The 54,732-nt window shown below is 66.9% G+C and carries 59 protein-coding genes, 1 tRNA gene and 1 pseudogene (1 of these 61 only partly in view); 30 read left to right on the top strand and 31 right to left on the bottom strand.

Features of this window, described 5'->3' with window-relative positions:
- From fdhD to C0R46_RS11820, 6 genes are all read left to right on the top strand, one after another.
- On the top strand, positions 1-552 hold the 3' portion of the coding sequence (fdhD, locus tag C0R46_RS11845) for a formate dehydrogenase accessory sulfurtransferase FdhD (protein WP_102959851.1). Its footprint begins 330 nt before the window's first position; 552 of the gene's 882 nt are visible here — the last part of the coding sequence; its start codon lies beyond the left edge, outside the window; it ends in the stop codon at positions 550-552.
- Positions 542-760, top strand: coding sequence for a formate dehydrogenase subunit delta (locus C0R46_RS11840; protein WP_102959850.1), 219 nt, complete (start codon positions 542-544; stop codon positions 758-760). The genes fdhD and C0R46_RS11840 overlap by 11 nt, the downstream gene beginning before the upstream one ends.
- A 120-nt stretch (positions 761-880) precedes the next feature.
- Positions 881-1,825, top strand: coding sequence for a glycoside hydrolase family 75 protein (locus tag C0R46_RS11835; RefSeq protein WP_102959849.1), 945 nt, complete (start codon positions 881-883; stop codon positions 1,823-1,825).
- A 99-nt stretch (positions 1,826-1,924) separates the two neighbouring features.
- A complete protein-coding gene (locus C0R46_RS11830) occupies positions 1,925-2,419 on the top strand; it encodes a MaoC family dehydratase (RefSeq protein WP_102959848.1) in 495 nt (164 codons plus the stop codon).
- 133 nt (positions 2,420-2,552) lie between these two features.
- Positions 2,553-3,248 carry a phosphoglycolate phosphatase gene (gene gph, locus C0R46_RS11825; protein WP_102959847.1) on the top strand — a complete coding sequence of 232 codons (696 nt, stop codon included), beginning with the start codon at positions 2,553-2,555 and terminating at the stop codon, positions 3,246-3,248.
- An 8-nt stretch (positions 3,249-3,256) separates the two neighbouring features.
- Positions 3,257-3,958, top strand: coding sequence for an HAD-IA family hydrolase (locus tag C0R46_RS11820; RefSeq protein WP_198598312.1), 702 nt, complete (start codon positions 3,257-3,259; stop codon positions 3,956-3,958).
- Positions 3,959-3,982: 24 nt separating this feature from the next.
- Here C0R46_RS11820 and C0R46_RS11815 read toward each other — a convergent pair whose 3' ends face one another.
- A complete protein-coding gene (locus C0R46_RS11815; protein WP_102959845.1) occupies positions 3,983-5,836 on the bottom strand; it encodes an adenylate/guanylate cyclase domain-containing protein in 1,854 nt (617 codons plus the stop codon).
- A 63-nt stretch (positions 5,837-5,899) separates the two neighbouring features.
- A complete protein-coding gene (locus C0R46_RS11810; protein ID WP_102959844.1) occupies positions 5,900-9,526 on the bottom strand; it encodes a FecR domain-containing protein in 3,627 nt (1,208 codons plus the stop codon).
- A 193-nt stretch (positions 9,527-9,719) separates the two neighbouring features.
- Here C0R46_RS11810 and C0R46_RS11805 point away from each other — a divergent pair, with 193 nt between their 5' ends.
- Both C0R46_RS11805 and C0R46_RS11800 read left to right on the top strand, forming a co-directional pair.
- A complete protein-coding gene (locus C0R46_RS11805) occupies positions 9,720-10,202 on the top strand; it encodes a Pycsar system effector family protein (protein WP_102959843.1) in 483 nt (160 codons plus the stop codon).
- Between the two features lie 96 nt (positions 10,203-10,298).
- Entirely contained in the window at positions 10,299-10,568 is a 270-nt protein-coding gene (locus C0R46_RS11800; RefSeq protein WP_425349883.1) for a DUF2188 domain-containing protein, read from the top strand.
- Positions 10,569-10,643: 75 nt separating this feature from the next.
- Here C0R46_RS11800 and C0R46_RS11795 read toward each other — a convergent pair whose 3' ends face one another.
- On the bottom strand, positions 10,644-11,417 hold the full coding sequence (locus tag C0R46_RS11795) for an exodeoxyribonuclease III (protein WP_102959841.1): 774 nt from the start codon (positions 11,415-11,417) through the stop codon (positions 10,644-10,646).
- 211 nt (positions 11,418-11,628) lie between these two features.
- Between C0R46_RS11795 and C0R46_RS11790 the strand changes: the two genes are divergently transcribed.
- The 4 genes from C0R46_RS11790 (at position 11,629) to C0R46_RS11775 (ending at position 15,102) form a co-directional block, all read left to right on the top strand.
- Positions 11,629-12,537, top strand: coding sequence for a DMT family transporter (locus C0R46_RS11790; protein ID WP_102959840.1), 909 nt, complete (start codon positions 11,629-11,631; stop codon positions 12,535-12,537).
- Between the two features lie 89 nt (positions 12,538-12,626).
- Positions 12,627-13,634, top strand: a complete 1,008-nt coding sequence (locus C0R46_RS11785; protein ID WP_102959839.1) for a glycosyltransferase family 2 protein — start codon at positions 12,627-12,629, stop codon at positions 13,632-13,634.
- Positions 13,631-14,443, top strand: a complete 813-nt coding sequence (locus C0R46_RS11780) for a glycosyltransferase family A protein (RefSeq protein WP_102959838.1) — start codon at positions 13,631-13,633, stop codon at positions 14,441-14,443. The genes C0R46_RS11785 and C0R46_RS11780 overlap by 4 nt, the downstream gene beginning before the upstream one ends.
- A 128-nt stretch (positions 14,444-14,571) precedes the next feature.
- Complete coding sequence (locus C0R46_RS11775) at positions 14,572-15,102, top strand: gamma carbonic anhydrase family protein (RefSeq protein WP_102959837.1); 531 nt, start codon at positions 14,572-14,574, stop codon at positions 15,100-15,102.
- Between the two features lie 134 nt (positions 15,103-15,236).
- Here the strand turns inward: C0R46_RS11775 and C0R46_RS11770 are convergent, their stop codons facing one another.
- From C0R46_RS11770 to C0R46_RS11735, 9 genes are all read right to left on the bottom strand, one after another.
- Positions 15,237-15,641: a gamma-glutamylcyclotransferase family protein gene (locus tag C0R46_RS11770; RefSeq protein WP_102959836.1), complete on the bottom strand. Its 405-nt coding sequence runs from the start codon at positions 15,639-15,641 to the stop codon at positions 15,237-15,239.
- Positions 15,642-15,901: 260 nt separating this feature from the next.
- Entirely contained in the window at positions 15,902-16,363 is a 462-nt protein-coding gene (locus C0R46_RS11765) for a hypothetical protein (protein ID WP_102959835.1), read from the bottom strand.
- Between the two features lie 47 nt (positions 16,364-16,410).
- Positions 16,411-16,701, bottom strand: coding sequence for a hypothetical protein (locus C0R46_RS11760; RefSeq protein WP_102959834.1), 291 nt, complete (start codon positions 16,699-16,701; stop codon positions 16,411-16,413).
- A 14-nt stretch (positions 16,702-16,715) separates the two neighbouring features.
- Positions 16,716-16,916, bottom strand: coding sequence for a hypothetical protein (locus C0R46_RS11755; RefSeq protein WP_102959833.1), 201 nt, complete (start codon positions 16,914-16,916; stop codon positions 16,716-16,718).
- Positions 16,913-17,434 carry a hypothetical protein gene (locus C0R46_RS11750; protein WP_245413550.1) on the bottom strand — a complete coding sequence of 174 codons (522 nt, stop codon included), beginning with the start codon at positions 17,432-17,434 and terminating at the stop codon, positions 16,913-16,915. Before C0R46_RS11750 ends, C0R46_RS11755 begins: the two co-directional genes overlap by 4 nt.
- Complete coding sequence (locus C0R46_RS21120) at positions 17,431-17,616, bottom strand: glycosyl hydrolase 108 family protein (RefSeq protein ID WP_245413549.1); 186 nt, start codon at positions 17,614-17,616, stop codon at positions 17,431-17,433. Before C0R46_RS21120 ends, C0R46_RS11750 begins: the two co-directional genes overlap by 4 nt.
- Positions 17,617-17,764: 148 nt before the next feature.
- Complete coding sequence (locus C0R46_RS11745) at positions 17,765-18,604, bottom strand: hypothetical protein (protein WP_157944632.1); 840 nt, start codon at positions 18,602-18,604, stop codon at positions 17,765-17,767.
- 126 nt (positions 18,605-18,730) lie between these two features.
- Entirely contained in the window at positions 18,731-19,852 is a 1,122-nt protein-coding gene (locus tag C0R46_RS11740) for an acyltransferase family protein (protein WP_102959831.1), read from the bottom strand.
- A 73-nt stretch (positions 19,853-19,925) separates the two neighbouring features.
- Entirely contained in the window at positions 19,926-21,170 is a 1,245-nt protein-coding gene (locus C0R46_RS11735) for a hypothetical protein (protein WP_157944631.1), read from the bottom strand.
- A 714-nt stretch (positions 21,171-21,884) separates the two neighbouring features.
- Here C0R46_RS11735 and C0R46_RS11730 point away from each other — a divergent pair.
- From C0R46_RS11730 to C0R46_RS21275, 3 genes are all read left to right on the top strand, one after another.
- A complete protein-coding gene (locus C0R46_RS11730) occupies positions 21,885-22,142 on the top strand; it encodes a hypothetical protein (protein ID WP_102959829.1) in 258 nt (85 codons plus the stop codon).
- Positions 22,143-22,258: 116 nt separating this feature from the next.
- On the top strand, positions 22,259-22,522 hold the full coding sequence (locus tag C0R46_RS11725; protein WP_198598311.1) for a hypothetical protein: 264 nt from the start codon (positions 22,259-22,261) through the stop codon (positions 22,520-22,522).
- 23 nt (positions 22,523-22,545) lie between these two features.
- The gene (locus tag C0R46_RS21275) at positions 22,546-22,677 is read left to right on the top strand and encodes a hypothetical protein (RefSeq protein ID WP_280953021.1); all 132 of its coding nucleotides are present in this window, start codon (positions 22,546-22,548) and stop codon (positions 22,675-22,677) included.
- A 201-nt stretch (positions 22,678-22,878) separates the two neighbouring features.
- Here C0R46_RS21275 and C0R46_RS11720 read toward each other — a convergent pair.
- Positions 22,879-22,954 (bottom strand) — tRNA-Thr (locus C0R46_RS11720).
- 198 nt (positions 22,955-23,152) lie between these two features.
- The gene (locus tag C0R46_RS11715; protein WP_102959828.1) at positions 23,153-24,115 is read right to left on the bottom strand and encodes an NAD(P)H-dependent flavin oxidoreductase; all 963 of its coding nucleotides are present in this window, start codon (positions 24,113-24,115) and stop codon (positions 23,153-23,155) included.
- Between the two features lie 207 nt (positions 24,116-24,322).
- Between C0R46_RS11715 and C0R46_RS21115 the strand changes: the two genes are divergently transcribed.
- The 4 genes from C0R46_RS21115 to C0R46_RS11695 all read left to right on the top strand — a co-directional run bounded on the left by C0R46_RS21115 (position 24,323) and on the right by C0R46_RS11695 (position 28,376).
- Positions 24,323-25,273: a hypothetical protein gene (locus tag C0R46_RS21115; RefSeq protein ID WP_245413548.1), complete on the top strand. Its 951-nt coding sequence runs from the start codon at positions 24,323-24,325 to the stop codon at positions 25,271-25,273.
- 44 nt (positions 25,274-25,317) lie between these two features.
- A complete protein-coding gene (locus C0R46_RS11705) occupies positions 25,318-26,118 on the top strand; it encodes an exonuclease domain-containing protein (protein ID WP_102959827.1) in 801 nt (266 codons plus the stop codon).
- Positions 26,119-26,170: 52 nt separating this feature from the next.
- Entirely contained in the window at positions 26,171-26,554 is a 384-nt protein-coding gene (locus tag C0R46_RS11700) for a DUF2147 domain-containing protein (RefSeq protein WP_102959826.1), read from the top strand.
- A gap of 124 nt (positions 26,555-26,678) precedes the next feature.
- Complete coding sequence (locus C0R46_RS11695; protein ID WP_102959825.1) at positions 26,679-28,376, top strand: cisplatin damage response ATP-dependent DNA ligase; 1,698 nt, start codon at positions 26,679-26,681, stop codon at positions 28,374-28,376.
- Positions 28,377-28,498: 122 nt separating this feature from the next.
- Here C0R46_RS11695 and C0R46_RS11690 read toward each other — a convergent pair whose 3' ends face one another.
- Positions 28,499-29,236, bottom strand: a complete 738-nt coding sequence (locus C0R46_RS11690; protein ID WP_102959824.1) for a hypothetical protein — start codon at positions 29,234-29,236, stop codon at positions 28,499-28,501.
- Between the two features lie 252 nt (positions 29,237-29,488).
- Between C0R46_RS11690 and C0R46_RS11685 the strand changes: the two genes are divergently transcribed.
- Positions 29,489-29,758: a DUF6460 domain-containing protein gene (locus C0R46_RS11685; RefSeq protein ID WP_102959823.1), complete on the top strand. Its 270-nt coding sequence runs from the start codon at positions 29,489-29,491 to the stop codon at positions 29,756-29,758.
- Positions 29,759-29,770: 12 nt separating this feature from the next.
- Here the strand turns inward: C0R46_RS11685 and C0R46_RS11680 are convergent, their stop codons facing one another.
- A complete protein-coding gene (locus tag C0R46_RS11680; RefSeq protein ID WP_102959822.1) occupies positions 29,771-30,448 on the bottom strand; it encodes a hypothetical protein in 678 nt (225 codons plus the stop codon).
- 225 nt (positions 30,449-30,673) lie between these two features.
- Here C0R46_RS11680 and C0R46_RS11675 point away from each other — a divergent pair, with 225 nt between their 5' ends.
- A complete protein-coding gene (locus tag C0R46_RS11675) occupies positions 30,674-31,519 on the top strand; it encodes a DMT family transporter (protein ID WP_102959821.1) in 846 nt (281 codons plus the stop codon).
- Between the two features lie 13 nt (positions 31,520-31,532).
- On the opposite strand, the gene C0R46_RS11670 is transcribed toward C0R46_RS11675, so the two are convergent.
- Positions 31,533-32,435 carry a histone deacetylase family protein gene (locus tag C0R46_RS11670; protein WP_102959820.1) on the bottom strand — a complete coding sequence of 301 codons (903 nt, stop codon included), beginning with the start codon at positions 32,433-32,435 and terminating at the stop codon, positions 31,533-31,535.
- 119 nt (positions 32,436-32,554) lie between these two features.
- On the opposite strand from C0R46_RS11670, the gene C0R46_RS11665 reads away from it, so the two are divergent.
- On the top strand, positions 32,555-33,907 hold the full coding sequence (locus tag C0R46_RS11665) for an MATE family efflux transporter (protein WP_102960022.1): 1,353 nt from the start codon (positions 32,555-32,557) through the stop codon (positions 33,905-33,907).
- Between the two features lie 27 nt (positions 33,908-33,934).
- On the opposite strand, the gene C0R46_RS11660 is transcribed toward C0R46_RS11665, so the two are convergent.
- Positions 33,935-35,035: a quinone-dependent dihydroorotate dehydrogenase gene (locus tag C0R46_RS11660; protein ID WP_102959819.1), complete on the bottom strand. Its 1,101-nt coding sequence runs from the start codon at positions 35,033-35,035 to the stop codon at positions 33,935-33,937.
- Positions 35,032-35,379, bottom strand: coding sequence for a DUF952 domain-containing protein (locus C0R46_RS11655; protein WP_102959818.1), 348 nt, complete (start codon positions 35,377-35,379; stop codon positions 35,032-35,034). Before C0R46_RS11655 ends, C0R46_RS11660 begins: the two co-directional genes overlap by 4 nt.
- 116 nt (positions 35,380-35,495) lie before the next feature.
- Between C0R46_RS11655 and C0R46_RS11650 the strand changes: the two genes are divergently transcribed.
- From C0R46_RS11650 to C0R46_RS11640, 3 genes are all read left to right on the top strand, one after another.
- Positions 35,496-35,957, top strand: coding sequence for a hypothetical protein (locus C0R46_RS11650; protein WP_102959817.1), 462 nt, complete (start codon positions 35,496-35,498; stop codon positions 35,955-35,957).
- Between the two features lie 57 nt (positions 35,958-36,014).
- Positions 36,015-36,383 (top strand): secondary thiamine-phosphate synthase enzyme YjbQ, encoded by a 369-nt coding sequence (locus C0R46_RS11645; RefSeq protein WP_102960021.1) that lies wholly within the window; start codon positions 36,015-36,017, stop codon positions 36,381-36,383.
- A gap of 193 nt (positions 36,384-36,576) precedes the next feature.
- Positions 36,577-37,212: a response regulator gene (locus tag C0R46_RS11640; RefSeq protein ID WP_102959816.1), complete on the top strand. Its 636-nt coding sequence runs from the start codon at positions 36,577-36,579 to the stop codon at positions 37,210-37,212.
- Positions 37,213-37,233: 21 nt separating this feature from the next.
- Here C0R46_RS11640 and C0R46_RS11635 read toward each other — a convergent pair whose 3' ends face one another.
- A complete protein-coding gene (locus C0R46_RS11635; RefSeq protein ID WP_102959815.1) occupies positions 37,234-40,728 on the bottom strand; it encodes a hybrid sensor histidine kinase/response regulator in 3,495 nt (1,164 codons plus the stop codon).
- Positions 40,729-40,910: 182 nt separating this feature from the next.
- Here C0R46_RS11635 and mscL point away from each other — a divergent pair, with 182 nt between their 5' ends.
- The 3 genes from mscL to C0R46_RS11620 all read left to right on the top strand — a co-directional run bounded on the left by mscL (position 40,911) and on the right by C0R46_RS11620 (position 43,772).
- Positions 40,911-41,390, top strand: a complete 480-nt coding sequence (gene mscL / locus C0R46_RS11630; protein WP_102959814.1) for a large conductance mechanosensitive channel protein MscL — start codon at positions 40,911-40,913, stop codon at positions 41,388-41,390.
- Positions 41,391-41,499: 109 nt separating this feature from the next.
- The gene (locus C0R46_RS11625; protein ID WP_102959813.1) at positions 41,500-42,669 is read left to right on the top strand and encodes a pyridoxal phosphate-dependent aminotransferase; all 1,170 of its coding nucleotides are present in this window, start codon (positions 41,500-41,502) and stop codon (positions 42,667-42,669) included.
- Positions 42,666-43,772: an AbrB family transcriptional regulator gene (locus C0R46_RS11620; protein ID WP_102959812.1), complete on the top strand. Its 1,107-nt coding sequence runs from the start codon at positions 42,666-42,668 to the stop codon at positions 43,770-43,772. Before C0R46_RS11625 ends, C0R46_RS11620 begins: the two co-directional genes overlap by 4 nt.
- Here C0R46_RS11620 and C0R46_RS11615 read toward each other — a convergent pair.
- From C0R46_RS11615 to C0R46_RS11600, 4 genes are all read right to left on the bottom strand, one after another.
- Positions 43,746-44,021 carry a hypothetical protein gene (locus tag C0R46_RS11615; RefSeq protein ID WP_157944629.1) on the bottom strand — a complete coding sequence of 92 codons (276 nt, stop codon included), beginning with the start codon at positions 44,019-44,021 and terminating at the stop codon, positions 43,746-43,748. The genes C0R46_RS11620 and C0R46_RS11615 overlap by 27 nt on opposite strands.
- A 131-nt stretch (positions 44,022-44,152) precedes the next feature.
- On the bottom strand, positions 44,153-45,430 hold the full coding sequence (gene hemA, locus C0R46_RS11610) for a 5-aminolevulinate synthase (protein WP_102960020.1): 1,278 nt from the start codon (positions 45,428-45,430) through the stop codon (positions 44,153-44,155).
- Between the two features lie 116 nt (positions 45,431-45,546).
- Positions 45,547-45,789: a hypothetical protein gene (locus C0R46_RS11605; RefSeq protein WP_157944628.1), complete on the bottom strand. Its 243-nt coding sequence runs from the start codon at positions 45,787-45,789 to the stop codon at positions 45,547-45,549.
- 80 nt (positions 45,790-45,869) lie between these two features.
- Positions 45,870-46,820, bottom strand: coding sequence for an NAD-dependent epimerase/dehydratase family protein (locus C0R46_RS11600; RefSeq protein ID WP_245413561.1), 951 nt, complete (start codon positions 46,818-46,820; stop codon positions 45,870-45,872).
- 122 nt (positions 46,821-46,942) lie between these two features.
- Here C0R46_RS11600 and C0R46_RS11595 point away from each other — a divergent pair, with 122 nt between their 5' ends.
- Positions 46,943-47,497 carry a sugar transferase gene (locus tag C0R46_RS11595; RefSeq protein ID WP_102959808.1) on the top strand — a complete coding sequence of 185 codons (555 nt, stop codon included), beginning with the start codon at positions 46,943-46,945 and terminating at the stop codon, positions 47,495-47,497.
- Positions 47,498-47,543: 46 nt separating this feature from the next.
- Complete coding sequence (locus C0R46_RS11590; protein WP_102959807.1) at positions 47,544-48,242, top strand: endonuclease/exonuclease/phosphatase family protein; 699 nt, start codon at positions 47,544-47,546, stop codon at positions 48,240-48,242.
- Between the two features lie 94 nt (positions 48,243-48,336).
- Here C0R46_RS11590 and C0R46_RS11585 read toward each other — a convergent pair whose 3' ends face one another.
- From C0R46_RS11585 to C0R46_RS11555, 7 genes and pseudogenes are all read right to left on the bottom strand, one after another.
- On the bottom strand, positions 48,337-48,780 hold the full coding sequence (locus C0R46_RS11585; RefSeq protein ID WP_157944627.1) for a MarR family winged helix-turn-helix transcriptional regulator: 444 nt from the start codon (positions 48,778-48,780) through the stop codon (positions 48,337-48,339).
- Positions 48,781-49,004: 224 nt separating this feature from the next.
- Positions 49,005-49,757 carry an ABC transporter ATP-binding protein gene (locus tag C0R46_RS11580; RefSeq protein ID WP_198598310.1) on the bottom strand — a complete coding sequence of 251 codons (753 nt, stop codon included), beginning with the start codon at positions 49,755-49,757 and terminating at the stop codon, positions 49,005-49,007.
- A 68-nt stretch (positions 49,758-49,825) separates the two neighbouring features.
- The gene (locus C0R46_RS11575) at positions 49,826-50,827 is read right to left on the bottom strand and encodes an ABC transporter ATP-binding protein (protein WP_198598309.1); all 1,002 of its coding nucleotides are present in this window, start codon (positions 50,825-50,827) and stop codon (positions 49,826-49,828) included.
- Complete coding sequence (locus C0R46_RS11570) at positions 50,824-51,684, bottom strand: ABC transporter permease (protein ID WP_102959804.1); 861 nt, start codon at positions 51,682-51,684, stop codon at positions 50,824-50,826. The genes C0R46_RS11575 and C0R46_RS11570 overlap by 4 nt, the downstream gene beginning before the upstream one ends.
- Positions 51,681-52,628 carry an ABC transporter permease gene (locus tag C0R46_RS11565; protein WP_198598308.1) on the bottom strand — a complete coding sequence of 316 codons (948 nt, stop codon included), beginning with the start codon at positions 52,626-52,628 and terminating at the stop codon, positions 51,681-51,683. Before C0R46_RS11565 ends, C0R46_RS11570 begins: the two co-directional genes overlap by 4 nt.
- 24 nt (positions 52,629-52,652) lie before the next feature.
- Positions 52,653-54,173 (bottom strand): ABC transporter substrate-binding protein, encoded by a 1,521-nt coding sequence (locus C0R46_RS11560; protein WP_425349885.1) that lies wholly within the window; start codon positions 54,171-54,173, stop codon positions 52,653-52,655.
- Between the two features lie 323 nt (positions 54,174-54,496).
- Positions 54,497-54,732: pseudogene (locus C0R46_RS11555) on the bottom strand (methyl-accepting chemotaxis protein); the annotation flags it as partial.

Genomic DNA, 54,732 nt, shown 5'->3' with positions numbered 1-54,732 from the left:
GTCGGTTGCGGTCTGTGCGGTGTCGAATCGCTGGAGCTCGCCAAGCGCGCGCTGCCACGCGTCGGGGCCCCGCTGCGAATCGCACCGCAGGACATCGTCGAGGCCATGGAGGCGATGGGCCGCGAGCAGGCGCTCAGCCATCTGACGCGCGCGGTTCATGCCGCCGCCTTTCACGCGCCGGGGCAGGGGCTCGCCGTAGCGCGCGAGGATGTCGGCCGTCACAATGCGCTGGACAAGGTCACGGGCTTCCTCGCGAGCAACGCGATCGATCCGGCGGGCGGCTTCCTCACGATCACGAGCCGCGTTTCGGTGGAGCTGATCCAGAAGGCCGCAATGATGGGCTGCAGCCTGATCGCCGCGGTCTCGGTGCCGACGGCACTGGCGATCCGCGAAGCGGACACGGCCGGCATCACCCTCGTCGCCGTGGTGCGCGGCGCCGAATTCGAGATCTTCACCCATCCCCAGCGGATCGAAGGCGCAGCGGACGCTGCCGCCGCTATCGATGCCGCCGCCGAACCGAGCGCCGTGGAGGGCGCATCGCATGCAGCGTGACAAGCTGATCTACATGGCGAACCAGATCGCCACCTTCTTCCAGTCCGCGCCCCAGGCCGGCCGCGCCGCCGGTGTCGCCGACCACATCAACAGCTTCTGGGAGCCGCGCATGCGCTCGCAGCTCTTCGAGCGCATCGACTCAGGCAACACGGACGGCATCCACAAGCTCGTCCTCGAAGCCGCGCCGAGCATTCGCCGCCCGGCCTGAGCGCTTCTTGCAGCCATCGGCAAAGACGGCGGTCTCTGGTCAAGGTTGTAGAAGGCTGACATAGTTCGTGCGGATGCGGCCCCGGACGGCCCGCGGAGCTGCCGCGGGTGGAGCTTCGTCATGCGCGCTGCCGCCGCCTTTCGTCTTCGCACCCTTCTTGCCGCCGCCGCGATCTTCGCCAGCCTGAGCGGATGCAACACGGCCGGGCACTCGTCTGCCGACATGGCGGGAATGGAGAGGAGCGGAGAAGGAGGTGTGCCGCCGGAACGAGGCGCGCCGGCATCGACCGCTGCCCCCGCCTACCAGCCGCCGGCTGCCTCGCGAACCGCGCTGGCCGGCATACGTTTCGAGGCGGCCACGCCCGTCGACCCGGACTATGAGCGGCAGTTCACGCTCTACGATACGCAGGACATATTCCGTGGCGAGACGATGACCGGCTATCGGCGCTGCAGCAACGATCCCAACCGGCTGGAGTCGCTGCTGCGCCTGCCCTCCGGCGCCATCCTGTTCGAGAGCAAGATGGCACTCGACGTCGACGGGGGGTACCGCCCCTGCGCCGGGAGCGGCGGCGCGACCAATCTCTGTCCCACGACCTTCGTCTACCCCGCAGCGAAAGCGTGGAGCGAAGCAAAGCGGAAAAGCCGCTGGCCGGAGGCCTATGTGACCTCCGACCTGGTGCCCTATGTCGTCCTTCCCATTGCCGCGGGGAGCTATGCCGCCGAGGGGCGCGAGTTCACCCGTCGCACCGGCGTCAGGATCGGTGACGTTGGCGTCATCGTCTACAAGGACAAGGTGGTGCCCGTGCTCGTCGCCGATGGCGGCCCGCACAACAAAATCGGCGAAGGCTCCCTCGCCGCCTTCGATGGCATCGGCGTCAGCCGCTGCGCCAGGCGTCTCGCCTCCGACCCCCGCTTCTGCGAGCGCGAGAAGAACTACAGCCTCGAAGGCGCCGTCGTGACGGTGCTGTTCCCGGGCTCTGCCATCGACGGATTGACGCCGGACACGGTGAATGCCGCCGTCCGGGCAAAGGCACTGGCGCTGTTCGCAGCCGCCAAGCGCAGCTGAGCATTACCCTGACATCGTTTTGCTTCCGCGACCCCGCGGCCTATAGAGCAGCTCCAGCCGGCCGCTGCGCCGGCCCGCCTGAGCTGCCGGAGCCATTTCATGACGACCGAGGAAGATGCGATCCGCCAGAAGCTGATCCCGATCGAGGATTACCGCGCGCATCTGAACGCCGACGAGCTCGTCTCCGGCTGGCTCCTCGTCGATCAGCGGATGATCGACACCTTTGCCGATGCCACGCACGACCACCAGTTCATCCATGTCGATCCCGAGCGCGCGAAAGCCGAGACGCCCTTCGGCGGCACCATCGCGCACGGCTTCCTGACGCTGTCGCTTCTCTCCGCGCTGGCCTTCGATGCGCTGCCGGGCGTTGCGGGAACGCGGATGGGCATCAACTACGGCTTCGACAAGGTTCGCTTCCTCGCGCCGGTGAAGTCCGGCGCCCGCGTGCGCGGCCGCTTCAAGCTGGTCGGGCTGACCGAGCGCGCCGTGTCGGTTCAGTCGGCCTGGGAAGCCACGATCGAGATCGAGAACGCCGCCAAGCCGGCGCTGGTCGCCGAGTGGACGACGCTCGCCGTCATCGACCCGCCGGAGTGATGTCGCGCCTTTTCCCAAGAGGGCGGCAGCCGAGACGACGCGTGCCCTGTCGACGGCGCGCCGCCTGCCCTGTAGTCTCCACCCGTCGGCGAGGGCACCGCCGGCTAAAGCTTTGGCGGAGCCGCCCGACCCCATGTCCTCTGCACTTCGGCCTCAGGCCGTTCTCTTCGACCTCGACGGCACGCTGATCGATTCCGCGCCCGACATCCACGAATCGCTCAACGAGACCTTGGCGAGCTACGGCGAGCCACCCTTCTCGCTGGATGAGGTGATCGGGATGATCGGCCGTGGCGTGCCGGTGCTCATCGAGCGAGCCTATGCAGCCCTCGACAAGCCGCTAGATCCCGCGACACGCGACAAGATCGTCGAGCGCTTCCTCAAGATCTACAATCCGCGCGCGGCGAAGCTCACGACGCTGAACGCCGGCGTCAGCGATGCGACGCGCCTGCTCTGCGAGGCCGGCATCCGGATCGGCGTCGTCACCAACAAGCCGGGCGCTGAGACAGCGGAGATCCTCACCCACTTTGGCCTGGCCGATCTGATGGCCATCGTGGTCGGCGGCGATGCCGGACCGCCGAAGAAGCCGGAGCCGGGGCTGCTGCTGCTCGCCTGCGAGAGGCTTGGCCTGTCGCCGGCGGATGTGCTCTTCGTCGGTGACAGCGAGAACGACGTGCTGGCGGCCCGTGCGGCTGGCATCACCAGCGTCGTCGTGCGCGGCGGGTATACATCGATCGCCGCCGAGGACCTCGGCGCGACCCATGTCATCGACCGGCTCGACCACCTTCTGACGCTGATCGGCGCTGCGGACGACGAGCGAGCGGCCGAGTAGTGCCAGGGATGAACGCCTTCATCTTCGACGTCGACGGGACGCTGGCGGAGACGGAGGAGCTGCACCGCACCGCCTTCAACCAGGCCTTCGCCGAGGCTGGCCTCGGCTGGAACTGGGACGAGGCGCTCTATGGCGAGCTCCTGAAGGTCTCCGGCGGCAAGGAGCGTCTCCACCGCTACATCGAGACGCTCGGGCCCGACGCGCCCGAGCTGCCGCTGCCGGCCGCCGAACTGGTGCCGAAGCTGCATGCCCGCAAGACCGTGTTCTATGGCGAGGGCGTCACCGGCGGCGCCCTGAAGCTGCGGCCGGGCATCGCCAATCTCGTCGCCGAGGCGAAGCGCCGCGGTGTCCGCCTGGCCATCGCCACGACGACGACGCGCGAAAATGTCGATGCGCTGCTCACGGCGACGCTTGGCACCATCGCCGACTTCGAGGTCTTCGCCTGCGGCGACATGGCGAAGGCGAAGAAGCCCGCGCCGGACATCTACCATCTGGCGCTTCGGGAACTGGACCTGCCAGCGGCAGCGTGCCTGGCCTTCGAGGATTCCGAGAACGGCCTGCGCGCCGCAAAGGCCGCCGGGTTGCGCTGCGTCGTCACACCAGCGCTCTACACGCGGGGCGAGGATTTCTCCGCCGCAGACCTCGTGGCCGATGATTTGACCTCGTTCGAGCCGATCTTCGCACTTCTGGGCGAGCGCCGCTCGGCCTGACGCGCCAGTGGTATGCTGATTATCTCAGCCGGGCGAGCCGAGGTTCGCCGTCCTTGCGGCGGCGGCCGCCGGGCTGGACGGCGTCTGCGCAGCCAGGCGGAAGATCGGCGTCTCGCCGACGCGGCCGCGCACCGCAATGCGGTCGAGCTCGACGACGGGCACGGTGCCCGCCACCCGCCGTGCGGTCTCCTCGCCGAGTACGATCGACACGCCATAGGTCTTCGACAGGCCTTCGAGGCGTGAGGCGAGGTTCACCGCGTCGCCGATCGCCGTGTAGTCGAAGCGGAAATCGGACCCCATGTTGCCGACGGCGCATTCGCCCGTATTGATGCCGACGCCGACGGCGAGCTTCGGCATGTCCGGCCCATTCTCGGCCTGGAGCTCGGCATTCAGCGTCTCGATCGCTTTCAGCATTTCGATCCCGGCGCTCAGCGCATGCGGTGCATGGTCGGGATCATCCAGCGGCGCGTTCCAGAAGGCCATGACGCAGTCGCCCATATATTTGTCGATGGTGCCGCCATGGGCGAGGATGATCGCCGACATCGGGTTGAGAAGGCGGTTGATCAGGGCCGTCAGCTTCTGCGGATCGTCCTTCATCGTCTCGGCGATGGTGGTGAAGCCGCGCACATCCGAAAAGAGGATCGTGAGCTCGCGCCGTTCGCCGCCGAGCTTCAGCGCCCCGGCATCGGCGACCAGCCGCTCGACCATGGCGGGCGCGAGATATTGCGAGAAGGCGCGCGTGACGGTGCGCCGCATCCGCCGCTCCTGACGGAAATCGAAGGCCGCGACCGGCAGCGTGATCCCGGCGATCGCGAGTGCCGGCGCCGTCGGCGGCAGCCACAGATTGCCCTCGTAGAGGAGCAGGATGGCCGCAGCGGCGAGGAGGACGAGGAGCAGCGCCGCGCCGGCACCCGTATAGAGATCGGAGGGTCGCAGCGCGGCGAGCGCGGCGAGCAGGCCGGTGACGAACAGAATGCCGAGCGCTGGCATCTTGCCGAGTGTGCGGACGGTGAGGCCTCGCGCCAGATTGTCGGCAATGGTGGCGTGGATCTCCGCGCCCGGCAGCAGCTGCTTGCTGCGCACCGTGAAGGGCGTCGCGAAGATGTCCTGCCCGCCGGCGGATGCCATGGCCGTCTGCACGCTGAGGCCGACGATGATGATCTTGCCGCGGAAGGTCTGCGGCGGCAGGAAGCGGTCCGGTTCGAGCGCCTGATAGTAGGAGACCGTCGGAAAGCTGCGGGCGGGTCCGTAGGCGCGCAGCATCGCGCCCTCGGCAGGGGGCGAGGCCGCAATGCCGGCGACCGCCAGCGCCTGCCGCGCGAATCCGTCGGGGTAGAGCGGCAGGTGGCGCACGACGCCATCGGGATCGAGCGCCACCGAGGCGACGCCGCTCTGCCCGCCGCCGGCGAGCAGGAAGGCCGCCGGCTCAGTGCGCACCAGCTGGCGCATCTGCGGCGTTTCAATCAGGCTCTCGTCGGCCGCCAGCACGGTGTCGGGGCCGACGGCCGCGGCGAGCGCGGCGTCCGCCTTGAAGTTCGCGGACGGCTCGGCAAAGACGATGTCGAGCGCGATCGCCTTCGCTCCGGCCGCCCGCAGCGACTGGATCAGCCTGGCATGCAGGTCCCGCGGCCAAGGCCACTGCGCACCGATTTCGGAAAAGGACGGCTCGTCGATCGCCACGATGACGATGTCCGACGGCCGCTCCGGCGTGGCGACGGCCGGTGGCGCGGCCGTGGAGATGAGATCGTAGAGCCGCGCGTCCACCAGTGCAAAGGCGCCGAGCCTGCTCATCATGAGAAGGCCGGCAATGACGCAGACGGCGAGCAGCGTCACGGACGCGAGACGCTTCAGCGGCCGCGGTGAGGGCTCCTGCCTCATGCGCGCCTGACCGTCAGCCGCGCCGATGGCATGGCGCTCCTGCTGCCCGGTCTCCCGCGCCGCTCAGAACCGCACCGCCAGCCGGGCGACGGCCGTTCGCCCGTTGCCTTCATTCCCCTCCGACAGCTCCGATTCCGCGTCGAAGATGTTGTAGACGGCAAGGTCGGTCTTCAGCCGGCGGTTCATGCTCTCCCAGGACAGGGTCGCCGATGTCGTCCAGAAGTCGTCGAGCAGCGAGAAGGGCTCCGATCCCGGACGCGAGCCGACATAATCCTCAGCGACAGTCAGCTGGACGCGGGACGGGTGCGTATAGGTGAAGCCGAAGCGCCCGATCGTATCCGGCACGAATGGGAGATCGTCGCCTTCCCGGGCGCCGCTGTCGACACTGGTTTCGGTGAGGGCAAGCGTCCCGAACAGCGCAACGCCATGGCCGAGCCACGCATTTGCCGTGAGCGTCAGCCGGTCGATCGTCGCGTCCTCCGCCTCGAAGGCCTGCAGCGTCGTCGGGATGGTGACGGAGAAGTTATTGACCGCCTGATGCTGGTATTCGACCGAGGTGAAGAAGGCCCGCGACCATTCCGCATCCCAGCGGGCGATCAGCGAGTCGGTGTAGCCGTCGTCGCCCAGTGGCACGAGGTTGGAGTTCAGCCTGAGGACGCCGATCGGCGCGAGGCTCTGCTCGCCGGCGAAGCTGGACTCACGGATGAACCCGGCCCGCAGCCACTGGCCCTCCAGCGGCTGCCAGCCGATGGCGGCGCGCGGCTCCAGTCGGCTCTCCGCATCACCGGCAAGGCCAGCAGCGAAGAGGCCGACTTCCGCCTGGATGTCCGGCGTGATCTCCGCAAGCGCATCGACATAGAGGCGGCCGAAGGCGCCCTCGTCATCTGCCTCCAGAACGTCCTCGACGGGGGGCGCGCCGGGGATGGTCAGCCGGTCCGTGATCTCTGCGTCGGTGGTTGAGTAGCCGAACTCGCTGCCATAGCGCAGCACCAGCGACTCGATGCCGATCGAACCTGTATCGACGCCGAGCGTCTGCGACAGCCCGCCCGTCACTGTCTCCTGATACTGCTCGATGTCGCGTTCGAGCAGAAAGGCAGGAATGTCGAGGACATCGAATGCATCCGTCTGCTCGCGCCGCGTGGCGAAGACGGCGGCGTTGAGGACGTTCTGGTAGCCAAAGCTGTGGCTCCAGCCGAGGCCGGCGCTGTAGGCCTCGATGTCGCGCGTGTCGCCGGCGCGCTCCTCGACCTCGCGCACGCCGAGCCCGCCTGCCGAGGTGGCGAAGGCACCGAAGCCGACGATCCGGTCATAGGGCGTCGGATGGAAGCCGAGGAAGGCCGTACCGGATGTCGCCTCCCGGTCCTGGTCGGAGAAGGACGGCGAGGCGTGATCGTAGGTGATGTTGGCGTAGAGCGCCGTCGGCAGACCGTCCAGCTTGAGGAACTGGTACTCGCCGCCGCCGGAGAAACCGGTGTCGCCGTCCGCCGAGACGACGCCGCCGCTGACTTCGGCTTCGCTCAGCGGCGCACGGATCAGGTTCGGGCGCTGCTTGGAGGCGGGGATGGCGAGCGGGTCCAGCAGCAGGCCCTGGAACAGCGCCGAGAAGGACGACGGGTTCGCCACCGTGTCGATCCCTTCATTGGTGTAGTCGGTGTCGATGCTGAGGATGTTGCTGCCACCGGACAGCGACTGGTCGATGTAGCTGCCCGCCAAGAACGGGTCGTAGACGATGTCGCCATAGTAGCGCGCCCAGCTTGGCAGGCCGGCGAAGCGGAAGGCGTCGCCGACCGTCGAGCCGCTTTCACGCGTGGCATTGACCGAAGCGTAGTCGCCGCCGCGCGCTTGCGTCCGCTCGACGGAATCAAGCGCGTAGCGGATGGCGTCGTCGGCCCGATATTCGTCGATAGCGATGAGGGCGCGGTACTGCGCGACGGCGGGGTCGTTGCGGTCGAGACGGTCGGCATTGTCGATCGCCTGGGCCGAGAGCTCCCGTTCTCCCTGCGTCGCGTACACGCTGGAAAGCAGAAGCAGACCCTGCGACACGGTCGGGTCGGCTGTTGTCGCGCGCAGCAACCCGTCTGCCGCGGCGTCCAGCTCTCCGGACTGGAAGCGCAGACGCCCGATGATAAGCTGCGTCATGTAGAAGGACGGATCGAGCGCCACCGCCTTGTCGACCTGCGCCTTAGCGGCATCGACCTGATCCTGATCGAGCAGGAAGATCGCATAGTTGACGTAGCCGATCGGGTCTTTCGGCGCGAGTTCGATGGACCGCAGGAAGGCCTGCTCGGCCTCGCGGTTCGCGCCGCGTTCCGACTGCAGCAGGCCGAGATCGTTCCAGTAGGATGATGTGCCGGGCGAAGCGGCGATGGCCCGGTTGAGGTCGGCGAGCGCGCCGTCGAGATCGCTGCTCACGCGGGCGCGGTAATCGGCCCGCACCGCAAACAATGACTCCTCCTCGGGATCGAGGGCAAAGCCGCGGTCGATGGCCGCCTTGGCCTCGTCGAAGCGGCCGAGCAGCATCGCCGCCTCGGCGATCGTCGCCTGGAACTCCGGGTCGTCCTGATGCCGCGGCGCCTCGGCCTGGATAAGGGCGTAAGCCTTCTGCGGTCCTTCCAGCAGCGCGGCGACGATGACTCTGCCAATCAGGCCGGCTTCGCCGCCAACCACCGGCGGCGATTCTGAGCGCGAAGGATCGGCGAGGGCCCGGCTGAAATAGGCTTGGTAAAGCGCCAGGCCGCGGCGCTCGCCGCTGAGGTGCGGCAGCGCCCTGGCGTAGAGGCGCGAGGCCTCGTCGTAGCGCTGGTCGGCCGCTGCGATCGACGCCTCGATCGCGACGAGCCGCGCCTCCTGCGCCGCCGTCAACCGAAGCGCACGCGCCTCCGCGATGGCGGCCTCTGCGGCGGCCAAACCCTGTGTGCTGAACACGATTTCCGCCGCCGTTACCCGGTCCTCGGCAGAGCGCCGTTCCAGCGGCGTGCGGGCCAGCCGCGCCTCTTCGGCGCGCAGCTCGCGGCCGCTGAGGGGCGAGGCCGGCAGATTTCCAAAGGCGTTGCGCAGCGAGATGTTGATCAGCATCTGCTCGCGCGTGTCGCTGTTGACGACGATCACCTTGCTCGGCGCCTGGCCGAGCGTTGCCGTCGCCGCCTCGCCCTCGCGAACGGTGACGGAGCCCTGCGGATTGAAGAACTCGACCGTGCCTTCGAGCACGGACAGCGATGTCGTGTCGCCGTTGACGGTCAGCGCCCAGTCCGTGCCGCGGATCGCAGCCGTCGCCGCCGGTGTCGCCACGCTGACGCCGGTGCCGCCGCGCGCAGCTCTGGCGAACAGGCTGCCGGCCTTCAGCTCCAGCTCGGTATCGCCGCCACCGCCGGTTTTCTTCACGACCAGTGTCGAATTGCGGGCGATGCGCACCTGCGTCCGGTCGGAGAAGAGGATGGCGAGCGCACCGGTTGCATTGGTGCGCAAGACGTCCCCGGAGACGACATCCTGCAGCACCTGGACGTTCTGCCAGATCGGGTTCTCGATGAACTCGATCTCTTCCCCAAAGAGGGTCGAGACCACCGACCCCTCGGCCGGCGTCGAGCGCGAGACCGGCTGCGCCTCCGCCAATCCACAGATGAACAAGCTCGTGCAGAAGACAGCCGAGATCAGGCTGCGGCTCGGCTTGAGCGGCATGATGATGGTCGACATCGACGAAAGGTTCCCCAACCCCGTTCCTTGCGTGTCGGGTATTGATCCGTCTGTCAACAGTCTGTCATGAGGCTGCGCTGCGCATCCTGAAAGTGTTGCCTGGCCGCAATCCTTGCGCCAAAGATCGCAGCTGCAGAGCTTCCGCGTAACGGCGAGCCGATTCGAAGCTTAAGAGATTGAAAGAACAGGATCGATGGACGATCGCTACCTGCAATACCTCGAAGCGGCCAACCGCACGTTCGTCGATCAGATCAAGTCCGCCGACCAGAAGGCCGCTTACGTGCTGACGGTCGTCCTGGCACTGCTCGTCTCATCCGCCGATGCGCGCGATGCCTTCCGCTGGACGGCCTATTCCGAGCGTCCGCTGCATCTGGCGCTGATCGGAGCGGCCCTGTCGGCGTCCGTGATGGTCGCCTTCATTGCGGCCTTGTCGGTGACGTTGCCGCGTATCCGGCCGGGTCGCAGCGTCCTCTATTGGGGCGCATGGCCGGCCGCGGGCGACCGTCTTATCGAGGCAAGGGACGGCGATCGCACCGACTTCATCTTCGACGAATATTACCAGAGCACCCGCGTTCTCGCCGGCATCTGCCTGTCGAAGTTCCGGACGCTGCGGCTTGCCTTCCTCAGCCTTCTGGCAGCCGCGGCCTCCTACGGTCTGCTCCTCGTCTTCGCCTGACAATAGCCGGAAGGCCGGGATGTGAGATCGATCCGTTAGGCGGCGGAACAGCTTGCGCCGAAGGTCGTTTTCCGGTCGCAAACGGAGGTGACGACATTGAAGATTCATTACGAGGTGGTCGAGCACGACGGTGGATGGGCCTACAAGGTCGGCGACGTCTTTTCCGAGACCTTCCCGACCCATGATGCGGCGCATGCCGCGGCCAAGGACGCCTCGATGCGGCAGAACCTCGAAGGCGATACCGAGGGGATTCTCTATCAGGACGCCGACGGCAAATGGCACGGTGAAGTCGCCTCCGGGCGCGACCGGCCGGAGACCGACGTCGTCGACGAGGACGAGGGCGTCGCGGAGACGAAGCTGCCGTGAGATGAGGCGAGGGCGTTCCGCCGGGCGTCGCGACGCCGGCCGAGGTCGCAATGCCGTGCCTGCGGGTCATCGGCCCTAATCGAGGCTGATCCAGGCCGGTGCGTGGTCGCTGGCGCCTTCGCGCCCGCGCACGTCCCGGTCGACTCCGCCACCAGTCAGACGATCGGCGGTGCTGCGGCTCAGCAGCAGATGGTCGAGCCTGAGTCCGGCATTGCGGCCCCAGCGCCCGCGCTTGTAGTCCCAGAACGTATAGAGATCGTCGGTCTCCGGGTGGAGCCTGCGCAGCGCGTCCGTCCAGCCCTGGCTCAGAAGCCTTGCAAAGGCGGCGCGGCTCTCCGGCTGCAGCAGCGCATCATCGTCCCAGCTTTTCGTCGGGTAGATGTCGCGCTCCGTCGGCACGACATTGTAGTCGCCGGCGAGCACCACCGGCAGGTCGGCGGCGAAGAGCTCGCCCGCATGGGCGATCAGGCGCTCGAACCAGGCGAGCTTGTAATCGAACTTGGGTCCGGGCTGTGGATTGCCGTTCGGCAGGTAGATCGAAGCGATCAAAACGCCGTTCACCGCCGCCTCGATGTAGCGGCTTTGCCCGTCGTCGGGATCGCCTGGCAGCTCGTCGCGCGTCAGCACCGGCTCCGCGCCCCGAGCGAGGATCGCAACGCCGTTCCAGGTCTTCTGCCCGCGCCACACGGCGCCGTATCCGGCTGCCTCGATCGCCGCGCGCGGAAAGCGCGACTGTTCGGCCTTCAGCTCCTGCAGGCACACTGCATCGGGCTTGGCCTCTTCCAGCCACTCAAGGAGGTTCGGCAGCCGGCGGTTGACATTGTTGATGTTGAAGGTCGCGATCTTCATGGGCGCTCCGGATACTCAAGGAGGGCTGCGGCGTCGCGCGTGGCGGCCGTTCGAAGACGGGAGTCGATGAGGAAAGGTTCCGGCTAGGCCTGCCGAAGGTCATGCAGCTTGGATGTCAGCAGGCGGTGGCGCCGCGTTTGACAAGCCGACCCGGCGGGTGTCTTGCCGGTGCGGCTGGTCAGCGGCACAGGTGAATCGGGGCATGCGAGCAATGGCGGAGGCAGCGGCGTCCCGGTCGGACACGATGACGGGGATCGGCCTCAGCGCCGCCGGCTATGCGCTCTTCGCGCTGCAGGACGTCATCATAAAGCTGCTCGTCGTCGACTATGCCGTCGCCGAAATCCTGTTTGCCCGCAGCATCGTCGTCGTGCTCCTGGCCCTGGCCTTTGCCCGCGGCAAAGGTGCGCGACAACTCGTGGAGAGCCGCAACAAGCGGGCATTGCTGGTCCGCGCCGTGTTGATCCTGCTGGCGTGGCTCTCCTTCTACTCCGCGGCGCGCGAGATGGAGCTTGGGCAGCTGACGACGCTCTATTTCGCGGCGCCGGTGATCGTGGTCGTCATGGCCGCCATGGTGTTGAAGGAAACGGTTGGACCGCTGCGCTGGGCGGTCGTGCTCGCGGGCTTCATCGGCGTTCTCATTGCGGTCGATCCGTCTGGCGCCATGAAGCTCGTCCCGACGATCTCCGCGCTCTTCGCCGCCTGCTGCTGGGCGCTCAGCGTTATCCTGGTGCGGCTGATCAGCCGGACGGAGACGACAACCAACCAAATGATCGTCTCCAACGGCTTCTTTGCGCTCGCCTGCGGCCTGATGCTGCCCTTCCTCTGGCGGACACCGGACGGGGTTGGTTTGGCGCTGATGCTCGTCCTCGGCGTCATCGGCGGCGTCGGTCAGCTTCTCTTGTACGAAGGGTTTCGCTTCGCGCCCGCGTCCGTTGTCGCGCCTGTGGAATATACCGGCCTTGTCTGGGCCTTTTCCTACGGCTACCTCATCTGGTCGGAGGTGCCGGCGACGCATGTGGTGCTTGGTGCCGCGATCATCGTCATCAGCAGCCTCTGCCTGATCTGGCACGAGCGACGTGCGGCCCCGCCGCGGGCTGTTGAGGATGCGAGGTCGGACTGACCTCGACAGGCGTTGAGCTTCGAAGCGCGTACGGGTTGACGCGTCGGCCGCGCGCACGATGTGAGTGCGCCGGCCGCTCCGGAGACGACATGCCACTGACTTCGACAGGCACCATGCCGCCGCGCGATCCGCGGCGCATCCTTCTGGCCGCGACCATGCGCAACGAAGGACCCTTCATCCTCGAATGGGTCGCCTATCACCGCTCGATCGGCTTCACCGACATCGTCATCAGCAGCAATGACTGCATCGACGCCTCGCCGGCTCTGCTCGACAGGCTGCAGGCGCTCGGCCTCGTTACCCACCTCTCCAGCAGTTTCGCACCGGGCGAGAAGCCGCAGCTAGCGGCCTACGCACGGCTCGAGCAGCTGCCGGTCGTCGCAGCAAGCGACTGGGCGATGGTGCTCGACGCCGACGAGTTCCTGAATATCCACGTTGGCTCTGGCCGTGTCACCGACCTCATCGACGCGGTGCCGGAGGCGACGGGCATTCTCGTCAACTGGCGCATCTTCGGCGCCTCCGGTCATGAGACCTTCGAGCCGGGGCTGGTGACGGAACGCTTTACCCGTGCCGCACCGCAGGGCCATGGCGTCAACCTGTCGTTCAAGACGCTGTTCCGCAACATCGACGCTTATGCCTGCAAGCTGATGCCGCACCAGCCGCGCTATCCGGCCGCGGAGCGTCTCGGCGCCATGCACTATGTCGATGGCGCGGGCCGGACCTTGCCCGCTTACTTCTTCGACGAATCGCGCGACAGCTTCCTCCAGTCGGAGCCCGGTGCGGTGTCCTTCGCGCTGGCGCAGGTGAACCACTACAACACCCGGTCGGCAGAGGATTACCGCGTCAAGCATCATCGCGGCGGCGGCCTCAACATCGATTGGGTGCGGGAGGACAGCTGGGCGGTCTTCAACCGCAACGAGGAAGAGGATCGCAGCATCGCTGGGAAGCTTCCGGGCATGAAGGCGATCCTTGAGGAACTTTTCGCCGACGACGAACTGCGCTCGCTTCATGAGGTTTGCTGCCGCCGCTACCGCGAACATATTGCAGTGCTGGTGCAGGACGGAGCCGCGTCGGCGGCAGCCGAGCGGCAGCCGGCATGACCCAGGACCGCACGCCCTTCACCTTCGGCATCCCGCTCATCGCGCGGGAGGCGACGCGAAACTGGCCGCTGGTGGAGGCGCTGCTTGGCCTCACGCTCCGCTCCGTCGCGGCGCAGACCGACGCCGACTATCGCGTCGTCATCGCCGGGCACGATGCGCCGTCCTGTGTCGATGACGACCCGCGGATCACCTTCCTGCCCGCCGACTGGAAGGCCGAGCCGGTACGCGCCGACAATCTCGACGCCGGTCGCAAGAAGCACGCGATCAACGCGCATGTGGCCGCTGAAGGCGGCGGCTTCCTGATGTTCCTCGATGCCGACGACTGGATCGACACGCGCCTCGTTGCCACCTGCCGCGCGGGGATCACGGCAGAGCATGTCGGCGGGATCGTCACCACCGGCTTTGCGGTCGATGCGCAGGGCCTGAAGGCTGCGCCCATCCCGCACCCCGCCATCTTCGATCAGGATTTCCACCGCATCTGCGGTTCGACCACGATCGCCCGCATCGAGCCGGGATCGGACGACCCGCTGCGCCGCGATCCGCACGCCATCCTGCACGAGCACTATCGCTGGATCGAGGTCGCTGCCGAGCATGGCGGGCAGGTGGCGCGGCTGGATCTGTTGGGCGCCTATTTAGTCAACACATCGCAGAATCACTCCGAGACACATGGCCCCTTCGCCGACTGGCGCCGCAGCTTCACCGCCGCCGTCAGCCATGAGGGCGAGCCTGTCGACGATGCGTTTGCGGCTCGGTTCGGCCTGACGCGCGACGCCATCGCCGCCGTTGTGGAGACGGTCGGTCGGGGCTGAGCCATCGCGGCGGCGCCTGAACTGTCATAGCCGCGTCGCGTTGACGCCGCCGGGTGGTGACGGGAAGATGCGTGCGCCGCATCACGTGCCTGCCGGATGCCGGAGCAAAGAACGGGAGGGGAGAGGGGATGACGATCTACCAGCTGAACGGCATCGCGCCGACGCTTGCGGATGATTCGTGCTGGATCGCGCCGAGCGCCGCCGTCATCGGTCAGGTCACGCTGGGGGCGGAGGTCGGCATATGGTTCGGGGCGGTGCTGCGCGGTGACAACGAGCCGATCACCATCGGTGCGCGGACCAATGTCCAGGAGCTCGTGATGATCCACACCGATCCGGGCCTTCCGGCAACGATCGGAGAGGGCTGCACGATCGGGCACAGCGCGATCATCCACGGCTGCACGATCGGCGACAACACGCTGATCGGCATGGGCGCGACGATCCTCAACGGGGCTCGCATCGGGCGCAACTGCCTGATCGGCGCCGGTGCGCTGGTCACCGAGGGCAAGGAGATCCCGGACAACAGCCTCGTCATTGGCGCGCCGGGCAAGGTGGCGCGCGAGCTGGACGAGGCGGCGATCGAGAAGCTGCGGCAGTCGGCGGCGAACTATGTCGCCAATGCCCGCCGGTTTGCCGCGGGGTTGCAGCCGGTCGCCGGCTGAGCCTGCGGGCACATACGGCTGAACCGCCACCCGCATCATGCGCGATGGTTTGCGTCGAAAACGCCACCGACGTGCGTCTCTCGCCAGTCGGCCTCACCAGCGGATTGATGGATCGAGCTGCGTTCGGACGCGCTCTAGTCCCGCTCCCAGGGCGGGATGAAGCGGCGATCCTGGTAGTCGTCGATCGGGCCGGCGTGAATGGGATCGAGCCAGTTTTCCGCCTTCATGAACCCGACGGCTTCGACGCGCCCCAGATCGCCCTCGACGAGGAGCGTGGAGCGGAAGCTGCCCGGTGAGCCGACTCCCTCCAAGGCGTCGAGCGTCGGCATGTCGGCCTCGTCGACATCATAGAGTTCGCCGTGCACGCGCAGGCCTTCGCCCGGCCGGTCGAGCATGACCGGCCCGTAGATGTCGCCGGCGATCAGCATCGGATAGGGCTCGACGGTCTGCGCGGTTCCGAGGAACCGGGCACCGGCTAGGCCTTGTTCATAGAAGGGAAATCCACGCTTCAGCGTGCCGTAGACGAAGACGTTTAGCATGGAGCCGTAAGGCCGTTGAACGCAAGGCCGTTCCACCGCTGACGGGAAGGTGAGGGAAGCCGTCGCGGCCCGGCTGCGATCATGCGCAGTTCAACCGGTCGATGATCATCAGGCGATGGGGAAGTGGTGCCGCTTGCGTGACTCGAACACGCGACCCCATCATTACGAATTTAACGACAACCGTCATTTCACAATGACTTAGCCGCTGGTCGCGTTCGTTGTCGCACGGCTCACCGCCCTCTGCGACGGATCATGACAGGCTACCGGCTGCGGCTCAAGCGCTCGCTCATATCGGCCCGCTGATCGCGCGGCAGCATCTCTAGCCGCTGCGTTAGGACCGCGACCCGGGTGTCGAGAGCGCCGACTGATGCCGAGATCTCCGAAAGCCCCTTGGACGTGCTCTCAGCGCTCCTGTCGAGCCGTTCGCTGATGGCGCGGAAGGAGGTATCGAGACGATCGTTGATCGCCTTCAGCGCCATTTCCGCGGCCGTGACGCGATAGGACAGCTGCGGCAGCTCCGCGATCTTGTTGCCAAGATCGGTGAACTTCGCATCGGTCTGCTGCGTCCGCGTCTTGCGGAACTCCTCCATCATATTGAGCCGCCCGTTCATTGACGTCCAGGACGCGGCGAGGCCAACGATCATCGTGCCGATCGACAGGAGGTTGCCGACGCTCAACTGTGTCTGGAACCAGCTCGGCCTGTTCATCGGATCGTCCGCCATGGAGGGTGCCTACTTCAACTGTCGAGGACTCACGGCGTTCCCGCCGCTCAAGCTTTCGGACCGACCACGCCCTTGACGGTGTGGCCGCCCATGTAGAGGGCGAGGTAGAGGCCGGTGATGGTGGACAGCATGCCGAGATCCGGCATGGCGATCGCGCCGCCGGTGGCTGCGTTGACGATCGGCCCCAGCACCAGCGCCCAGGTCCACAGGAAGCCGAGGAGGTACATCCAGCCTGGCCGCCAGGCGTAACCGAACGTGGTCTCCTGCTGGTCGAGCTCTGCCATGCGCAGGCGTGCGGCCGTCTCCGTCTCTTCGAGCTTGGCGAGGGCGATCGTCACGGCCGGGTCGGCCTCTAGGCGGACGGCTTCCGTGCCACCCGCCGGGTTTCGATGACGGCACCAATCGCTTCCGGCGTCGCCGGCACGTCGAGGACGTCGGCGAGGATGCCGCCGACGGCTTCGCCGATCTTCTCGCCGGCAGGTCCGGCAACCATGCGGCCGATCGACGGGGCGCCGACGCGCGTCAGGGCGCCGGCGAGGTCTGTCCAGTTCATGGCACGGTCTCCGCCGCTATCGCTGCATAGGCCGTCGCCCGGCTGCGGTTCACGCGGGCGCGCCAGATGAGGAAGACGGCGAGCGCGATTGCTGCCAGGAGGAAGCCGCCGGCGATCCAAGCGGCGATCTGGTCGGCAGAGGCGGGGTCGAGTTGCGAGCCGCCGGCAGCCGCGCCGCCCGAACCGGTGACGGCTGCTCCGCCAGTCTGCTTCTTGGCGGTAGCGGAAGCCTTCGTCCTCTCCCCGTCGAGCTGCTGCGCCACCACAAGCCTGTCATGGGTGGCTGCCAGCGCCATGGCGACGCCGCGCGCCTCGATGTCGGCGATGTGGTTCGACCAACCCTCGCCAAAGACCTTCCACGTCGTCAGGCCTTCGACGAAGCCGGGACGCTTGGCGCAGATGTGCTTGACGGTCTCGGCCGCGGTGCCGCCGATCAAAGCCATGAGCCACTTGCGCGCGCGAAACGCCGCTGTTGCGCCGTTACGGGTCGCGAGGTCGACGCCGGCGGCTAGGGTCACGCACCGGGCTCGCACCCAGTACTCTGTGAGATAGATCGCCACGGCCTCAGCACGCGAGATCGTGCTGACTGGCGCGAGAGTGCGCCCTTCGCTGCAAGCCAGGCATCGAAGGCGGCCTCGGTGATGCCGTACGTCGTCTTGCCGCCGGGATCCGCCGGGTGGTCTGCCCAGCAGCCTCCCACTTGGCGGTGATGGCATGACAGGGGCGAAAATTGCCTGGAGCCATGTGGCAGTCCCTCGCGAGGTTTCGCGGGAGACTAAGACCGGCTTGACGGCGTCATGTTTCATGAAGTGCGGAGCTGCTTAGCGGCTTGCCAAAAACACCCGTCCTCAGGGAAGTAAGAACGCCTCGTCGAAACCATACCTGTAGAAGGGTCGATACAAGTCGGCATGTTGAGCGAAGATTCCTCGGTAGTTCCGGCGCTCATCATCCGAAGCCAGATTTCCATGCTCAAAGAGATCAGGGCGTTTTCGGCTCAAATCTAGGAAGCCTTTCATCAGCGCGTCCCGCAGCTCGCCCTTTATGCCGACCATGTTCGCGACTCTTACGGCCTCGATCAGCGGCGCTGGCAAGCTTCGGTTTGCATCCTCCTGCCTGCCTTCGGTATCCATCCCATCAGCGGAGACTCCCAACATAGACAGGAGATCGAGAAAGATATTCTGGCCTGGCCACTGCTTCGGGTCATAAGGCGCAAGGGTTAGCTTCCACTGATCGCTTATCCATTGAGTGAGGGACGCGCGATAGGTGGGATCGTAAGGGCGCTTGTCCTGCAACGGCTCAAGACGCGTACCTGCTCGGACAACCTGGTTGTAGGCAGAGACGAGAAGATCGTCCGACGCGCAGAGATAGGCGATGACTTCCGTCTTGAAGCCCCGGATGCTTCGCGCGAAAGCCTCCATGTCAAACGGGGCCTCCACGAACATCTCGGAGCTCATGAGATAGAGAGGGCATCCTTGGTCCGAGATCGCCTTAAGACGATCTCGGAATATCTCAGGAGAATAGGTTTCCCCTGGACGGAAATGGAACACGCGGGACGAGTGGTTCTTCTCGCCTTCCGGCGGATCATACCAAACGCCTTGGCTCCGAAGGCGCTCGCGGTTGGTATGAAGGAGGCCTTGAAGGGCCGAAGTGCCGGTCTTGTGGACGCCAATGTGAATGACAAGTTTCATGCCCATCTTGCTATGAGCGAGAATATATATTGAGAAGCTGCCGAAATGTCGCAGCAATCCTTACTGAGGGCCCAATTCATCGTCTTCGATGAGGCGACCCTGTTCCGAACAGATAGATAACCCTGATCAGGGAGCTCCGACCGGCACATCCATCTTTAGATCCCCGGCGAGGCTGCGCGGTCTGCTCCAAAGTCCAAGTAGCCAAAGCCGTGCAGGTTTCTCGACGCCCTTCCAGAGTGCCCAAGAGGCGGCATAAGTGATTACAAAGATGGCGATGACAGTTGGCGTGGTGCCTATTGCAGCTACCCAGCCGTGACGGGCTGCGAAGAGGATCACCACCTTGTGCAGCATATAGGTGGCGAAACTGATCTCACCGAGGATGACCAGCGGATGCCACGAGAGGAGGCGGCTGATCGCGCCCCGCTGGTGCGCGAAGATGAAGACGATGACGGCGAACAGCAGCATCTTGCTCGAATGCTCCATCCACACGCCGACGTTCTTCAAGCCGAGGTCAACGACGACATACCACTCTGGTTTGGCAGCGATATAGGCGGCGAGTGCGAGAAGCGATGCCGCTTCAAGCAAAGTTGCATGTCCTACGGTCCACGCGCGCGGGCGTTCGATGAATAAACGGCCTGCCCACGTGCCGACCCCGAACTCCAGCATATGCATCAACGGGTGGTTGAGTAGCAGCGAGATGCGGGAGAACTGCCACATCTCGCCATGCGTCATCGGTTGCCCGTCGATCTCCAGCACCAGCAGAGCCCAGGCTGTGATCACTGCCATTGCGATCAGGCAGACCCGCCAGTGCCGACTGAGCAGGATGGGAAACAGCAGGTAGAAGAACGCCTCCGCGGATATGCTCCACGACGGCGAGTTGAAGGAAGACGGGAAGCCGAGCAGCGGAAACCAGCTATGCACCATCAGGACGTTGGCGATCAGCGGTCCGATGAAGTCCAGGCGCCAACCTGCCCCGGTCGGGATCAACGCAAGCATTAAGCACAGCGTCACAATATGCACCGGCCAGAGACGAGCGAACCTCGCGAAATAGAACCGTTTCGGTTCAACGCCGTCCCGGTAGACGTGCATGAGAATGAACCCGGAGAGCACGAAGAAGAAGCTCACACCGAGGAAGAGGGGCTGCTGCATCGGTCCAGGCAAGATCGGACCATAGATGTGCAGGATGACGATTGGCAGGGCGGCGAAGAACCGAAGCGACGTCAGCGGCAGTAGGTGATCGGACTTCATTACCCTGCCCTAGCGCAAGTTGTTCGTCGTCTATCTACGTTCGGTCCTGTCCGCAACTGCTCGAACGCCTAAATCACTTTGCCCTGTAGCGGAAGCGATAGACGGAGCCGTATGTCGTCGCGCCCGCAGCGGTGAAGTTGACGAGTGCAGTATTGTTTTCGATGTCAGCCACAATCTGCGCAGACGCGCTCGCGACGTTCGCCATCGCGCTGCCGCTTAGGTCGCTCAGATCGGTGAGATCGGAGGGGACTGGCAACGAGATGCTGAATGACGATGGCCCAGCAGCGATAGTCGTGACGCTCACGCGTCCCGTGACCTCTACCTCATCGCTGTTCAGCTTGTAGGTCGCGCCAGAACCGATACCCGCAGGCGGTGCCGATATGTTGGTCCCGGCGGAGAAGGGAGGCGTGTAGAGGGCGGCGTGGCAGGGCGTATCGGCGTAGTAGTCAGAGCCTTGTTGGTTGACGATTAGGCCGCCGCTAGGGCCGATGAAGCGGGTGCCTCCCTTTACACCTGTCACTTTGACCAAATTGGCGCTCGTATTTACAACCTCGAAACGCTTGTATCGTGTTAGGCCGATGCTGAAGCTGATCGAAGTTACGGCGGCGCCAAGGCGTATCACATCAGCCGCAGGGATGACGACGCCGTTGTTGCCTACTGCCTGAAGGATTTGCTTGTAGTAGCTTTCACCATTAGCTCCTGATGTATGAATAAGCACACTAATGCTATCGCCGACAAGTACTTGATTGAACGGAGTCTGCGTATATACTTCCCCATTCATCTGCACGCGCGTCAGATCAAGGAACCCGCTGGGAACTTTCCCCGTACCGACTCGACCAGAAACGCGCGTGTTGCTGCTATTGAAGCGGCTGTCGAACAGCTTCGCGACGGTCCCCGCCGGGTATTGGCCGCGGCTTGCAGCAACGTCGACTGTCAGATTGGGCATCTCCAGTATGTTCGTGCTGTCGCCGCGCCCAAGGACGGCCACTTCGGCATCGTTGAGATGAATGTTGATGTGCCAGTCCGGCGGGATTGTGATTGGCTGATTGTCTTGAAGATTGATGAAGACTTGATGGGACAATTGGATGGTACTGTTGGTCTGCGGAAGCCCCGACTGACCGTCGAAGTGCAGGCTCTTGACGCGGCCCCGAACGTAGATGCCGGGGTGCTGCTCGACCGTATCCGTGCCAGTGTTCGTCAGGTAAGTATTGAAGAGACGAACCTTCGAAACTTCGGACCCAACATGGTTTGCATCGGACGCCCCGCGATCACTCTCGATGCGCAGCGCGCCGAAAGGACTGGTCTGGATCGACCGCATCGTGCCACCGATAAAGGTATGCTGAATGCACGAGAGCGACTGCCCAGCCGAGTACCCTTGCGCCATGTGAGTGTACTGACCGATGTCGTAGGTATCCCGGAATCGAGCGTATAGGCTGGTGCAGGGCGGTAGTTGTCGATCTTCCACGCGCCGGTCCATAGTCCAAGTTCGCTGTTACAGTTCAACACGGCAGACTTTGAGAACCATCCGTTGGCGATTACGCCATCGAAAAGCATGCTCTCCCAAGTCTCACCCACGCGACCGCGACCATACGCGATGGCGAAATTAGGTTGCTGATAAAAGTCCGACCAGACGCGGAAATCGCGGAGGCGCCAGCCAGCGCAGCCCATCAGATCGAGCACTGGCGCGCCGCCGGTGTACCGCCCGAACAGATCCGCTCCGTTCCCGTTGAACACGAGGCCGCGGGTCTGAAACCCGGTGAAGTTGATACCGCGGCTGAGAACGTAGCAAAGACCTGGCTGGAGTGCGATGCCGAAGCACTGGCGCTGGTGACCGAGCTGAGTGGTCGTGGCATCGGCCTTGCCTTCGGCACGCAGATCGCCGCCATGCTGGTCCTCGTTAGGCGCAACATCGGCCCGAGCGGCTACGCCGGTCTCTACCAAGGGATTGAGAACGCGCTCTTCGACGCCGGCGAAGCCGATCCCAACGTCTTCCAAGCGACCTCGTCGGTCCACGGCACGGTGGGAGGCTCGCATGACGCTCACCGACGCCACGGCCGAAGTCGCCGGCGCCCTCGGCCTGCAGGTGCACCAGCTCAAGCGGCGCTGGCGCAAGCTGCATCTCGACGACGGCTTGCCGCCGCCACTGCCTGGCGGTGCCTGGCTCAAGGTCTCGGGCCGCGTCGTCGACGCCGGCGCGAACGACAACCGCACCGGTCGCGTCAATCGCGCGGCCGTCCTCATCGCGGCACAGCAGGCTTCGCTGTCCGAACGCTACGGAGGCCGGGCATGACGAAGCGGCCCTTTCAGCAGAAGGTCGCTCATTAGCTGGTCGAGTGCTTCGGCATCGACATCGCCATAAACGGCACCAAGCGCAACCATCGTTTCCTGGAGGAGGCGCTAGAGCTTGTGCAGGCATGCGGCTGCACCAGGAGCGAGGCACACCAGCTCGTCGACTACGTGTTCGATCGTCCGACTGGCGAGCGCGGCCAGGAGGTCGGCGGCACCAAAGTGACGCTGGCCGCCCTTTGCCATGCCTTCCAGATCGACATGGAGAAAGAGGCGAAGAAGGAGCTGGCCCGGATCATGCAGCCGGACGTCATGCTGAGGATTTGTGCCAAGCAGGCGGGGAAGCCGAAGCATTCGCCGCTACGGCAGGAGCCGAGCTCGTAACCCCGGCCTTCGCAGCTTCCATCATGCGCGCCCATGCCGAGCGTTTCGAGGCGATGATCGCCGCGGCGCTGGCGGACCTGGCAGACGCGCGCAAAAGCGCCGCCGAGCTCGACGGGCTCGGCGGCGCCTTGCCGTCGCAATCCACGCGCGGCTAGCATTGGAGGGTGAGTGGTTCCGTCTCGGCGAGCCGCTCGTGCGGCACACATTGCCGAGATGATCGAAGCCTGCAGCGCTCGCCTGAAACAGACAGCGAACTCGGTCGCGTGAGACTTGGATGGTCCGCCGCAAATTTGCGACGGCGTTCCGCGAATGTTCCAGGCCCGATTTCGCGAATGCTTATTTACAGGGCTGGGAAGTGGTGCCGCTTGCGTGACTCGAACACGCGACCCCATCATTACGAATGATGTGCTCTACCAACTGAGCTAAAGCGGCCTGATCCGTTCGGATGTCTGGCACCCGCGGACGGCGCTCTGATACTGGTAAACGTGTTTCGGTTCAAGCGGCAATCGTGGTTGGCGGCAGCGTTCATCCTGCTTCGCGCAAGGCTGGGGCCGATGCGAGGACCCGACGGTGGTGATCCGGTGCAGGCAAGCGCGACGCCGATGCTGGCCCTTGCCTGCACCCCTGGCTTCAGCCGCAAAGACGCTGCCGCGCTGCCTCGTACTCGGCTGCGAGGCGATCGATCAGCGCAGCCGCCGGGCCAACCTCGCTGACCGCGCCGATCCCCTGACCGGCGCCCCAGATGTCCTTCCACGCCTTGGCGGCGTCCGCCCCGCCCGCGCCGAAGTCCATCGGCTTGGCGTCGACGGCGGCAAGATGGTCGGGGTCGAGCCCTGCCGCGCGGACCGATCCCGCGAGGTAATTACCGGGAATGCCGGTGAACCGGTTGGTATAAACGATGTCGGCGGCGCTCCCAGACACGATCGCCTCCTTGTAAGCAGGCGCCGCCCGCGCTTCCTCGGTGGCGATGAAGGGCGAGCCGACATAGGCGCCGTCGGCGCCCATCGCCTCGGCCGCCAGGATGGCGCCTCCCGTCGCGATCGCGCCCGACAGGAACAGCGGTCCGCCGAACCAGGCGCGGATCTCCCCAACCAGCGCAAAGGGTGACCATGTGCCGGCATGGCCGCCGGCGCCCGCCGCCACCGCGATCAGACCGTCGGCACCCTTCTCCACCGCCTTGCGCGCGAAGCGGTCGTTGATGACGTCATGGAGAACGATGCCGCCATAGGCGTGCACCGCGTCGTTGACCTCCGGCACCGCGCCGAGCGAGGTGATGACGATTGGCACCTCATACTTCACGCAGACCGCCAGATCGGCGTCGAGCCGGCTGTTGGAGCGGTGGACGATCTGGTTCACCGCAAACGGCGCTGCCGGACGCTGCGGCTGCGCCGCATCATGCGCCGCCAGGCTTTCGGTGATTTCCGCAAGCCAATCGTCCAACTGCTCGGCCGGGCGCGCATTCAGCGCCGGAAAGGCGCCGACGACGCCGGCCTTGCACTGGGCGAGGACGAGCGGCGGATGCGAGATGATGAAGAGCGGCGCGGCGATCATCGGCAGCCGGAGCCGGTCTTTCAGGAGAGGCGGCAAGGCCATGCTTCGGCATCCCTGTGATCGACGACGACGGGCGACGGTCAAAGGCCTAGCTACGGGATCTCCCGCGCTCAAGCCTTTACTTTGCCGGGTTCGGACGCAAACCCTGCCGGGATGATTCGACATCTCCTTTCTCTCGCAGCCGCGTCGTCGGTTCTCGCAACTCTCGTCCTGTCGGTCCCGGCGCACGCAGCAAGCGACGAAGCCTGGGTGGAATTCCGGACGGCCGTGGATGCGGCCTGCACCAAGGCGACGGTCGGCCTCCTCGACGATGCCGCCGCGACCGTTGATCCCTTCGGGTCCGAGAGCTATGGCCTGGCGCTCGTCACCGGGGCGGCGAAGGGCAGCTCCCGCCGTGCCTCGGTGATCTGCGTCTACGACAAGAAAACGAAAGAAGCCGAGGTCGGCGGCATTCTCGACCTGCCATCGCCAGATGCCGCGACGGCCGCGGCGCCCGCACCCTCGGCAAGGCCGCTGCCCTCCGCCGCCGTCGAGGCGCCCTCTGCACGCCCGCTGCCGGCTGCCGCGGACGCGCCGGCGGACTATCCCTTCAAGGGCGATTGCGACGACGCCTGCCGCACCAACCTTGCCGTCCTCGTCGATGCCGACCGCCGGCAGATCGCGGCCTTGCCCGACCAGGTCCTGCAGACGCTGGCGGAAACCCGCGGCGGCGACGAGACGAGCGGCATCGCCTTCGCTCGCATGGCCGCGGAACGGCTCGCTCGCGCCACGGCCGGCGAGACAGGCGGCGAGGGAGCGCTGAAGCCGGCCGGAGCCGTCGCCGCTGGCACGCGCGCCTGCACGGTCTACTGGTTCGGCTTCCTCGACAAGCCATCCCAGAAGGTCGGCTCGCACCGCTGCAAGATCGACAAGGACGAAACCGAAGTTCGAGTCACCAAGCTGACAGGCGATGGCCTGACGGCTCAGTTTCTGCCGCTGGCCGGCGACCTCTCCGCTTACGCCGGCCGCTCCTACCTCGCCGAGCAGACCGAGCGCGACTATGACGGCAAGCATCCCGACAACGAGGAGAATGCCAATTTCGGCAACAAGGTGGGCCTTGCCGGGCTGGTCGACGACCAGCTGGCGCTCGTCTCGATCGACGAGCGGGGCATGTCGCCGCAGGACCCGACCTTCTTCGAGGTGATCGTCGTCGATCGCTGACGCCACTGCTTGCGGCGAGAGCCGGTAAGGCCGATCTTCTGGCGATGTCCGACCACTTCCCCGCCAGACCGGCGACGCTCTCGCTCTTTGCCGAGGCGCCGCCGACCGTTATCCGGCTGATCGATACGGAAACGGCCGGCCAGCGGCTTGAGGAGGATGCCGTGATCGAGATCGGCTCAGTCGATCTCGACCTCGTCTCCGGGCAGATCGGCAATCCGATGCAGACGCTCTGCGATCCGGCGGGCGTGCCGATCAATCCGCATGCGCGCCGCGTCCATCACATCAGCGACGAGATGCTGGCGGGCGCACCGCCGTTCCGCGAGGCTGTCACGCGCTTTGCGGGCGCTCCGCTCTACGGTGCCCAGCGCGCCGCCTTCGACCGGCCGCGGCTGCGCCTGACCGGGCGCTGGTTCTGCACCCACAAGCTGGCGCTGCGCGCGTTTCCGGCGGTGCAGGCGCACGGGCTGCAGTCGCTGGTGAAATATGTGCCGCTCGATCTCACCGACGTCAGGCCGATGATGGCCGACCTTCATTCCCACCGCGCGCTCTATGACGCGCTCTGCACCGCGGTGCTGATGCGCGCCATCGCGGCCGTGCTGATGCCGCGCTGCGTCGATCTCGACGATTTCCTCCAGCGCGCCGAGCGCGTGTCGAACGAGCCGGCGCTGCTCGCCCGCTTCCGCTTCGGCCGGCACAAGGGCGTGCCGCTGGCGCAGGTGCCGAACGACTATCTGGAATGGCTGCTGCGGGAGCCCGGCATGGACGCCGACGCGTTCTTCACGGCAAAGCATCATCTGAGGCTGAGGGAGATCAGAGGTGCACGGGCGATGCTGGCACAGGCTTGACCGCGGTGGTGACCGCACGAGTGTGACAGAATATCCGCCACAGCTTCATCCTGTGACCACGATTGATGTCTTTCTGTCGGCCATGACCCATCGCGTTTCGACGACCGCCGCCCTGCTTTTCCTCCTCGCCGGAACGGCGGGTGGGGTCCATGCCGCCTCGCCGATCACCGGAACCTGGGCGAGCGAGGACGGCACAAAGATGGCCGTCGCCAGCTGCGACGCCGGCCTTTGCGCCACCATCGCCAGCGGCCGCTACAAGGGGCAGTGGGTCGCCCGGGTCGGGGGATCGCCGCCAGAATACAAGGGCCGGGTGCGCGATCCGCGGAGCGGCGGGACCTATGACGGCGGCCTGCGTTTGAACCGGGGGCAGGTGGAACTGCGCGGCTGTCTTGCCAAGGTGTTCTGCCGCACGGTGCAGAGCTGGCGGCGCCCATGAACGATGCAGCGGGAGACCGCTGCAGTCGCTTCGGCGCACATCCAGTTCGAGCTGCCGATCGAAGCGTGGGGCCGCGCGCCGCAACGGCTTGTCCGCGTCGTCCGCCGCAGCATGTTGCGACAGGATGAAGCGCTTCGCCGAACTTCTCGACCGCCTCGTTCTCACGCCGTCGCGCAACGGCAAGCTGAAGCTGATGAGCGACTTCTTCGGCGCCGTGCCCGACCCCGAACGGGGTTACGCGCTGGCGGCGATCACCGGCGGCCTTGACGTGCGCAGCGTCAAGCCAGCCATGCTCCGCGCGCTGATGGCCGAGCGCATGGACGAGGTGCTGTTCGGTTATTCCTACGACTATGTCGGCGATCTCGCCGAGACGATCGCGCTGGTCTGGCCGTCGCCGCATGACGGCCTGCGCGCGGATGACGACGGCAGCGTTCCAGACGCCCATCTGCGCCGCAATGACGATCCGACCCTCACCGAGATCGTCGAGACGCTGGATCGTGCAACCCGCCAGGAGGGGCCGCGGCTGATCGAGGCCTGGCTCGACCGGCTGGATTCCTCCGGCCGCTATGCGCTCCTGAAGCTTGTCACCGGCGCCATGCGGATCGGCGTCTCGGCACGCCTCGCCAAGCAGGCCTTGGCCGATTTCGGGGAGAAGGACATCACCGAGATCGAGGAGCTCTGGCACGGCCTGAGGCCGCCCTACACCGAGCTGTTCGCCTGGCTCGAAGGGTTCGGCGAGAAGCCGGTCTCCGCTGCAGCCTCGCCCTTCCGGCCGGTGATGCTGTCGCAGCCGCTGGAGGAGCCGGATTACGGCCGCATCACGCCGGAGGACTATGCGGCGGAGTGGAAGTGGGATGGCATCCGCGTGCAGGCGACGCGCGAGCGCGGCGTCTGCCGGCTCTATTCGCGCACCGGCGACGACATCTCCGGCGCCTTTCCCGATCTTCTCGATTACATGACCTTCGAAGGCTCGCTCGACGGCGAGCTCCTGGTCGCGCGTCCGGCCTCGGTGAAATCCGGCGAGCCGGAAGTCCACCCGCACGGCGGCCCGGTGCGTGACGACATCGTCGTCGGCACCTTTTCGGACCTGCAGCAGCGGCTGAACCGCAAGAGCGTCTCGGCGGCCGTCCTCAAGAAGTATCCCGTCTTCCTGCGCACTTACGACCTCCTGCAGGACGGGGTGGAGGACCTGCGGTCGCTGACATTCCGCGAACGGCGCGAGCGTCTCGACCGCTTCGTCGCGCATCTGGAGCCGACCCGCTTCGACATCTCCCCCTTCGTGCCCTTCGAGAGCTTCGAGGCGCTGGCGGCGCATCGTCGCGCGCCGCCGCATCCGGTGATCGAAGGGCTGATGCTGAAGCGCTGGGACTCGGCCTATGTGCCGGGGCGGCCGAAGGGGCCGTGGTTCAAGTGGAAGCAGGACCCGCACACGATCGATGCGGTGCTGATGTACGCCCAGCGCGGCCACGGCAAGCGGTCGAGCTTCTATTCCGACTATACGTTCGGCGTCTGGACGGGCGAGGAGGAGCAGCCGGAGCTGGTGCCGGTCGGCAAGGCCTATTTCGGCTTCACCGACGAGGAGCTGAAGCAGCTCGACAAATACATCCGGGACAACACGATCGAGCGCTTCGGCCCAGTCCGCTCGGTACGCGCCGAGCCCGACCATGGGCTGGTGCTGGAAGTCTCCTTCGAGGGGCTGGCGCGCTCGACGCGCCACAAGTCGGGCGTTGCCATGCGCTTTCCGCGCATCTCGCGGCTGCGCTGGGACAAGCCGGCCTTCGAGGCTGACCGGCTGGAAACGCTTCAGGCAATGCTGGACTGAGGCGCGGTCCGGCGGCCGACGGTGTGCCCCTTGCCGGAGTGCCGTCGTCGGTCGGTCGCCTTCCTCAGTCGGGCGGACCCCGGCTCTCCAAGTGCGGTAGGACCGGAATCGCGGCGAGGGTCTCAGTGCTTGCGAGCCGCCGCCTCGGGGTCGAAGCCGAGCCCGTCGCCAACGGCCTCGATCGTCGGCGCCGGACCGCGCAGGCGTTTGCGTATCGTCGCCGTCCTTTCGCTGTCGTTCGACCCGGTGACCACGCGAAGCGTGCCGGCGCGATAGTCCGCCGTGACCGTCTGGGTTTTGCCGGTGTTGCGCACGAGGCTTTCACGCCGGAAGCGATCCAGCACGAATTTTCCGCGGCGGTAGCGGAAGCTCAGCTCGTTCCGGTAGGTGGTCCAGCTGCCGATAGTGGCGAAGAACTCGAGCGGCACGGTGAAGCTGCGGTTCGCCACCGTCAACTCGCCGCCTTCGGCAAAGGGGTCGAACACTGACGCGGATTCCTGCCGCCGGATCAGCGTATGGTTGGCGAGCGCCAGCCTGAACGTCTTGCCGCGAGCCAGCGCCACGGCGAGGATGCGCGGGTTGGTGTCGAGGGGCTCGACCGCAAATTCCCGCGGCAGGATCTTGGCGGGATCAGTGTCGCGCAGGATGAAGACGAGGTCGGGACCTGCTCGGCCGTCGAGGTCGCCGGTCGCCGAATGCTCGACGATCCAGCCCTTCGGTGCGAAGCCTTGGGCAGACTGTGCCTCGCGGGGCAGCGCCGGATAATGGGCAGGCGGCACGTCCTCGGCGCCTGCCGCAGAGGCACGCGCTACGAGACCGAGGCAAAGAGTCATTTGCCGGATCAGGCCGTGCCGGAGCATCGGACACTCCCTCGACGGGATCGCCGGAGCGTCCCGGCACGCCGTCTTGGCAGGAATCCTGATGCGGGTCGAGCAGCGCGGCCTCCGTTGGGGAGAGCGGTGTCGCGCCAGGCACGGCAAACCTGCGCTGATCGTCCCGGTCGCGGGCGCTGGAGCACCTGCAGCGTCCATCATCGCGCTCGTGGCCGCTTGCGTCTGCCGATCGTCCCGCCTACCTCCTGAACCGGCTGCAACGGAGCGCTTGAGAAAACCATGTCGGGACGTCTGGATCGCTTCCTCGGCGGATCGCCGCTCTCCGTGCTCGTCCGGCTGGTGCTCATCTCGATCGTCGTCGGCGTTGTCCTGAGCTGGCTGTCCTGGAGCCCGGCCGACGTCATCGATTGGGTCGTCGACTTCTTCGATTGGCTGTGGACCTCGGTCTTCGGCTCGCTCGACCGGGCGCTCGATTACTTCATCCTCGGTGCCGCGATCGTCATCCCGATCTTCCTGATCTCGCGGCTGCTCAAGCTCGGCCGCAGCTGAGACGCCGCAGTCTCACGGCTTGACCTGGGGAGCGGTAACGACCGCTCCGGTGGTGCCCGTCACCGGTTCCGTCCGTGTGGCGGTCGTCCCGTCGCTGCCCTTCACATTGTCACGCCCGGCGCTGAACGTATCGGTGATCAGCTCCATGATCTGATGGATCGGCTCGGCGCCACCGGACAGGAGCCCGCCGACGATGACGATGTCGAGGATGCGCATGGCGATCGGCATCGTCGCTGGCGACAGCATCGCCGCAGCCGGTGCGGCGGTGCCGGCAGGCGCACTTGCCGGCGGCACGACGCCGATCACGGCACTGAGGATGCTGACGCCGCAAAGGCCCAGCAGCAGGCCGAAGCCCAGATGGATCAGCGTCGCCTGCGTCTTCGTCTCGCTGCGATAGGCAATGAGCGTCTGATTGAGCGCTTCGACCTCGGTGCTGCGGCCGGATGCGCTGGCATTGGCGATGCGCTGGTCGATCTCGGCGCGAACCGGATCCCGGCTAGCGGCCACATAGACGTTGACCGTGCGCTCCACGAAGATGGCGATGATCCCCAGCGTGCCGAGCCGCTGCAGCACATCTGCGGCGCTGCCGTTCAGGATCACGGCGCCGTAGGGGTAAGCCTGCCACAAGACGAACAGAACCAGCGCCACAAAGGCGAAGGTGAAGAAGAGCGACAATCGCTTCTGCGACATGGCAGGACCCTAACCGCAACAGGACGTGCCGAATGCTGCGCCGTCTGCGGGAGTTACTTCGTGAGTTCAATACATCCACGCATCCGCTCCGCATCAACAAGTGTTCACAAGCGCTGGTGGTTGTAAAGGGGCTGGGCTACGCAGAGTTGCCGGCTTTGCCGGCATGGTTGCCGCGCGCGATCCCCCGCCTTAAGCTGGATCGTCGTCCCACCGAGCCGCCTTCCCATGTCATCCACCGTCTTCGCCGCGGTCATTCTCGCCGCGCTCCTCCACGCCGCCTGGAATGCACTTCTGAAGAGCGAGACCGACAAGCTGGCCGGCGGCGTCGGCGTCTCGATCGGCGGCGTGCCGCTCGCTCTGGCCGGTATCGCCGTGGCAGGCTTTCCGCCGCTGGCGGCATGGCCCTATGTCCTGGCGTCCGCGGTCATCCACACCTTCTACTATCTCTGCCTGCTCAACGCCTATCGGGCCGCGGATTTCACGCAGGTCTACCCCGTGGCGCGCGGCATCGCTCCGGTGCTCACGGCCTGCTTCGGCGTCATCATGCTCGGCGAAGTGCTGACGCCGCTGCAGACAGCGGCGGTGGTGATCATCGGCAGCGGCGTCACCAGCCTGGTCTTCGCCGGCCGCAGTGACCGCAACCTGACCGGCGCCGGCCTCGCCTATGCATTGGCGACCGGCGTGCTGATCGCGACCTACTCGCTGAACGATGGCGCCGGCGCGCGCGAGGCGGGCAGCAGCCTCTCCTTCTACGGCACGTCGTCGATCCTCAATTGTGCGCTGCTCTGTCTCTATGTCCGCATCGCCCGTCCCGGGACGCTTTGCGCCTGCTTCACCCGGGCGAGAAGCTCGACGCTGGTCGGCGGGCCGGTCTCGTTCGTGGCCTATGCCATCGTGACCTGGGCGTTCTCGCAGGCGCCGATCGCCACCGTCTCGGCGCTGCGCGAAGTCAGCGTCGCCTTTGCCATCTTGATCGGCACCTTCGTCCTCAAGGAGCGGATGAACTGGCGCAAGATCGCCTCCACCTTTGTTACGCTGACCGGCGCGATCCTGCTGCGGGCCGCCCGCTGAACGAGGTGGCCGCTCAGACGAACTCCGACGCCACGCGGTGGATGATGCTGTGCCGGCGCGCCAACGCCTCGATGTCGCGCGAATAACCGCCGCCGATCACGCAGGCGACCGGAATGCCGGCGTCGCGGAAGTGGCCGAGGACACGACGGTCGCGCTCGGCCAGACCGGCATCCGTCAGCGCCAGCCGCCCCAGCCGGTCGTCGCGATGCGGATCGACGCCGGCATTGTAGAAGACGATGTCCGGACAGAGCCGCCGCGTCGCGGCCGACAGCGCCGCCTCAAGAGCCTCGAGATAGGCGGCGTCCTCGGTGCCGTCCGGCAGCGGCACGTCGAGGTCGGACACCGCCTTGTCATCCGGATAGTTCCGCTCGGCGTGGATGGAGAGGGTGAAGACGCGGGGTTCATTGGCAAAGATACGCGCGGTTCCGTCGCCCTGATGCACGTCGCAGTCGACGACGAGTATGCGCGCGACATCACCATCGGCCAGGAGCAGCGCCGCCGCGACCGCGACGTCGTTGAAGACGGAGAAGCCGGCGCCGGTCTCGGCGCGCGCATGATGGCTTCCTCCAGCCGTGTTGCAGGCAAGCCCTTCCGCGAGCGCCAGCCGTGCTGTCATGACGGTGCCGCTCGTGGCACAGCGCGAGCGCATCGCCACCCGTTCGTCGACGGGAAAGCCGATGCGCTTCTCCACCTCGGCCGGTACCGCTGACGCCAACACCTGGTCGACGTAGAGCGGGTGGTGAGCGAGGCAGAGCCAGCTGCGCGGGGCCGGAGCCGGAATGTGGAAGCCGGCCGGACTGACGATGCCGTCCTCGACCAGGATGTCGGCGAGCCGGCTGAACTTCGACATCGGGAAGCGGTGGGCGGTGTCGAACTGGGCATCGAAGGCGGGATGATGGACGATCGGGAGGCGCATCGCAGTCTGAGATAGGCAGCGACGAACGCTTGTCAGGACGCGCGACGTTTTGCTTGCAACGGGCGGCGGCGGATGCAACCCAAGGGGAGGATTCCGATGCGGCAGCGATGGTGGCGGCGATGAGCGGGGCGGCGCTGACATGCGAGGAGGAACGGCAGGTTCGGCCCTTCGAGGTGACCAACCGCGAAGTGCTGCGCATCGCCATTCCGATGACGCTCGCTTTCCTGACGCAGCCGCTGCTCGGCATCACCGATACGGCGGTGATGGGCCGTGTCGGTGATGCCGTCGCGCTGGGTGGGCTCGTCGTCGGCGCGCTGATCTTCGACTTCGCCTTCCAGACCTTCAACTTCGTGCGGGCGGGGACGACGGGGCTGACCGCCCAGGCCTTCGGCGCGGGCGACGAGCGGGAGATGCAGGCCGTGTTCTGGCGCGCCGCGATCCTCGCCGTCCTGATCGGCTGTGCGCTTATCGTTTTGGAACCGCTGATCGTCGGGCTGGGCCTGATCGCGGTCGCTCCCGACGAGGGGGTTGCCGAGGCGATGCGGACCTACGTTTTCTGGCGGATGCTGGCCGCCCCGTTCTCGCTGATGAACTTCGCGGTGCTCGGCTATGTGCTCGGCCGCGGCCGCGGCACGCTCGGCCTGCTGCTGCAGGGCCTGATCAACGCCGCCAACATGGCGCTCACCATCCTCTTCGGCTTCGTCCTGGAGGGCGGCATCACCGGCGTCGCACTCGGCACCGCGACGGGCGAGGCGATCGGGGCCGTCGTCGGCTTCGCCGTGGTGCTGCGGAGCTTCGATCGAAGGCAACGGCCGAGCCGAGCGCAGATTCTCGACCGCCGGGCCTACGGCGCGATGATGGCCGTCAACCGCGATATCATGATCCGCTCCTTCTGCCTGCTCGGGGCTTACGTCCTCTTCACCCGCCTTGGTTCGGGCCTCGGTCCGAGCACGCTGGCGGCGAACGGCGTGCTTCTCACTATCTTCATGGTTGGCGGCTATTTCCTCGACGGGCTCGCCAATGCTTCGGAGCAGCTGGTTGGCCGGGCCGTCGGCGCCGCATGGCGCCCGGCCTTCGACCGCGCCATGCTGCTCAGCATCCGGTGGGGTCTGTTCCTGAGCGCCGGGCTGACGCTGTTGTGCCTCGTCTTCGGCGGAACCATCGTTGATTTCCTGACGAGGAACGAGGCGGTGCGTGCGGCCGCCTATCCCTATATTGCCTGGGCGTCGGTGGCCTGCCTTGCCGGGGCCCTGGCCTTCCTGATGGACGGCGTCTTCATCGGCGCGACCTGGTCCGCCACCATGCGCAACATGATGCTCCTGTCGGTCGCCGTCTTTGCGGGGCTCGCCTATGCGCTCATGCCGTTCCTCGGCAATCATGGCCTGTGGCTGGCCTTCGAGGTGTTCCTGTCGATGCGCGGCTTTACGCTGCTTGCTGCGACGCCGAAGCTGAGACGTCGCACCTTCGGCTGAAGGTGAGGGCGAAGCCGCCGGCTCCGATCAGGCCGGCGGCGGACCCTTGGCCAGCACCGCTTCGACCCCGCTGTCACGGATCTCGCGGAAGCTCCTGAAATGCTGCTCGTCGAGATGGCGCAGCATGCCGGCAAGGATGCGCGCCGGCAGGTCCGGCCCGCCATAGACGAGGCCGGTATAGAGCTGCACCAGATCGGCGCCCGCCTCGATCTTGGCGATGGCCGTCTCGGCGCTGTCGACGCCGCCGACGCCGATCAGCGGCATGGCCGGTCCCAGCGCGCGGCGGAAGGCGGCGAGAACATAGGTCGAGCGCTCCATCAGCGGGCGTCCCGACAGGCCTCCCGCTTCGGCAGCGTTCGGATGCTTCTCGACGCCGCGTCGCGACAGGGTGGTGTTGGAGACGATCAGCCCGTCGAGCCCGTGCTTCGTCGCAGCATCCGCGATCGTCTCGATCTCGTTCTGGTCGAGATCGGGTGCGACCTTCAGGAACAGAGGCTTCTTCGGCATCGCCGAGATGGCGGCAAAGCCGTTTCGCGCGGCGACCACAGACTTCAGCAGCCGGTCCAGCTCGGACCCTTTCTGCAGGGCGCGCAGGCCCGGCGTATTGGGCGAGGAGATGTTGACCGTCAGATAGCCCGCCACCGGCTCGAAGAGGCTGATCCCCTCGACGTAATCGTGGATGCGGTCCGCCGAATCCTTGTTGGCGCCGACATTGACGCCGACGATGCCGGGCTTGCGCATGCGCGCCTGCAGACGCTCGAAGGCATCGGCATGGCCTTCATTGTTGAAGCCCAGGCGGTTGATGATGGCGCCATCTTCCACCAGCCGGAAGATGCGCGGCTTGTCGTTGCCGGGCTGCGGCTGCGGCGTGATGGTGCCGACCTCGACGAAGCCGAAGCCGAGCCGGAGCGCTGCATCCGGCACCTCGGCATTCTTGTCATAGCCGGCGGCCAGACCGAGGGGATTGGGAAAGGAGAGGCCGGCGACCGTGGTGCGCAGCCGGGCATCCACGGGAATATCGAGACGGGGCACGAGGCCGCGCCGCAGCGCCTCGATCGACAGCGTGTGCGCGCGCTCCGGATCGAGCCGGAACAGCATCGGCTTGGCCAGCCCGTAGAGACCCTTCATCGCACGCTGGCCGGAAACTGGTGATGGCCGTCGCCGCCGAGCGGCAGATCCTCGACCCAGCGCACGGCATCGAGCCGGAGCGGACCATAGAGATGCGGGAACAATGCGCCGCCGCGCGAGGGCTCCCATTTGAGCTCCGACCCGAGCGCCGCCGTGCCGACCGCCACGAGCAGGAGGTCGTCGGCGCCGCGGAAATGGCGCTCCGCCGTCTCGCGCACCTGCGCGCCGGTCGAGAAGTGGATGTAGCCGTCGGCGAGGTCGACGGGCGCGCCGGTGAAGACGCCGGCGGCTTCGGCATCGCGCCAGGCCGCCTTCGAGACTATCTTGTAGATCGGATCGTCCATGCGTTCCGGTTGCCAGAGGTGCAGTTGAAAAGCAACGGAGCCTGAGCGCAAGCGTTCCGCCATCGAGGCGGATCGGCAGAGGCCCGCCGACCCGCAGGACATGAGGAGGCAATGTCATGAAGCGATGGTCTGCAGCGACGGTGCTGACAGCAGCCGTCTTGACGGCGCAGCCGCTCGCGGCACAGGAATCGGCCGGCGCCGCGCCGTCCGCTCCGGTAAATGGCAGCAGCGAGCGCTATCAGGTGGCGCCCACCGATGGCGGCGGCATTGCGCGCGTGGACAAGCAGACCGGCACGGTCAGCATCTGTGCGGTCAGCGGTACGGGCATGTCGTGCCAGCCGAGCCGCGACGAGGCCGCGGCCCTGCGAGCGGAGATCGAGAAGCTGCAGGCGCGCGTCGACAAGCTCGAAGCCCGCGCCAGGGAGCGCGAGACGGCGGAGCAGGCGGAGGCGCCCAAGACGCTCGACCAGACGATCGATGAGATGAAGCGCGTCTTTCGCGCCTTCGGCGATGCGGCACGCGAGTTCCGTCGCGATCTGGCCGAGCCGGACGAAGGCCCGATGCCGGACCGGACGTAAGCCGTGCCGGATCGTCCCTATCTCACGACCTTTCGGGTGCGGACACCCGGCCGTGCCATGCTGGAGATTACCGACGAAGTCGCGCACCGCCTTGCTGAAGCCGAGGCGCAGGATGGTCTGCTGACGCTCTTCATCCGCCACACCTCGGCATCGCTCACGATCATGGAAAACGCCTCGCCCGACGTGCGGCGCGACCTCGTCGACGCGCTGGATCGTCTGGCGCCGGAGGATGCACCATACCGGCACGACGAGGAGGGGCCGGACGACATGCCGGCGCATGTGAAGACCGCGCTCACGGGCACTAGCCTTGTGGTCCCCGTGATGAACGGGCGGCTGATGCTGGGCACCTGGCAGGGTATCTATGTGATGGAGCACCGCGCTCGGCCGCATGAGCGGGAGATCGTGCTGCATTACGCCGGCCGCTGATCACCGGCCTTCGGCCGAGCCCTATTCGATCTCGACCTCGCAGCGTCTGGGATCTCGCATATCGGCTTGTCCACGAGTGCCGCGACAGGGCATGAATAGAATGAGCGTCGATCGTTGGGAGGCGGGCGATGCGTTGATCGCGTAAGGACGGCGGGGAGGAGATCATGCCGGATCGTGCCAAGAAGCCGGCGCCATGAGCCGGACCTTCATCGTCGCCGATGACCATCCGCTGTTTCGCGGAGCGCTGAAGGAGATCCTCGCCTCGCTTGCCGATTCCGTGACCGTCGAAGCGTCCGACTTCGACGATGCGGCGGCCGCACTGACTGCCCATCCCGATGCCGACCTCATGCTGCTCGACCTTGCCATGCCGGGCAATGGCGGCCTTTCCGGGCTCGCCGTCCTGCGGGCCGAACATCCGGGCGTGCCGATCGCCATCGTATCCGGCAGCGACGATGCGGTGGTGATCGCCCGGGCGCTGGAACTCGGCGCCTCCGGCTTCATCCCGAAGTCGGCGAGCCTCGACGTCATCCGGGACGGTATTGGCCGGCTGCTGGCCGGCGACGTCTTCCTGCCGGAGGGCTTTACACCGCCAAGCGAGCCGGATCCGGAACTCAGCAGCATCGCCGATCGCCTGCGCCGGCTGACCCCGCAGCAGACCCGGGTTCTTGCCATGCTGGCGCGCGGCCTCCTCAACAAGCAGATCGCCTATGAGCTCGACGTCTCCGAGGCGACGGTGAAGGCGCATGTCTCGGCGATTCTGCAGAAGCTCGGCGTCGACAGCCGCACCCAGGCGGTGATCCTCCTCGGCAAGCTCGGCTGGAGCCAGTAGGGAGCCAGTAGGGGAGATACTCTACTCGGCGGCGTCGCGGCTGATCCGCCGCCGTGCCATGGAGGCGCGCAGCGAGGCCGGCTTCAACGGTTTCGTCAGCACGTCGACGCCGAGCGCGGCAGCTTCGGCCGCAACGGCGGGCGAGCGATCCGCCGTGATCAGGATCGCCGGCAGCTCAGGTCCCAATGCGGCGCGCAGACGGCGGATGGCATCGAGCCCGGTTTCGCCGTCGAGATGATAGTCGGCCAGCACGATGTCGGGTGTCCCGCCGGCATCGCGGCAAGCCTCCAGTGCCGCCTCCGTTCCGCCGCTCACAGTGACGCTGCAGCCCCAGCCGCCGAGAAGCGTCGCCATGCCCGCGCGGATGGCGGCCTCGTTGTCGATGCAGAGGACGCGCGTTCCCCTCAAGGCATCGGCGCCATGCGGCGTGAAGCTTGCCGGCGCGCTCGCCGGCTCGGCCGGACGGCGTTTGACCTGCGGTATCGTCAGCCGGAAGGAGGTGCCCCGCCCGTGGACGGACTGCACCGAGACCGGATGCGACAGGACACGGGCGATGCGCTCCACGATCGACAGGCCGAGCCCGAGACCCGGCGCCGTCCGGCTGCCCTCGTCGAGGCGCAGGAACTCCTGGAAGATCGTGTCGAGCTTGTCGGCCGGGATGCCGATGCCGCTGTCGAGAACCTGCAGCTCGATCTGTCCGCCGCGGCGGTACCGGACACCGACCACCACCTTGCCGCCCGGCGTGTATTTCACAGCATTTGAAACGAGGTTCTGGACCAGGCGCCGCAGGAGGTTGCGGTCGGTGCGCACGGCCGCCTGCGTTGGCACCAGTCGAAGCGAGACGCCCTTGGCGGTAGCCAGCGGCCGCAGCTCGGCCACCACCTGACGCAGCAACGGCTGCAAGGGCACGTCGTCGAGTTGCGGTTCCATCGCGCCCGTGTCGAGGCGAGAGATGTCGAGCACCGCGCCGAGGATCGCCTCCACCGCTTCGAGCGAGGCGCCGATATGGCCGGCGAGTTCGCCGCCGTCGCCGCCTGGCCGGCGCTCCTGCAGAGCCGCGGCATAGAGCTTGGCGGCATTCAGCGGCTGCAGGATGTCGTGCCCCGCGGCGGCGAGGAAGCGCGTCTTGCCGAGATTGGCATCGTCGGCGGCCTGCCGCGCCTCCGCGAGGTCGGCATTGACCCGGGTGAGCTCGGCGGTGCGCAGACGCACGCGCTCCTCCAGCGTCTCGTTGAGGCCGCGCAGTGCCGCGGCGCGCCGGACCCGCTCGGTCATGTCGGAGACCGCCGCGACGAAGCCGCCGCCCGGCATCCTGTTGCCGCGGATTTCGATGATCCGCTCCGACTGTTCCAGCGTGATCTGATGTTGCGACGGCATGCGGCTGAGGCTGTCGAGGCTGCGGGCGGCATCGTCCCGGCTGATCTCGCCGGCAGCCACCAGTTCATCGAGGATCGATGTCAGCGACGTTCCGATTTGCGCGCCGTGTGGCGGCAGCAGGAGGAGATCGCGGAACTGCCGGTTCCAGAAGGTCAGGCGGAAGTCGGCGTCGAAGACGGCAAGGCCCTGCTCGACCTGGTCCAGCGCGACATGCAGGAGGTCGCGGTTGTAGCGCACCGCTTCCGAGGCATCGTCGAGAAGCCGCAGGGCCGATCGGCTGGCGTCGGCATGGCGCTGGAAGAGCAGCGACAGGACGAGGCGGGAGGAGGCCGAGCCGATGGCCGAGCCAAGCAGTTGCTCGCAGAAGCGCACCGTCGCGCCGTCGGCCGCCGATCGGTCGTCGAGGCGCCGGCCTTCGCTCTCCTCGAAATTGGCGAAGGCGCGCTCGGTACGCTCGGCGCCGAGATAGGGCGCGATGGCCGCCTTCAGCGCGCCGATGCTGACGCCCGTCCGCGGCGGCTTGATGCCCGGCCTTCGCGTCGGACGACGCTGCACGAAGAGGGCTGCCTGGATACGCTCGATGGGCGTTGCCGCGCGGCTGAGCGAGCCGGCGACGAGGCAGAGTGCATTGATGCCGAGGCTGGCGACGACGCCGTGCAGCAGCGGTTCGGCAGACAGGCCGAAGAGTGCCTGAGGCCGCAGTGCTGCAAGGCCGAACAACCCCTCGCGGATGATGGCCGACTCCGGCAGGAGCGCCGGCAGGAGCAGCGTATATCCCCAGAGACCGATGCCGGAGAGGAGACCGATCCGCGCCCCGCGCGCATTGGCGCGCCGCCAGAACAGGCCGGCAAGCACCGCCGGCACGAATTGCGCGATGGCGGCGAAGGACAGAAGGCCGATCGAGGCGAGCCCGGCACCCGTGCCGGTGGCTCGGTAATAGGCATAGCCGAGCAGCACGATCGCCATGATCGCGGTGCGCCGGATGTTGAGGATCAGCCGGGAGCGGTCGCCGGTGACCGTGCGCTGCGGCCCCATCCGCTTCAAGAGGAAGGGCAGCACCAGATCGTTGGAGATCATGATCGAGAGGGCGACGCTCTCGACGATGACCATCGCGGTTGCCGCTGACAGCCCGCCGATGAAGGCAAGCAGCGACAGGAGGTCGGCGCCTTCGGCCAGCGGCAGGGCCAGAACATAGAGGTCGGCGTCGGCGCTGCCGCCGAGGCGCAGCGATCCCGCAGCGGCGATCGGGATGACGAAGACGTTGATGGCGACGAGGTAAAGCGGGAACAGCCAGCGGGCGCGCCTGAGCTCGCCCATCGTGCGGTTCTCCACCACCGTCATGTGGAACTGGCGCGGCAGCAGGAGGATGGCACAGCCGCTGAGAAGCGTCGCGGCGAGGAAATTCCCGCTGACGCCGGTCGAGAAGGCGCTCGCAATGCGCGCATCGGCCACCGCGGCGCGCCAGAGTTCGCCCGGCGAGAACAGGATGAGGCTCGCCCAGATGCCGACGGCCAGGAACGCGCCCAGCTTGACCAGCGATTCCATCGCGATCGCGAGCACCAGCCCGTCCTGGTGCTCCGTCGCGTCGGCATGGCGGGTGCCGAACAGGATGGCAAAGATGCCGAGCGTCAGCGCCACAGGCAGGGCCAGATCGCCGAAGAGCGGCGGCAGCGGCAGCGGGATCGGACCGACCTGATAATGCACGACCAAGGCCGACACGCTGGTGGAAATCCCCTTCAGCTGCAGCGAGATGTACGGCACGGTGCCGACGAGGGCGATCAGCGTCGCGATCGAGGCGATCGAGGGGCTCTTGCCATATCGCGCCGCGATGAAGTCGGCGATCGTCGTGATCTTTTCGGTCTTGGCCAGTCGGATGATCCGACCGATCAGCTGCGGCGCCAGCAGGAAGACTGCGATCGGACCGATATAGATGGCAAGGAACGAGAAGCCGTCGCGGGCGGCACCGCCGACCGAGCCGAGGAAGGTCCACGAGGTGCAGTAGACGGCAAGGCTGAGCGAGTAGACGCCGGGGCGGCTGGCGGCCCGCCGCTTTGCCGGTCGTCGGTCGCCGAAGTGGGCGACCGCGAAGAGCAGCAGGAGATAGGCGATCGCGGCGAGGGCGATCTGACCGCTAAGCACGGGCGCTGCTCCATCCCATGCTGGGGCGGCTGTCGCGCGTAGCGCATGCAAGCGACTGCTTGCGCCGTGGCTGGAGCCGGCGCGGCCACGTCCCTATAGTCGATGCCGCACCAAGGCGACCGTGCGCGGCTTTGCGCGCGCGGCAGTGCCAGGCTGTCATCCGCAGGGACGTAAGGATCGCCATGCTGAAAGAGTTCAAGGAATTCGCCCTCAAAGGCAACATGATCGATCTGGCCGTCGGCATCATCATCGGTGCGGCCTTTTCCGGCCTCGTCAACTCGATGGTCACCGACCTCGTCATGCCGGTGATCGGCCTCATCACCGGCGGTGTCGATTTTTCCAACAAGTTCGTGCCGCTGGCCTCCGGCGTAACGGCGACATCACTCGAGGCGGCGCGTGAGCAGGGCGCCGTCCTCGCCTATGGCAAGTTCCTGACCCTCGCCATCAACTTCCTGATCGTCGCCTTCGTGCTCTTCGTCGTGGTGAAGGGCATGAACACGCTGAAGCGAAGGGAGGAGGCCAAGCCCGTTGCCGCCGAGGATCTGCCGCGCGAGGAGAAGCTCCTGGAGGAGATCCGCGACATCCTGGCCGGGCGTGCGGCAGCCGTTGGCCCTGCGAGGGCCGCCGATCCCGTCGCGCCGGTGATGCCGACGCGTCCGTAGCCTCTCGTGGGGTTCTCCGCCGACGCTCGTCCGAGGGCTTGACGGCGACTGCGGAAAGGCAGATTCGACGAATCTCCCGTCTCAGGACCACTCCCCCGAAGGCCTTCAGATGAGCCATCTTCGTCGCCTGCGCCCAGAGGCGCTGGCAGCGCCCGAAAGCGGCATCGTCGCCGTGATGAACTATGCCCGCGGCCGTCCCGGCCTCATCCCGCTCTGGGCGGGCGAGGGCGACCTGCCGACGCCGGCCTTCATCGCCGACGCAGCGGCGGCGAGCCTGAAGGCCGGCGAGACCTTCTACACCTGGCAACGCGGCATCCCCGAACTGCGGCAGGCGCTCGCCACCTATGCCAGCACGCTCTACGGCAAGCCACTCGATGCCGATCGCTTCTTTGTCGTCGGATCCGGCATGCAGGCGATCCAGATCGTAATCGACGCGCTGGCCGGGGCCGGCGACGAGGTCGTCTATATCGGACCGGCCTGGCCGAACATCTCGGCTGCCGTGGGCGTGGCTGGTGCAACGCCCGTGGAGGTCGCGCTCGACTGGACCGAGACCGGCTGGCAGCTCGACCTCGGCCGCCTGCGCGCCGCGATCGGCCCGAAGACCAAGGCGCTCTTCGTCAACACGCCGTCCAACCCGACGGGGTGGACGGCCGACGAGTCGACGCTGGCCGCGATCCTCGGCATCGCCCGCGAAACCGGCACCTTCATCATCGCCGACGAGATCTATTCGCGCTTCTACTATGCCGGCGAGCGTGCGCCGTCCTTCCACGATGTGATGGAGGCTGACGAGCCGATCTTCTTCGTCAACTCCTTCTCCAAGAACTGGGCAATGACCGGCTGGCGCGTCGGCTGGATCGAGGCACCGGCCGCCTTCGGCGACGTGATCGAGAACCTCGTGCAGTACTCGACCTCCGGCGTTGCGGCCTTCATGCAGCGCGGCGCCATCGCGGCCCTCGAGCATGGCGAAAGCTTCATCGCCGAGCAGGTGGAGCGGGCGCACCGCGCGCGCGACATCTTCACCGCGGCGCTGCTCGGCACCAACCGGGTCTCGATGGTGCCGCCGGCCGGCGCCTTCTACGCCTTCTTTGCGATCGACGGCATCGACGACACCAGGGCCGCCGCCTTCCGCATCGCCGACGAGGCGAATGTCGGTCTGGCTCCGGGCACCGCTTTCGGCCCGTCCGGCGGCCGCTTCATGCGCGCCTGCTTCCATCGCCGGCTTGACGAGGTGGAAGCCTCAGCGAACCGGCTCGCCGAGTGGATCGGGCGTTCGGTTTGAACTCGCAGACGCGTCGGGCAGTCCAGGCAGGCATCACACTCCTTATCGCAGCGGCGGGCGGCGGCATCGCGGCGCTCCTGTCGCTGCCGATCCCCTGGCTGCTCGGGCCCACTATCGCAGTGTCGCTCGCCAGCATCGCGGGCGTGCATGCGCTGGTGCCGGAGCGGCTGCGCGAGATCGTGTTCTTCGTCCTGGGCATCCAGTCGGGATCGGCCGTCTCGCCGGAGGTGCTGGGTCAGCTTGCGATCTGGCCATTCTCCTTTGCCATGCAGATGGCGGGGGTTCTGGCTGTGGTGGTGCTCACCTTCGCTTTCCTGCGCCGCGTGTATGGCTGGGATCGGCAGACCGCGCTCTTTGCGTCCCTTCCGGGTGCCTTGTCCTTCGTGCTGGCGGCGGCAACGGAGACCCGTTCGGACATCACCCGCGTCACGGTCGTCCAGAGCGTCCGGCTGCTGTTCCTGATCGGTGTGCTGACGCCGGTCCTCTCGACCCTCGAAGCGCGCGATGACGCCGTTCCGGTCGCGAGGGGAACCGCCATCAGCCTCTATGACGGCAGCCTGCTCTTTGCCGTCTGCCTCGTCCTGGCGATCCTCGGCCGCTGGTCGCGCGTGCCGGGCGGGCTGATGCTGGGGGCACTGATGGGCAGCGCGGTGCTGCACGGCTCCGGCATCACGACGGTCGCTCTGCCGATCGCCATCACCATCCCGGGCCTCGTCGTCCTCGGCGCCCTGATCGGCTCGCGCCTGCGCGGTATCCACCGCGGCGATCTCCTGCGGCTGCTGCCGGCCTCCGTCGCCGCCTTCGTGATCGGCGTCGTCGCCTCGGGCGCGGCGGTGCTGGGCGCCGTCGGTCTGCTCGGGATCGAGCCGGGCAAGGTGGTGCTCGCTTATGCGCCCGGCGCGCTGGAGGCGCTGACGGTGCTCGCCTACCAGTTTGATCTCGACCCTACCTATGTCGCGGCCCACCATGTGTTCCGCTTCATCTGCATCGCGATGATCGTGCCCTTGCTGGCGCGGCGCTTCCCGAAGGTCGAGCCGCCGCTGCCGGCCGAAGTCGCCGAACGCCAGGCGCTGCCCTCAGGCGTCGATCGCGGCGAAGACTGAGTGCGACGGGGCCTCGGCCTCGCCGCCGGCAGGGCCATAGGACACGATCCACGCCTTGAAGTCGCTGGACAGCTCTTGGAAACGCGGCTCGGCGCTTGCGGCCACGAACACTGCTTCGCCCGGCTGAAGGTCGAAGCGCTCGTTCCCGAGGGTCAATGCAGCCGTACCGGCAGTCACGATGAACAGCCTGTCCTGACTGGAGGTTGCGGCAGCACCGGAGTTGTCAGAGGACAGCGCCGAGAGTGTCATCGTGCCATGCGACAGCGCAGAACCTCCGGAGGCTCCTTGCGAGCCGCCGGTTGCCAACAGATCCTGCAGCGAGCATTTCATGACGATCGTCCCATCCTGCCGTCCTGCAGATTGCAAGGCGGCGGGAACGGTCAGCCGCCGGCTTGCGACACCACGAGAGGGGTGATGGCGGCGGAACGCTCGACCTGGGCCGGCCGTTCCGAAGCGAAGGCGATGCCGAGCGTCGTCCAGGTCTCGATCAGCGCGTCTTTCAACGTGTCGATCAGCGCGTCGCTGTGGAACGGCGTCGGCGTGATGCGCAGCCGCTCGGTGCCGCGCGGCACGGTCGGGTAGTTGATCGGCTGGATGTAGATGCCGTGCACCTGCAGGAGCCGGTCGCTCGCCTTCTTGCAGAGATCGGCGTCGCCGACGAGAACGGGCACGATGTGCGTGTCCGACGGCATCACCGGCAGGTTGACCGCCGCAAAGACGCTCTTGGTGCGGGCGGCCTGGCGCTGCTGGGCGTCGCGCTCGCTCTGAGAGCGCTTGAGGTGCCGGATCGAGGCCGTCGCCGCGGCGGCAAGCGCTGGCGGCAGCGCCGTGGTGAAGATGAAGCCCGGCGCATAGGAGCGCACCGCATCGATCAGCGCCTTCGAGCCGGCAATATAGCCGCCGAGTACGCCAAAGGCCTTGGCGAGCGTCCCCTCGATGACGTCGATGCGGTTCGCAACGCCGTCGCGCTCGGTGATGCCGCCGCCACGCGCGCCATACATGCCGACGGCATGGACCTCGTCGATATAGGTCATGGCGTTGTAGCGCTCTGCGAGATCTGCGATCGCCTCGATCGGCGCGATGTCGCCATCCATCGAATAGACGCTCTCGAAGACGATCAGCTTGGGGCGGTTCGGCTCGGCCGCCGCCAGCAGCTCTTCGAGATGGGCAAGGTCGTTGTGCCGGAAGATCTGCTTCTTGGAGCCCGACTTGCGCACGCCCTCGATCATCGAGGCGTGGTTCAGCTCGTCCGACAGGATGAGGCAGTCCGGCAGCAGCTTGGCAATGGTCGAGATCGCCGCCTCGTTGGACACGAAGCCGGAGGTGAAGACGAGCGCCGCTTCCTTGCCATGCAGGTCGGCGAGCTCACGCTCCAGCTCGACCAGCGGATGGTTGGTTCCGGAGATGTTGCGCGTGCCGCCGGCGCCCGAGCCCATGGCCGAGGCGGTTTCGCACATCGCACTGATCACATCGGCATGCTGGCCCATGCCGAGATAGTCGTTGGAGCACCAGACGGTGATCTCGCGGGTCGCCTCGCCATCGCGCCACAAGGCGACGGGGAACCGGCCGACGATGCGCTCGAGATTGGCAAAGACGCGGTAGCGCTTCTCGACGTGAAGAGCATCGATCGCCGACTGGAAGTGCCGTTGATAATCGATCATTCCGGGAACTCCTTCAGAAGCGTTCTAAAATGCCGCTCCCGTGAAGTCCATGTTTTTGCCGTGCCATTTCGAACCGGCCGCCGTGCGGTGAGCGCATGGGCAGCGGAACGCCGTCAGTCTCTGCCCCCGCTTCCATCTCCGCCCTCCGACGAAGCGTCGCCCGCACCGCCGCTATCAACCCGCGAAGCCTCGGTAGCATCGTCCGTCTCCGGGGGATCACCGGCGTCATCGGCCATCATGGCGCCAGACCGCCGCGCGCGCGCCTGCTCCTTGCGGCGCTTGAGGTTCTCGCGCAGCTGATCCTCGAGCCGCTGGCGGCGGTTCGGCTTGGCGGGCTTGCCGGGAGCGTCGGTCACGCCATCAGTCTCCGGATGTTCGGGCTGCATTCGATGGCACCGTCGGAGCTCGGAAGGCAAGTCCGGTTCAGCCGCAGCGCTCAGCGCACGTCGCCGCTCTCCACCATCAGCCGGATCGACTCCAGCGGCGGCCGCAGCGGCTGCCACCTCAGTGCGGCGCGCGCCGCAGAGGCATCCACCACGAACGGCTCGAGGACGCGGCGCAGCGCGGCGCCGCGTCCGAAGGCGCCGGCCAGCGATCGGGCCATGCCGAACGGGCCGGGGAAGACATGGGCCTTGCGCCCGAGCGTTGCGCGAACGACGGCAACGATCTCCGGTAAAGCTACGGCCGGCTCATCGGCCAGAAGCAGGACACGATCGGCAGCCTCTGGCGCGTCGACGGCAAGCCGGATCGCCTCGACGCAGCCTTCCACCGACAGGAGGCTGCGTCGCGCATGGAGATTGGCGATCGGCAGCGGCGCCGGCGATGCGGCGAGCCGGATGAGCGCGGCTATACTGCCGCGGCCGCCCCGCCCGAAGACCGGCACCGGGCGCAGGATCACCGCCTCCGTGCCGCTGCCGGCGAGCGCATCGCGGACGGCAGCTTCGGCGGCCAGCTTGGAGGAGGCGTAGAGATCCTGCGGCGCCGGCTCGTCGGCTTCGCTGATCGCACCTGTGCGTTTGGGCGCATGCACATTGGCGCTCGACAGGAAGATGAAGCGGCGCACGCCCTCGCTTGCGGCACGCCGCGCCAAGGCATGCGTCGCCTCGACATTGGCCTGCATCAGGCGGGCTTCGTCCTGGCTGTCGCTATCGCCGCGCACCGGATTGAGGGCGGCGAGATGGATCAGCGCATCCACCCTGTCAGGCCATTCCCGCCAGCCGTCGATCCGGGCGAGGTCCGAGGGGCCGACCGCGACCTGAGTACCGGCCATAGAGGGAGAGGATTGAGCAGAGCGGCCACTGCGGGCCAGGCGAACGACCGGCCGACCACCCTTCACGAGCTGCGGCAAGAGATGCGAGCCGATGAAGCCGCTGGCTCCCGTCACCATGATCGTCACGCAGTCTGCCTTTCCGCTACCCGCTGCTCTGCCGTCGTGGCGGAGTAAGCGCTTGATCGCCGCCAGCCGGCGAGACAAGGTCGCGCGCCGTCGATGCCGCAGATTGAGCCGCCATGAAACGTCTTTTCGATGTCACGTTCAGCCTGCTGGGCCTCGTCGGTGCGGGATGGCTGATCGTCGTCCTCGCATGGCGGATCAGCCGTGACGGGGAGGGCCCCGGCCTCTTTGCGCAGACGCGGGTCGGCCGGCATGGGCGGACCTTCACCTGCTACAAGCTGCGCACGATGCATGCGGCAACCGTCAACGCCGCCTCGCACGATACGCCGGCCTCCGCCGTCACCGAGTTCGGCCGCTTCCTTCGCCGTACCAAGCTGGACGAGCTGCCGCAGCTCTGGAACGTGCTGAAGGGTGACATGAGCTTCGTCGGGCCACGCCCCTGCCTGCCGCTGCAGCACCAGCTGATCGAGGAGCGGCGGCGGCGGTGCGTCTATTCTGCCCGCCCCGGCATCACAGGGCTCGCGCAGGTGCAGGGCGTCGACATGTCGGAGCCGGAGCGCCTGGCGGTGATCGATGCCGAATACGTTGCTACCCGGAGCTTCTTGGGCGATCTGGCGCTGATCCTGCGCACCGTCGCCGGTGGCGGCCAGGGCGACCGGGTAGCCCGATGAGCGGGCGCCCGGTGATGAGCGTCGCTGCGACGGTGCCGGTTGATCGATGCGGCAGCTGACAGTTGCCAGCTGGAACATCCATGGCGGCATCGGCACCGACCGGCGCTGCGACCTCGGCCGCGTCCTCGACGTCATCACCACCTTCGACGCCGACATACTGGCACTCCAGGAGGTGGATGGGCGCAGCCAGTTCGGTCGCCAGAAGAACGCCTTCGAACGGCTCACGGCAGCGCTCGGCGGCCACATCGTCGAGGCGCGTACCATCCGCCGGCAGGACCGCGACTACGGGCATCTCCTCTGGAGTCGCTGGCCGCTCGAAGAGACGAGCGTGCACACTCTGCCGGGGGGAGGACTGGAGATGCGGGCGACGATCGAGGCGAGAGTGATGACGCCGGGCGCGCCGCTTCGGGTGTTCGCGACTCATTTCGGATTAATGGCAGGTGCGCGCCGGCGTCAGGCGGCCTTCCTCGCCGCGCTTGCGCGGACGAGCCGGGAGCCGGTGCTCATCCTTGGCGACTTTAACGAGTGGCGCCGGCGAGGGCCTGTGCATGCCGCCTTATCGGCGGTCCTGCCGGAATGCGCTGCACCGCTGACCTGGCCGGCTCGCCGGCCGCGGGTGCCGCTCGACCGCCTCTACGGTTCCACCGGGCTCGACCTGGAGATCGTAGCGGACGACGGCCGCATGTCTGCAGCCGCGATGGCCTCCGATCATCGGCCGGTCCTGGCACATTTGCGGGTCGGTTGATCCGCCGCACGGCCATCAAGCAGCGACGGCTTCTGTGCCTCACTTCAGGGCCACGAGGTCGGCTTGGATCCGACCCCGCAACGCGGCACCGGCTTCAGGCGGATGGCGTCTCGGTGTCGCTCGGCATTGTCGCGCGAATCGCGATCTCCAGCCCCTTGGCGAAGACCTCGCGCTCGTGGCTGTCCATGGCATCGAGCGCCACCGTGATCCCCTTCAGAGGGTCATCGCCGAGCAGCGCCAGCCCGGCGGGAGTGAGGTCCAACTGCTCGGCACGGCCGCGTCCCATGGTTCCGACTTTTACGAGCAAACCCTTGCTGACCAGCGTTCGCACGGTACGTGCGACCGCACCGGAGGCCAGGCCCTGAAAGCGTGCGAGGTCGATGGCCGTGCGAAGCTGCGTCGGCGCAGAGTGCACGTAGCGCAGCGCCGCCCACTGGGCCGGAAAGAGGTCAGCCGCATAGCCCTGCGAATGGATTCGGCGGGCGACTTGCTCCAGAAGGCTCGTCAGTGCGGCTGTCGAATTGAGATTCTGTGTCAAGATGAGGTTCTATCGTTCGCTTCGCTGACGGTTGTGGGGGAAACCTTCACTCGGCGTTTCTGCAACATTCACGCCGCCCGCTCCACCGATTTTCTGCAGTGCACAATGAGCAATTAGTGCCACAAAAAGGGCGATCTTGAGGAAAACATTTTCAGGATCAACGGATTGCCGCGGCACGTTGACGCGCCTTGCCTAAGAGCATTGTTTCATTCTCTCCACGACTTTCAGCGTGGATAATGAATTTTTTCTTTCAGCTGGTCTGTTGAAGCCAGCGATACGGCATCCTGTTCGAGCAACGCGGCCGTCACTGCGGACTGGGGGCGGGCGAACACCTCGCCCGTTCGTCCCGTTTCCACGATGCGCCCGCGATGCAGGATGCTGACCGTATCAGCAAGTGCAGCCACCACCGCGAGGTCGTGACTGATGAAGAGAATGGCCAGACCACGGGTCTCCTGCAGGTCCATCAGAAGGTTCAGGACCTGCGCCTGAACGATCAAGTCGAGCGCGGAGGTCGGCTCGTCCGCGATGATCAGCGAGGCGTTCGTCGAGAGTGCGCGTGCGATGGCGATGCGCTGCCGCTGGCCGCCGGAGAACTCGTGCGGAAAACGGTCGCCGTCGGCTGGCTGCAGGCCGACGCTGGCCAGCAACGCATCGACTTTTTCACGGCGCTGCAGGCGTGCGAGACGTGGCTCCAGCAGCCCCATCGGCTCGGCAACGGTCTTCCAGATCCGTTGCCGCGGATCGAGTGACCCGCCGGGGTCCTGAAACACCATCTGCATCTGACGCCGGACCTTCGTCAGCGCCTCGCCGGACGCGCTCTGAACGTCGACGCCGCCGAGGAGCACCGTTCCGGAATCGGGTCGATCGAAGCCCATGACGATGCGCGCCAGAGTGGACTTGCCCGAGCCGCTCTCTCCCACGAGCCCGTGAATGGAGCCGGCTTCGACGGTCAGCGAGATGTCGTCGAGCGCGAGCACGCCGGCGCCGCGGCCAAAGCCGCGCGGAGGGTGGCGCTTGCTGAGGCCGCGAATGTCCAGAAGTGGGCTCATGGCGCTGCGGCCACCTCTTCGGCCCGTATGCAGCGAACGCGGCGATCTCCGTTGCCGAAGTGGCGGAGCGCCGGCTCGGCGGCTTCGCAGGCATCGATGCGGTAAGCGCAGCGATCGGCGAAGCGGCAACCCGGCATGCCTCTGACGGCACTCGCCGCACGCCCCGGGATTGCCGGCAGGCGCGGCCGGCGGCCGCCGACAGCGGGCGAGATCCATGGCCGCGGCGCCGCCGCAAGCAGCGCCTGTGTGTATGGATTGGCAGGAAGGCCGATCACCTCTGCCGTTTCGCCACTCTCGAAGACGGTGCCGCCATAGAGAACGAGCAGCCGTCGCGTCGCCCGTGCGATCATTCCGAGATCATGGCTGACGAGAAGGAGCGCCATCGAGCGCTCGGCCACCAGTTCGGCCAGGGTGTCGAGAATGGTGCGGCGAACCGCGGCGTCGAGCGCCGTGGTCGGCTCGTCGGCGATCAGCAGCTTCGGCGAACGGGCCAGCGCGATGGCGATCATCACACGCTGGCGCTGTCCGCCGGAAAGCTGGTGCGGGTAGTCGTCGATCCGCGTGCCGGCGTCGGCTATCCGCACGCGGTCGAGGAGATGCAGGGCCTGGCGGCGGGCATCAGTCGCCGAGACCCCGTCGAGGAGCACCAGCCCCTCGGCGATCTGGTCGCCGATGCGCATCGCGGGATTGAGCGCCGTGCCGGGCTCCTGGAACACCATGGCGATCTCGCGGCCGCGCAGCTTCAAGCGCTCCGGCTCGCTGAGCTGGGTGATGTCGCGGCCGTCGAACAGGATCGTGCCGGAGACGGCGGCGTTCGACGGCAGGAGGCCGATCAGCGTCAGGGCCAGCAGCGACTTGCCGGAGCCGGATTCCCCAACGAGGCCGAGCGTCTCGCCGGCCGCAAGATCGAAGTCGATATCCGACAGGATCGGCCGCATCGCGCCGTCCGGGCGAGACAGCGCCACGGCAAGCGAGCGGACCGACAGGAGCGGACTCACGCCGACACGTCCCGGCGGACGTCCAGTCGGTCCCGCAGCCCGTCGCCGAGGAGATTGAAGCCCGCAACGATGAGCGCGATCGTGATCCCCGGCGCCAGCGCCATCCAGGGCGCCAGCGTCAGATAGGTCTGGGCATCGGCCAGCATTCGGCCAAGGCTCGGCGCCGGTGGCGAGATGCTGAGTCCGAGGAAGCCGAGGCCTGATTCCGTCAGGATCGCAAGGCCGAGCTGGATGGTCACCTGCACGAGGATGGCGCCGGCGATATTCGGCAGCACGTGGTCGACGGCGATCCTTGCGGCATTCTTCCCAGCGCCGCGAGCGGCGAGGATGTAGTCGCGCCGCAGGATGCGCTTGGTGTCGGCGCGGGCAAGGCGAGCGAAGACCGGCACGGTGAAGAGGCCGATCGCGACGGTGGCATTGAGGCGACCGCTGCCCAGCAGCGCGCTCAGCATCATTGCGGAGAGGATCGGCGGGAAGGCGAAGACGGCATCCATCATGCGCATCAGCAGCGCATCCAGGGCACCGCGGCGCATTGCGGCGACAATGCCGATCAGGGTTCCCGTCGCCGCGCCGAGGACGACGGCGGCAACCGCGATCGACAGCGAATTGGCCGTTCCGACCATCAGCAGCGAAAGAATATCGCGCCCGAGCTGGTCGGTCCCGAGCAGCCCCTCGCTCAGCGGCGGCTTCAGTTTGGCGAGGATGCGCAGCCGCGTCGGCACCTCCGGCGTCCAGAGCAGGGAGAGGAGGGCGACCGCCACCAGTGCGCCGGTGAGGATCGCTCCCGTCAGGAGCCGTCCGTGCCTGAGCAGGGCGAACCGCCGCGTGCCCGGCATCGATGGGACCGCCGCACTCATGCCGCGTTCCGGAGCCGCGGATCGAGGGCAAGATAGGCGAGATCGACGAGGACATTCACCACGATCGCGAGGGTGGCGAAGAGAAGCACGACGACCTGCATCACGGTGACGTCGCGCTGGGCGAGGGCCTGCATCGCGAGGCGTCCAAGCCCTGGCAGGCCGAAGACGTTCTCAACGAGGACCGCGCCGGCGACGAGGAACGTGAACTGCAGCCCGATGATGGTGATCACCGGCAGAAGCGCGTTCGGCACGGCGTGGCGCCACAGCGCCTGGCGGCGGCTCAGTCCCTTGGCGCGGGCGGTGCGGACGAAATCCTCGCCGAGCACCTCCAGCGTGGCTGTCCGCGTGACGCGGGCCAGCACCGCGGCCTGTGGCAGCGCCAGCGCGATGCTCGGCATCAGGAGGGCCGTGAGGGCCGGTGCGGCGCCTGCCTGCCAGCCGGGAAAACCGCCGGAGGGCATCCAGCCGAGCGTTGCGGCGAAGACGAGGATGAGCAGGAGACCGATCCAGAAATTCGGCGTGGCGATGCCGAGCTGAGCAAATAGCGACACGCCGGCATCGACCGCGCTGCCGCGACGAGCCGCGGCGGCCACCCCGAGCGGCAGGCCGAGGAGAAGCGAGATCAGGATGGCCATGGCGGCCAGCGGCAGCGTCACCGCGGCGCCGGCGAGCACCAGCTTTGCCACCGGCACGCCATAGGTGACGGATCGGCCGAGATCACCGGTGAGGAGGCCGGTCAGCCAGGCCGCATAGCGGAGCGGCAGCGGCCGATCGAGCCCGAGCTCGCTGCGCAGCGCCGCCAGCGTGTCCGGCCGCGCCGAGGTTCCGAGCATGATCGCGGCGGGGTCGCCCGGCAGGACGCTCATCACCAGGAAGACGGCGGCCGAGATTGCCAGCAGCGTCAGGACGAGGCCGAGGAGGCGGGTCAGCACCGGCCTCAGCACGGCATCAGGCTCCGGCCAGTCGCCCTATTCGTCCCAGGTGACGTCGGACAGGTCATTGGATGGGATCGGCTCGTTCACCCAAAGCCCCTTCAGCTTGGCGTCCCAGACGCCGAGCTTGGGCATGACGAAGAGGTAGAGAGCCGGAACGTCCGCGGCGAGCATGCGCTGCGCCTCGCCGTAAAGGGCAAGGCGAGCGGCCGTGTCGGTCGTGCGTTCGGCCTCGGCCACGGCCTTGCTGAAGGCCGGATTGTCGTAGCCGAAGTAATAGTCGTCGCGCGCATAGATGCCGATGTCGAGCGGCTCGGCATGGGCGACGATCGTCATGTCGAAGTCATGCCCCTTGAAGACCTCCGAGATCCACTTGCCCGGAAACTCCGTCGGGACGATCTGGAGCTGCACGCCGATCTCGGCCAGCATCGCCTGCAGCACCTCGGAGGTGCGCGTCGCGTAGGACATCTGCGGCGTCTTGATCGTCAGCGACAGGCCGTCGGGGTAGCCGGCTTCGGCCAGCAGCGCCTTCGCCTTTTCCGGATCATAGGGATAGACGCCGGTCGTATCGACATAGCCCGGATCGTTCGGCGTGTAGTGGCTGCCGATCGGGGTGCCGTAGCCGGACCAGGCGCCCTCGATCACCGTCTGCCGGTCGATCGCCATCATCAGCGCCTGACGAACCTTGGGATTGTCGAACGGCGCCTTGCGCCCATTGAGGCCCGCGACGACCTTCAGCTCGGTGTCACCGACGCTCGTTGTGAGACGCGGGTCGCCCTTGAAGGATGCGAAGAGCTCCGGGGCGCCAAACTCCGGGAAGGCATCGACGTCGCCGCTCTTGACCGCGGCGGCCTGCGCCTGCGCATCGCTGATGAAGCGGAAGGTCGCGGTGCGCAGCGCCGGCCGGTTCTCGGCATCCCAGTAATCTTCGTTGCGCACCAGCTCCAGCCGGTCGCCCTGCCGCCAGCTCGCCAGTTTGAACGGCCCGGTGCCAACCGGCTGGCTCTTGTTGGCGTCGGCGGAGCTCGGCTCGACCATTACCGAGGAGGGCCAGCCGAGCCAGTAGAGCAGGTTGCCGGCAGGGCTCGACAGGTGGAGGACGAGCGTACGCGGATCGCGCACCTCGATGTCGGAGATGACCGAGAAGAACTGCTTCTGCGGGTTCGTGGAATCGTCGCCCCGCGCCCGGTCGAGAGCGAATTTCGCGACCGTCGCATCGAACGGAACGCCATTCGAGAAGCGCACGCCCTCGCGCAGCTTGAAGAGGTAGGTGCGGCCCTCGTCGGCGATCGTCCAGCCAGCGGCGAGTTGCGGCTGCACCTTGCCATCCTGGTCGATCCGCGTCAGCCCCTGGAAGACGTTCTGCCAGGTGACCTGGCCGATCGCGGCCGGTGCGGCAACCGTCGGATCGAGGCCGGTCGGCTCGATGCCCATGCCGATCACCACCGTGTCCTTGGGGGCAGCGATCGCCGGCAGAGCTGCAGCGAAGTGGCCGGCCAGGGCGAGTGACAGAGCAGCCAATCCGAAGCGCAGGCTGTGGCGAGCGGTCGTCAACATCAGGATGGTCATGGCGTCTCCCGGCGCGAACATGATCAGGCTGTGCCGCGCGAAGGCGGCGTCGGCTGCGCGGCCACACATGGCATTCCTTGATCGAAGATGAAAGCAAGGCCGGCATCTAATCTGCCCTGCGGCAGATGCATCGGTGCCGATACGGCATCACCGCTCGCAGCATCCGCGGCGAGGTCGCGTGTGGTGCGCATACTCGGCCGGTCCCGCAGGGCTTGTTGTTGTGCTGGGCAGGAGCCTCAGGGGCGAATGAGAAAGGCCCGCCGGGATGCCGGCGGGCCTTGTCTTGGACGCAAAGGAGAAGAGCCTTCGGCTCAGAACTCCTCCCAGCCCTCTTCGGCCGGCTTGCGGGCCGCGTTGCCGCCACCAAAGGCGGTCGTGCGCATCTGCACCACTGCTCCGTTGCCGCGGGCCGGTGCCGGCCGTGCGGAGGCCTTGCGGGCCTGGGCGGCGTGGCCGGCGGCCGAGGCGGTGCGGAACTGGGCGATGAGGTCGGCCAGCTGGTCGGTCTCGGCGGCGAGCGTCTGCGCGGCGGCGGTGGCTTCCTCCA

Origin of the sequence: Mangrovicella endophytica, from assembly GCF_002893625.1 — a bacterium.
GTDB classification, from domain to species: domain Bacteria; phylum Pseudomonadota; class Alphaproteobacteria; order Rhizobiales; family Rhizobiaceae; genus Mangrovicella; species Mangrovicella endophytica.
This window is presented reverse-complemented; position numbering and strand designations above follow the sequence as displayed.

Bases quoted from the DNA above. Each gene is read 5' to 3' on its own strand.
- C0R46_RS11785 (WP_102959839.1), top strand. From the start codon at position 12,627: ATGCCACTGACTTCGACAGGCACCATGCCGCCGCGCGATCCGCGGCGC.
- C0R46_RS11640 (WP_102959816.1), top strand. From the start codon at position 36,577: ATGAGCCGGACCTTCATCGTCGCCGATGACCATCCGCTGTTTCGCGGA.
- C0R46_RS11735 (WP_157944631.1), bottom strand. From the start codon at position 21,170: ATGCGGTCGATCCAGACCAGTCCTTTCGGCGCGCTGCGCATCGAGAGT.
- C0R46_RS11615 (WP_157944629.1), bottom strand. From the start codon at position 44,021: ATGACACTCTCGGCGCTGTCCTCTGACAACTCCGGTGCTGCCGCAACC.
- C0R46_RS11625 (WP_102959813.1), top strand. From the start codon at position 41,500: ATGAGCCATCTTCGTCGCCTGCGCCCAGAGGCGCTGGCAGCGCCCGAA.
- C0R46_RS11675 (WP_102959821.1), top strand. From the start codon at position 30,674: ATGTCATCCACCGTCTTCGCCGCGGTCATTCTCGCCGCGCTCCTCCAC.
- C0R46_RS11660 (WP_102959819.1), bottom strand. From the start codon at position 35,035: ATGAAGGGTCTCTACGGGCTGGCCAAGCCGATGCTGTTCCGGCTCGAT.
- C0R46_RS21275 (WP_280953021.1), top strand. From the start codon at position 22,546: ATGCGCGCCCATGCCGAGCGTTTCGAGGCGATGATCGCCGCGGCGCTG.
- C0R46_RS11765 (WP_102959835.1), bottom strand. From the start codon at position 16,363: ATGGCGGACGATCCGATGAACAGGCCGAGCTGGTTCCAGACACAGTTG.
- C0R46_RS11665 (WP_102960022.1), top strand. From the start codon at position 32,555: ATGAGCGGGGCGGCGCTGACATGCGAGGAGGAACGGCAGGTTCGGCCC.
- C0R46_RS11670 (WP_102959820.1), bottom strand. From the start codon at position 32,435: ATGCGCCTCCCGATCGTCCATCATCCCGCCTTCGATGCCCAGTTCGAC.
- mscL (WP_102959814.1), top strand. From the start codon at position 40,911: ATGCTGAAAGAGTTCAAGGAATTCGCCCTCAAAGGCAACATGATCGAT.
- C0R46_RS11740 (WP_102959831.1), bottom strand. From the start codon at position 19,852: ATGAAGTCCGATCACCTACTGCCGCTGACGTCGCTTCGGTTCTTCGCC.
- C0R46_RS11650 (WP_102959817.1), top strand. From the start codon at position 35,496: ATGAAGCGATGGTCTGCAGCGACGGTGCTGACAGCAGCCGTCTTGACG.
- C0R46_RS11645 (WP_102960021.1), top strand. From the start codon at position 36,015: ATGCTGGAGATTACCGACGAAGTCGCGCACCGCCTTGCTGAAGCCGAG.
- C0R46_RS11795 (WP_102959841.1), bottom strand. From the start codon at position 11,417: ATGAAGATCGCGACCTTCAACATCAACAATGTCAACCGCCGGCTGCCG.
- C0R46_RS11705 (WP_102959827.1), top strand. From the start codon at position 25,318: ATGTCCGACCACTTCCCCGCCAGACCGGCGACGCTCTCGCTCTTTGCC.
- C0R46_RS11570 (WP_102959804.1), bottom strand. From the start codon at position 51,684: ATGAGTGCGGCGGTCCCATCGATGCCGGGCACGCGGCGGTTCGCCCTG.
- C0R46_RS11680 (WP_102959822.1), bottom strand. From the start codon at position 30,448: ATGTCGCAGAAGCGATTGTCGCTCTTCTTCACCTTCGCCTTTGTGGCG.
- gph (WP_102959847.1), top strand. From the start codon at position 2,553: ATGTCCTCTGCACTTCGGCCTCAGGCCGTTCTCTTCGACCTCGACGGC.
- C0R46_RS11715 (WP_102959828.1), bottom strand. From the start codon at position 24,115: ATGGCCTTGCCGCCTCTCCTGAAAGACCGGCTCCGGCTGCCGATGATC.
- C0R46_RS11780 (WP_102959838.1), top strand. From the start codon at position 13,631: ATGACCCAGGACCGCACGCCCTTCACCTTCGGCATCCCGCTCATCGCG.
- C0R46_RS11690 (WP_102959824.1), bottom strand. From the start codon at position 29,236: ATGCTCCGGCACGGCCTGATCCGGCAAATGACTCTTTGCCTCGGTCTC.
- C0R46_RS11810 (WP_102959844.1), bottom strand. From the start codon at position 9,526: ATGTCGACCATCATCATGCCGCTCAAGCCGAGCCGCAGCCTGATCTCG.
- C0R46_RS11595 (WP_102959808.1), top strand. From the start codon at position 46,943: ATGAAACGTCTTTTCGATGTCACGTTCAGCCTGCTGGGCCTCGTCGGT.
- C0R46_RS11590 (WP_102959807.1), top strand. From the start codon at position 47,544: ATGCGGCAGCTGACAGTTGCCAGCTGGAACATCCATGGCGGCATCGGC.
- C0R46_RS11745 (WP_157944632.1), bottom strand. From the start codon at position 18,604: ATGAAACTTGTCATTCACATTGGCGTCCACAAGACCGGCACTTCGGCC.
- C0R46_RS11835 (WP_102959849.1), top strand. From the start codon at position 881: ATGCGCGCTGCCGCCGCCTTTCGTCTTCGCACCCTTCTTGCCGCCGCC.
- C0R46_RS11815 (WP_102959845.1), bottom strand. From the start codon at position 5,836: ATGAGGCAGGAGCCCTCACCGCGGCCGCTGAAGCGTCTCGCGTCCGTG.
- C0R46_RS11560 (WP_425349885.1), bottom strand. From the start codon at position 54,173: ATGTTGACGACCGCTCGCCACAGCCTGCGCTTCGGATTGGCTGCTCTG.
- C0R46_RS11840 (WP_102959850.1), top strand. From the start codon at position 542: ATGCAGCGTGACAAGCTGATCTACATGGCGAACCAGATCGCCACCTTC.
- C0R46_RS11685 (WP_102959823.1), top strand. From the start codon at position 29,489: ATGTCGGGACGTCTGGATCGCTTCCTCGGCGGATCGCCGCTCTCCGTG.
- C0R46_RS11755 (WP_102959833.1), bottom strand. From the start codon at position 16,916: ATGAACTGGACAGACCTCGCCGGCGCCCTGACGCGCGTCGGCGCCCCG.
- C0R46_RS11695 (WP_102959825.1), top strand. From the start codon at position 26,679: ATGAAGCGCTTCGCCGAACTTCTCGACCGCCTCGTTCTCACGCCGTCG.
- C0R46_RS11830 (WP_102959848.1), top strand. From the start codon at position 1,925: ATGACGACCGAGGAAGATGCGATCCGCCAGAAGCTGATCCCGATCGAG.
- C0R46_RS11820 (WP_198598312.1), top strand. From the start codon at position 3,257: ATGAACGCCTTCATCTTCGACGTCGACGGGACGCTGGCGGAGACGGAG.
- C0R46_RS11775 (WP_102959837.1), top strand. From the start codon at position 14,572: ATGACGATCTACCAGCTGAACGGCATCGCGCCGACGCTTGCGGATGAT.
- C0R46_RS11600 (WP_245413561.1), bottom strand. From the start codon at position 46,820: ATGGTGACGGGAGCCAGCGGCTTCATCGGCTCGCATCTCTTGCCGCAG.
- C0R46_RS11730 (WP_102959829.1), top strand. From the start codon at position 21,885: ATGACGCTCACCGACGCCACGGCCGAAGTCGCCGGCGCCCTCGGCCTG.
- C0R46_RS11770 (WP_102959836.1), bottom strand. From the start codon at position 15,641: ATGCTAAACGTCTTCGTCTACGGCACGCTGAAGCGTGGATTTCCCTTC.
- C0R46_RS11655 (WP_102959818.1), bottom strand. From the start codon at position 35,379: ATGGACGATCCGATCTACAAGATAGTCTCGAAGGCGGCCTGGCGCGAT.
- C0R46_RS11805 (WP_102959843.1), top strand. From the start codon at position 9,720: ATGGACGATCGCTACCTGCAATACCTCGAAGCGGCCAACCGCACGTTC.
- C0R46_RS11790 (WP_102959840.1), top strand. From the start codon at position 11,629: ATGGCGGAGGCAGCGGCGTCCCGGTCGGACACGATGACGGGGATCGGC.